Here is a 56,331-nt window from a genome sequence, read left to right on the forward strand (position 1 = left end):
GTACGACCTCGACCAGCTCCGCGACGAGATCATCTACCAGGTCGGGGCGCTGCAGGCGCTGGCCGCGGCCGAGGGCGCCCGGGTGCGATACCTCAAACCCCACGGCGCGCTCTACCACGCGACCGCGCACATCGACGCCATCGTCGAGGCGGCGCAGGCGACCGGCCTGCCGGTGCTGTGCGCGCCCGGCTCGCCGCTGGCCACCGCTGCCGGGGACGCGGTCGTGCCCGTCTACGCGGAGGGCTTCGCCGATCGCGCCTACCGGGCCGACGGCACCCTACTGCCGCGTACCAAGCCCGGTGCGGTCATTACCGACCAGGAGGAGGTGGTGGCCCGCGCCCTGCTGATGGCGGTGGACCAGCGGGTCATCGCCCTCGACGGCACGGTGCTGCCGCACGCCGTCGACTCGATCTGCCTGCACGGCGACACCCCGGGCGCGGTCGCGCTGGCCCGGGCCGTCCGAGAGGCACTCCAGTACGCAGAAGTGCCTCTCCGCGCCTTCCTGCCCTAGCCGTCGAGGCCGCGGAGGATCAGGGGGAGGCGGTCGGGACCGTCCGGGGTGATGACGACGGGCACGCCCCAGTCCTGGCGGGTGAGGTGGCAGGCCGCGAACTCGGCGTCTTCGTCGCAGGTCGCCGCCTGCGCCACGACCTGGAGCACGCCCTGCGGCACGGCCGGGTTGAGGACCAGCTTGCGGGACAGGTCCGTGGTCACCCCGGCGCCCTCCAGCAGCAGCTCGGCAGGGGAGGCGGACACCTCCAGCCGGGTCGGGTCGCCGAAGCTGCGGTCGAGCTTCTGGCCCGGCGCGGGCGTGAAGATGACGTCCAGCGTGACCGTGCCCGGGGCCAGCGGCGACGGGGGCCGCTCGACCTTGTGCCGGCCGCCGTCGACCACGCCGGCCGCACCGGGGGCGAGCCGGACCAGCCGGTGCGCGGCCGACTCGACCACGATCACGCTGCCGTCCGCGTCGAGCACGACGTCGCTGGGCTCGGCCAGGCCGCTGTCCACGGTGGACACCGTGCCGTCCTGCCAGCGCCGGACCGCGCCGTTGTACGTGTCCGCGATCAGCACCGAGCCGTCCGGCAGCGCGCACACGCCCAGCGGGTGCTGCAGCAGAGCCTGGTCAGCCGGTCCGTCCACGTGCCCGAAGTCGAACAGGCCCTGGCCGACCGCGGTGTGCATCTGCCCGTCCTCGATCCAGCGCAACGCGCTGGTCTCCGAGTCGGCCAGCCACAGCCGGCGGCCGTCGGGCGAGGCGGACAGGCCGGACGGTTGGGCCATCCACACCTGGTCCAGCGCGCCGTCGCGCAGTGCCTCGACGGTCGTGCCCGCGTACAGGCCGACGGTCCGCTTCACCGGGTCGAACCACCACAGCGTGTGCGTGCCCGCCATGGCGACGACCACCTTGCCGTCGTACCAGGCGACGTCCCACGGCGAGGACAGGTCCATGGACCGGGCGTCGTGGGCGTGGTCGTCCAGGCTCGACCGCCACTGCCGGCCGGTGCCGGCCACCGTTGTCACGGCCAGGTCGCTCAGCCGTACGCCGCGCAGCAGGTGGTTCACCGTGTCCGCGACGACGACGTCGTAGCCGACGAGCGCCGCGACGTCGGTGGGCAGCAGGCACAGGCCCTGGGGTTCGGAGAAGCTCGCCTCCGCCGGGCCGCCGTCGGCGCGACCGCGCCCGCCCGAGCCGACACGGCGGAGCACCGCCGACAGGTCCTGGTCGAGGACGGCGAGGCTGTGCCGGGCCGAGTCGGAGACGAGCACGGTGCCGTCGGGCAGCGGCAGCGCCTTGCCGGGGAAGCGCAGCAGGGTGTCGCTCGGCGGCGGGGGCACGAACGGGCCGTCGCCGCGGTGCAGCGTGCCCTTCGCCTCGTGCACGGCGATCAGCTCGTCCAGCAGGCGGCGCAGCCCTTCGGCGTGGCCCTCGCCGGCCATGTTCGCCACGACGTAACCCTCGGGGTCGATCACCGAGAGCGTCGGCCAGGCCTTGGCGGCGTACTGCTGCCACATGTCCATGTCCGGGTCGTCGAGCACCGGGTGGTCCACGCCGTAGCGCTCCACCGCGGCGGCCAGCGCGTCCGCGTCCCGCTCGTGCTCGAACTTCGGCGAGTGCACCCCGATGATCACCAGCACGTCGGCGTACTTCTCCTCGAGCGGGCGCAGCTCGTCGAGCACGTGCAGGCAGTTGATGCAGCAGAAGGTCCAAAAATCCAAGATCACAATTCGGCCGCGCAGGTCGACCAGCTTGAGGTCCTTGCCGCCGGTGTTCAACCAGCCTCGTCCGCGCAGCTCCGGCGCCCGTACCCGCATACCGCCATTCTGCCCGATCATGGGGCCGTCGGCGCAGGGGCGGGGTGGTGACGTGGCCTACCGCCGCGCGATCAGGCCGCGGCCGGCTCCAGCACACCCGGCGCGGCGGCGACGGTGCGGCCGTCCTGCTCCGGCGTGATCAGCTTGTGCAGCGACAGGGCCACCAGCGACGCGGCGAGCGTGCCCGCGGCGACCAGGACGATCCACACGCCGCCGAGCCCGGCACCGAGCAGTGGGCCGGCGCTGACCGGGGCGACGATCGCGGACATGCCCCACACCATCGAGGACAGCGCGTTGTAGCGACCGCGCAGCTCGTCCGTGGCGAGCACGTTGACCAGGGCGGGGCTGACCGGGGAGAGCATCGTCTCGCCGACCGCGAAGATCGCGCCGAACAGGATCACGATCGCGGCGCTGAGCACCATGTTGCTGCCGTCGATGTAGCCGGCCAGGCCGAGCACCAGCCAGGCCGTGCCGAACACGCCGCCGACCGCGGCCAGCGCCCGGCTGCGGCTGCGGCCCTGCAACTTCTTGATGACCAGCAGCTGCGCCAGCACGATCACCACGGTGTTGGCGGTGAACGAGTAGCCGATGATCTGCGGTGTGACGCCCGCGACCTTGGTCGCGAAGCCGGTGAAGCCCACCTCCAGCTGCGCGTATCCGGACACGGTCAGCAGCACACTGAAGATCATCAGGCGGCGGAACGGTTTGTGCCGCAGCACCTCGCCGTATCCCCGCTTGCGGCCGCTGTCGGTCAGGGTCGGCGTCTCGACCAGCCGCCGGCCCACCTTCGGCATGGAGAGCAGGATCAGGAACGGCCCGGCGTAGCAGAACATGTCCAGCACGTAGATCAGTTGGAAGGTGCCCGGCCGGGCGGTGTCCACGATGCTGCCCGCGGTCGCCGAGCCGATGCCGATACCCAGGTTGAGCAGGGCGAACTGGAGGCCGAAGACCCGCTGCCGCTCCTGCTCGCCGGTGATCGAGGTGAAGACCGTGTTCATGCCGGCCCAGATCGTCGACGCGCCCAGGCCGCTCAGCGTCAGCGCGAGGGCGGCCTGCCAGGTGGTGCCGACCAGGGCCAGCGAGCCGACGCCGACCGCCTCGATGAGCAGCGCGGGCATGACCACCCGGCGCGCGCCGAACCGGTCGATCAGCGAGCCCGACAGCGGCGCGACCGCGAGAGTGAGCAGGCCGAACCAGCCGATGAGCAGGCCCACCGTGGTGCCGGACAGGTGCCGCACCTCGGTCAGGTAGATGACCAGGAACGGCAGCGTCAGCCCTCGGCCCAGCGCGGAGAAGAGGGTGCCGACGAGCATCCGGCGTGCTTCGGGCCTCGCGGGCAGGGCTTCGCGCAACATGCGGCCAGTGTGCTGCCCGGGTGTGACGTCACGCGAGCGAGATAAAAGGCCCTGTGGTCAGTGCCACAGGGCCTTTCACTCGTTACGGGTACGCCGTCGTCACGGGGTCGGCGTGGCCGCGGGCTCCGACGGAGCCGTGGACGGCTGACCGCCCTCGGCGGTGTTCGGGGCCAGGCACAGCACCTTGCTGTCGACGGTGACGTGCGGCTGCGTCTTGTCGCACTGGTCCTTGCTGTCGGCGACCGAGACGACCTTGTAGGTCTGCGGCTCGGTGCACGCGGCCGCGACGGCGACGTCGCCGGACTGCTTGAGGCAGTCGCCGACCCCGAACGTCGCGGTGGCCTCATCGCCGCCGAGCAGCTTCTGCGCGCCGATCAGGACACCGAAGGCGAGCGCCAGCAGCAGCGCGCAGCCGACGACCACCATCACGATCACGCGGCCGGTGCGGACCGGCTTGATCTCCAGCGCACCGGTGCCGGTCTCGTCGGGCTTGAACTTGTCGAACTTCGACTGCTCCTGTGCGGGCGGCGGGGGCGAGTCCATCGGCGGGCGCTGCCCCGGCACGATGCCGGCACCGGGCGGGGGACCTGCCGGGCGGGCCGGCGGCTGCATCGGCGCGCGCTGCGGCGGGCCGGGCGGCGTCGTGGGCGGGTTGCCGTACACCGAGGGCGGCGGGCCGGCCGGAGCAGGCGGGGCGGCCGGAGGCACGGCGGCGGCCGCCGGGGGAGCCCCGGCAGGCTGGAGCAGGTCGCCGAACGCGTGCTGGCGCGGCTGGCGCTGGGCCAGAGCCGGGGCGGCCTGCGGTGCGGCCTGCTCGGGAGCGGGCGGCGCGGGCTGCTCGGCCGCGCGGGCGGGCGCACCGTACACCGTGGACGAGCGGGCGATCGGCGGCGCCGAGTGCGGCTCCGCCGGGGTGGGCTGGGCGCCGGGCACGGTCACCCGGGCGGTGGCCCGCGCGGCACCGGCCGCGGGCTGCGCGGGCGGTGGGGGAGGCGGCGACATCGGCGCGGCTGCCGGAGCCTCCTCGGCGGGCGCGGACACGGTGGCAGAGCCGTACACCCGGCCCTGGGGCTTGGGCGTAGCGGCCGGCGCGTCCTCGGCGGGGCTCACCCGACTCGCGGCCGGCACCGAGACGGAGGCGACCCCGGCCGAGGCGCGCGCCACCGACGGCGGCGGCGTGACCGGAATGGCCGGCGGCGTGCTGACCGGCGTCGTCGGCGCGGGCGGCGAACTGACCGGCCCGGCGCTCGGCGGCGGGCTCACCGGAGCCGCGGCGGCAACGGGCTCGTACGCGGGAGCCGCTGGCGCAGGCTCGTACGACGAGGCGGGCTCGTAAGACGGCGCGGGTTCGTAAGACGGCGCGGGCTCGTAAGACGACGGCGCAGGTTCGTAGGACGAGGCAGGCTCGTACGCAGGTGCGGGCTCGTACGCCGGAGCGGGCGACGAGGCGGGCTCGTACGACGACGGCGCAGGCTCGTAAGACGGCGCAGGCGCGGGCTCATACGACGAGGCGGGCTCATAGGACGGCGCGGGCTCGTACGACGACGGCGCGGGCTCGTACGACGACGGCGCGGGCTCGTACGAGGGGGCGGGCTCGTAGGAAGGCGCGGGCTCGTAGGACGAGGTCGGCGTGTACGGAGCGGGTTCGAAGGCCGGGGCCGGCTCGTACGCGGGCGGCGGCTCGTAGGCCGGTGCGGCCGGGGCCTCCGGCTCGGGGTCCATCAGCGCGGCGACCGCGGGCGGCGGGGTCCACGGGCCTGCCGGGGCGCTGGGCTTGGGCGACTCACCGGCGGCGAACGCGGCCCAGGAGCCCGACGCGGTGGCCGGCTCGGCCGGTGCCGGCTCGAAGGCGGGCGCGGCCGGGGGCTGCTCCTGCGGCTTGCTGAAGTCGGAGTAGTCGGGCCACTGCTCCGCGGCGGGCGCGGCGGCGGCCGACTGCCAGGGCTGCTCGGCGGCGGCGGGCTCGGCCTGCCACGGCTGCTCGGCGGGGGTGGACCAGTCCTGGGACGCGGCCCACTCCGGCTGCGCCTGCGGCGTCGACCAGTCGGGCTCCGCGGGCGGCGCCGAGGTGACGAAAGGTTCGTGCGCCGCGAACGACGACGACATCTCATGGCGTACGCCGGGGATCGGCACGACGGCCGGAGCCGGCACGTACGGCGCTCCGTCGCCGGTCGGCGCGGCGGCTGCGGGCTCGGCCGGGAACCCGCCGAACGCGGGCGGGGCCTGGTCGGCGACCGAGTCCGGCGGGAACGACTCCTCCGGCGCGCTGCCGTACGGAGTGAACACCGGGAACTCGTCGGGTGCCGGCGGCGCCTCGAACAGGCCGAATCCGCTCTTGCGCTCGGCTGCGTCAGCCGGCGGCCAGCCGGGCTGCTGCGGTGCCTCGGACGTCATACGCGCACGCCTCCTTCTCTCTCGCCAGCCCTGGAGACGCCCGCGCGGAAACAACGCAGGGGTCATGAGCCGAGGGGTGGCGGCCGTGCCCACCGTACCGGTACTCCCGCGCGACCGGAATACGGGAGGTGGGTTCACGTCGGTGGCCTGGCACGGCCGGGAAAGCGTTGCGGCCCCTGTCGCCGGATGGCGCGACAGGGGCCGCAACGCTCTTGGAGGAGGAGAAAAGTTTCAGTGCAGGCGTACGAAGACGGCTGCCATCGGGTCACCGAGTTCTGCGGCGCGGCGACGCTGCGCGCGCTCGGCGTGGGTGCGCTCGAGGTGGATCTGCTCGGCGCTGCGGCTCCGCGTCCGCATCTTCTTCATGATGCTCATACCAACTATTACATCGCATGGGTCCCCACAAACTCCAACGATTATTCGGTGAGCTGCGCCACCGGCCGACGATTCGTAGGTGAACCCGTCATGTCCGGGGGGTGATCGCCGCCAGCAGCTCAGGTTGCCGGTGGTCGAGGATGTCACCGGCGGTGAGCAGCCCGAGCCAGATCGCACCGGCCGCGTACGCCAGCCCGACCGGCAGTGCGAGCACCGCCCCGACCGACCCGCCGAGCAGCACCAGCAGCAGCACCGGCAGCGCCAGCGCCATGCCCGCCAGCCACGCCGCCATCGCCAGGAAGCTCTTCGCGACGCCGGTGCCCGTGTTGATCGCGAACGGGTTCTGGTTCTCCGGCAGCGAGTACGCCGCCCACACCGACACGTGCATCGCGCAGGCCAGCCCCGTGCCGTACGCGGCGAACAGCGTGCCGATCATGACCGGCAACAGCAGCAGGTCCTCGCGCAGCACCGCGTTGAGCACGGCGAGGCCGAGCAGCAGCGGCACGATGTACCAGGAGTACGCCACCGTCCTGGCCCGCAGCTCCAGCCGGCCCGACACCCCGGACACCACGTGCATCGCGTACGCCGTGCCGTCGTAGCCGAACTGGTTCGCGATGCCGAGCCCGGCCAGCGCGCCGACCAGCACCATGGAACCGCCGTTCACGCTCTGCGCGACGACGTTGCCACCGGCGCCGGGACCGAGGTTCATGACGACCGGCAGGAACACCCCGATCACCGCGAACGTGATCAGGCTGGCCCGCCGCCGCACGTCGCGTACCCAGTAGCGCAGCTCGCGGACCACCATCGCGCCGTACGCGGTGCGCGGCTGCCGGCTCCGCCCGAAGAACCGGGCGACGGGATATCCGGTGGCCGCCCGCACCCGGACCTCGCCACCCCCGGCCGTGCCGAGCATCGCCGACTCCAGCGAACGCGACCACCACCACGCCAGCAGCAGGATCGTCACGACGGTCACGGCCAGCCGCGCCGCGACCGCCGCCCAGCGCCCCTGCACCGCGTCCAGGCCCACCACGTACGGCGCCGCCAGCGGGGTCCAGCCGAGCACGTCGGCGAGGGCGGCCAGGCGCTGCGTGCCGACCTGCTGCGCGCCCGAGGTGAGCAGGAACTGCAGCGGACCCAGCGACGCGGCGAGCACGGCGAGCACCACCGCGGCCAGGTCACGGGTCCGCCGCGACCGCAGCGCGCGGGAGAAGCCACTGGTCACGGCTCGGCTCACCACCACACACAGCAGCAGTCCGAGCAGCACGCCGACGGCGGCGGCCACCGCGGGCAGCGGGCCCCCGGCGATGCCCGCGCCGATGGCCAGCCCGGAGGTCGCCAGCAGGGTGCCGAACGCGGGCACCCCCAGCAGCGCGGCGACCAGCAGCCCGCGCAGCAGCGTGGCCCGGCGCACCGGCAGCAGCGCGAAGCGGCCGGGCTCCAGGGTCTCGTCGACACCGAACCAGACCAGCGGCATCAGGATCCAGCCGAGCACCAGCACCGTCCCGCCGAGCGCCGGGACCACCGCCGCCCAGTCCGGCCCGTTCGGCAGGTACGGGACCAGGAAGAACAGCGCCGCCATGGTGCCGTAGAACAGCGCGCAGAGCAGGCCGATCACGAACAGCGCGATCTTGCCGGGGCGGCCGCGGAAGCCGTTGCGCAGCACGCGCAGCTTCAGGCGGGCGAAGGTCAGAGCCATGACAGCTCCGAGCCGGTCGAGGTGCGCCCGCCGACCACCGCGACGAAGGCCTCCTCCAGGGAGCGCCCGGCGCGTACCTCGTCGAGGGTGCCGACGGTGCTGATCCGGCCGCTCGCCATGATCGCGACGTGGGTGCACAGCCGTTCCACCACCTCCAGCACGTGGCTGGAGAAGATGACGGTGCCGCCGCCGGCGACGTAGCGGGTGAGGATGTCGCGGATGGCCGCGCCGCTGACCGGGTCGACGGCCTCGAACGGCTCGTCGAGCACCAGCAGCCGGGGTGCGTGCAGCAGCGCGCAGGCCAGCGCGATCTTCTTCTTCATGCCGGCGGAGTAGTCGATGACCAGGGTGCGCCCGGCGTCGGTCAGCGCCAGCACGTCCAGCAGCTCGGTGACCCGGGCGTCGATGACGTCGGGCGCCATGCCGCGCAGCAGGCCCTGGTAGGTGAGCAGCTCGGTGCCGTCGAGCCGGTCGAAGAGGCGTACGCCGTCGGGCATCACACCGATCAGCGATTTCGCCCGGACCGGGTCCTGCCACACGTCGTGGCCGAGCACCAGGGCCCGCCCGGCGTCCGGCCGCAGTAGGCCGACGGCCATGGACAGGGTGGTGGTCTTGCCGGCTCCGTTCGGCCCGAGCAGGCCGAAGAACGAGCCCGCCGGGACGGTCAGGTCCACGCCGTCCACGGCGACCTTGGTGTCGAACCTCTTGACCAGCCCCTGAAGGGCGAACGCACTGTCCTCGATCACGCGTCCGACTGTAGACGCGCGGCGCCTGCCCGTCGCCCCTCGCAAGGGGCGACGGGCAGGCGTGGATTACCTCTTCGCGTTGAGGCGTTCGGACTCGTTGCAGGCCTGACTCGCACCTAGGATGTACATGTCCTCCAGCAGCTCGGCGGCCTGGGCCCGGCTGAGATTCCAGGAGTACCACTGGTCCGGGTCGGCCTTCAGATCGCGGATGACCCAGCTCAGCGCGCAGCTGCGGTACGGCTCCGGCAGCTCGGCGAGAGCCGGTGCCGCGTCCGGACCGAGCGCCCGCAGGTACCAGAAATCGAGCTTCTGGAAGCGCTCGACGTTCTGCTCCGCGATGAAGTGCTCCGGGTTCGCCGCGCCCAGGAACAGCAGCAGCCCGGCGAAGCCGGCCACCGCCGCCCGCGGGAACCACGAGGCGCGCAGCTTCCACCCGGCCAGCGCGATCAGAATGAACACGCCGCCCAGGTAGAGCTCGACCGAGCCGAAGAACAGCCGCTCCCGGGTCCAGCCGTAGGTGTTCTGGTAGAGCCACATGCGCCAGGCCGCGGAGCCGACGATCACCAAGCTCAGCAGCACGAGCGCGCCGAGCAGGGTACGCAGCAGGATCCGGTCCTGGCGGGTCTCCTTCACCGCCCAGCGCGACACCAGGCCGATGACGACCAGGGTCAGCATGGTCACCACGAGCAGCTGGTTGAAGCCCTGCACCGCGTACTCCGAGAAGGTCAGCCCGCTGGTCTTCTGGATGTAGGCCTTGTCGCCGAAGAAGAAGCGCAGCTGCACCGCCACGAACGCGCCGAACAGCAGCACCAGGCCCCCCAGCGGCAGCGCCACCTCGATGCGGCCGATGCGCCGCGAAGCAGGCCGCTCCAACCCGGACAGGTCCGGCGGGGCCAGCACGGTGAAGATCGCACCAGCGGTGATCAGACCGCCGATCGCGGTGTACAGCACACCACGGAAGATCGCGCGGGCGTTGAGCTCGGGCAGGATGTCGCCCAGCAGGGTCGCGAACGCGGCGTCGGCCGAGGCGAACAGTGCACCGAAGACGACCAGCAGCACGAACGTCACGATCAGCGACAGCACCACGCGGCCCGCAGCGCCACTCCTCTCCCGCGTCTGCTGCCAGGCGCGCGCGCCCCTGCCCAGCCATGGGATGGCCCGGAAGAACGCCAGCGGCACCGCCATCGCGCCGACGACGACGGCCCGCACCGAATGCCCGCCGGCCACCGCCAGCGAACCGCAGGCGATCGCGCCGAGCACACAGAAGACGAACAGCCAGCCCGCGTCGCGGAAGGTGCCGACGGCCAGCAGCGCTACGGCGAGCACCGCCCAGCCGACCCGGATCCAGCGCTCGAGCGCCGTGTCCGGCTTCGGGCCGAACCGTGCCGCGTGCCAGACCGCGCCTGTCATCACCAGGCCCACCAGCAGCCAGCCGATGCCGGGGCGGCTCAGCGGCAACGCGATGGCGGTGGCGAGGCCACCGACCAGCGCGGCGATCCAGGCCGCCGGCCCGCCCGCGTAGTCCGGCCCCTGCCAGCGCGCCTGCAGGAAGCCCGGCGGGGGCGGCGGCAGCGGCGAGAACCGCGACATGTCGGCCGGGTACGTCTGCGGGGGCACCGCGGCCGGTGCGGGGGCCGGGGCCGACGTCTTGGTCACAGCGGCGGTGCTGTCTTCGGCCGTTGCCGGCGCGGGGACCGGTGCGGTCCACGTTTCGGCAACGGGAGCCTGCTCGCTTGCCGTGACCTGCGCTTCCGGGCTCGCGGACGAACCCGCGTCGGCGGTCGGCGGCGACGACTCGGGCGGCGGTGAGCTGTCAGGCTGCGCTGGGGTGTCCGGAGAGGTGTCTGACATCGTTGGCTCCGACTTCTGCGGGCGACTGATGAGGCATGGACTTCTGGGGCAGGGTGATGCGTACGCGGCAGCCGGTCCCGCCGGGCGGGTCGACGATCGCGATCGTGCCGTGGTGCAGTTCCACCGCCCAGCGGGCGATGGCGAGGCCGAGTCCGGTGCCGCCGTCGGACGACTCGGCGCTCTTGCCCCGGGTGAAACGCTCGAAGACCCGCTCCCGGAGGGCGGGCGCGATGCCCACTCCCTGGTCGAGCACCTCGAAGACGGTCTGCGTGCCGGTCGGGCGGGCGCTGACGGTGACCAGCCCGCCGGCCGGGCTGTGCCGGGCCGCGTTCTCCAGCAGGTTCGCGAACACCTGGTGCAGGCGCGCCGGGTCGGCGCTGATGGTGTGCGGGGTGACGTCGTGCAGCCGGAACCGGGTCGCCGGGGCGTTCAGGCTCGCCTCCTCGACCACCCGGGCCAGGAACTCCGCCACCGGCATCGGCTCCCGGCGCAGCGCCGCCGCGCCCGCGTCGACCTTCGACAGGTCCAGCAGCTCGGTCACCAGGCGGGCCAGCCGCTCGGTCTGCGCCAGCGCGGTGCGCAGCGTCGCCGGGTCGGCCTCGCTCACCCCGTCGACGATGTTCTCCAGCACCCCGTGCAGCGCGGTGATCGGCGTACGCAGCTCGTGCGACACGTTCGCGATCAGCTCGCGCCGCTGCTGGTCGCTGGCGGCGAGGTCGGCCGCCATCAGGTTGAACGCGCGGGCCAGCTCGCCCACCTCGTCCCGGCTGGTGGCGCGCACCCGGCGGCTGTAGTCGCCGCGGGCCATCGCCCGCGCCGCCGCGGTCATCTCGCGAAGCGGCTTGGTCATGCCGTGCGCCAGCACCTGCAGCGTGATCAGCCCGACCAGGGCCGCGGAGATGGCGACCGGCCAGTTGACGAAGCCGAGCCGGCCCCAGAACACCACCAGGCCGGTCGCGCCGGAGATGCCGAGCAGGATGGCCAGCTTCAGCTTGATCGACCGGAACGGGTCGAGCGGGCGGGGCAGCCGGTCCAGGACCCGGTTGGACAGCACGATCAGCGGCCCCAGCACCCGGTACATGGGGTGGGTGAGCCAGTCGAGGACGCGTTCGATCACGTGGTTTCGGCTTCCAGGGCGTATCCGACTCCGTGCACCGTGCGGATCAGGTCGGCACCCAGCTTGCGGCGCAGCGCCTTGATGTGGGAATCGACCGTGCGGGTGCCGTAGCCCTCGGCCCAGCCCCAGATCTCGGCCAGCAGCCGCTCCCGCGGCAGCACCGACCGGTGCCGCTCGGCGAGGTACACCAGCAGGTCGTACTCGGTCGGGGTCAGGTGCGCCTCGGCCCCGTCCCGGCGCACCCGACGCTCGGAACGGATGATCTCCAGCGGGCCCAGCTTGATCGGCGCGTCCGGCGCGGTGGACCGGTCGGCGCGGCGCAGCAGCGCGTGCACCCGGGCGGCGAGCACCCGCATCGAGAACGGCTTGGTCAGGTAGTCGTCGGCGCCCACCGCGAGCCCGACCAGCAGGTCGTTCTCGTCGTCACGGGCGGTCAGCATGAGCACCGGCACCGGCCGCTGCGCCTGCACCCGCCGGCAGACCTCCAGCCCGTCGAAGCCCGGCAGCATCAGATCCAGCACGATCAGATCCGGCTTCAACCGCCCCGCGGCCTCCACGGCAGCAGGACCGGTCCCGGCATGCGCCACCGCGAAACCCTCGGCCCGCAGCCGCGCGATCACCGACCCGGCGATGGTGGGATCGTCCTCCACCACCAGGACCCGACGTTCACTCATGACCAGGGACTGTAGCGGCCACCTGTGCTCAACCTCAGTCCCAGTTGTGAAGGACTTGTGCGCGGGACTGGTTCGAGCGCCTCGCGGCGCTCGCCCGCCGTCGTTCATTTGACCTGGGGAAGCTTCCTGACCGCAGATTCGTACTGCACTCTGGAGATGTCACACGGGCACCGATAGAGAGGACGGGTGACAACGATGGCCCATCCGCTGCTCCGGCCTCAGCCGCTGCGCGCCTGGCAGTTCGAGGACCTTCTCGACACTCCCGACGACGGCTACCGGTACGAGATCTTCGACGGGACCCTGCTCGTGACCCCTCCGCCTCCGATGCCCCACTTCACGACGTTGTATCGCCTGCGCAGGGCGCTGGAGGCGCAAGCACCCGCACATCTCGTGGTCGGGGAGAACCTCGGAGTACTGCGACGAGACGGCACCTCCTACTTCATTCCCGACCTCGTGGTCTTCGACGCTGACCTGCTCGGGAGCTCGGTGGCAGCGCTGCCGCCGGCTGCGGCGAAGTTGGTGGTCGAGGTGGTTTCACCGAGCAACCCCAGCAACGACCTGGTGCTCAAACGCGCCGGTTACGCAATGGTGGGCGTGGCGGAGTATTGGATAGTCGAGTCCGGTGCCAGGGAGGTCAGGGTGCTGACCGAGCCTGGCCCGACGGGTTACCTCGTCGAAGAGAAGCGATCCGGCGAGATGAGAGGCACCGCGCCGTTCCCGTACGAGCTGGATCTGACCAAGATTTTCGCTTGAGCGGCAAACCGCGCCGCTCAGTCGCCAGGCCGGGAACGAAGCACACCATGATCGTTCGACTTGCCAGGCAAGTGGGCGAATGCGGGCTCAAGATACGCACAGGTGCCAGGCAAGTCGGACGATCATGGGCGGGCCCGCGGAGTCCGTCTCGCCGAGAACGGCCGGGCAGCTCGTGGAGCTGCCCGGCCGTTTCAGATTCGGTCAGTACGCGCCCTTGCGGCGGAGCACCACGCCCACGGTGCGCCACAGGATGCTCAGGTCGTACGCCAAGGACCAGTTGTCGACGTAGTAGAGGTCCAGGCGGACCGCCTCGTCCCAGCTCAGGTCGGAGCGGCCGGAGACCTGCCACAGGCCGGTCATGCCGGGCCGCACCAGCAGCCGGCGTCGCACGTCGCCCAGGTAGTCGCCGTCGTCGGCGGGCAGCGGGCGCGGCCCGACCAGCGACATCTCGCCCTTGAGCACGTTGATCAGCTGGGGCAGCTCGTCGATCGAGCTGGCCCGCAGGAAGCGCCCGACCGGCGTGACCCGCGGGTCGTCGCGGATCTTGAAGAGCATGCCGTCGCCCTCGTTCTGGGCTTCGAGCTTGCTCTTGCGCTCCTCGGCGTCGGTGTACATGGTGCGGAACTTCCACACCTTGAACACCCGGCCCTCGTGGCCGACCCGCAGCTGCCGGAAGAACGCCGGGCCGCGGTCGGTGATCGAGATGGCCAGTGAGATCACCAGCAGCAGCGGTGCGAGCAGCACCAGGCCGATGAAGGCGGCGATGCGGTCGAGCGAGTTCTTGGCCAGCCAGGCCATGCCGGAGAGCTTGGGCTCCTCGACGTGCAGCAGCGGCAGGCCCTCGATCGGGCGGATGTGCACCCGGGGTCCGGCGATGTCGGTGAGCTGCGGCGCGACCACCAGGTCGATGCCGGTGCCCTCCAACTGCCAGGCGAGGCGGCGCAGCTCGTCGGGTTCCGCCCCGGCCGAGCCGCACACCGCGATGGTGTCGGCGCGCAGCTCGTGCACGAGATCGACGAGGTCGCGCCCGTAGTGCACCGGCACCGGGGCCTGCGCGCGGCGGGAGGCCGGCAGGTGCTCGGAGAGGTGGATGGCGACGGGCACCAGCCCGGCCTTCGGGTTGCGCGAAACGACCTTGTACACGAACAGCGTCTCGGGCAGCGAGCCGATCAGCAGCATCCGGTACGTGGCCAGCCTGCCGCGGCGGCGCACGACGTACAGGGCGCGGCGGGCCAGCAGGCGCATGCCGAAGATGTACGCCATCGCGGCGATGATCACGAAGCCGACGGTGCCGCGGGACAGGCCCTCGTCCTGGCCGGCCTTCTGGAAACCGAAGGCGAGGAAGGACACGGTCGCGGCGACGGCGATGGTCGCGCGGAAGACCCGCTTGAACTCGTCGGTGCCCAGACCGATCACGCGCCGGTCGTACGCGCCGTTGCCCCAGAGCAGCAGCAACCAGATCAACGGCATCATGCCGTACGCGACCAGCTGGAACTGCGCGATCTGGTCGAAACCGGAGGTGACCCGGTTGTTCGCGAACTGCGAGATCGCGGTCCAGCTCGCCGCCATGGCGCAGAGCAGGTCGCCGATGACCAGGCAGAGGATGTAGGGCCGGTGCCAGCGGGCGCGGCGCGCGGTGCCCCGGGCGAACGCGTTGCGGGCGACGCCGTTGGTCTTCGGCACGGGGGGCAACTCGTATCGGTCGGCTACGTAATCCGGGACGTTCGACCGCTTGGGCACGGTGGTCGGGTGCTTCAGGCTCGTCGTCACCTCACCTGGGTCCTCCCGTGCGTCACGTTCCTGCCCGGTGGCGCCGGCAGGTGCTGCAGCCCTGCGGTCGGAACGTGCGGCAGGACGGGTGTCGCCCACAACGTTCAGTCTCGCATGGTTTGTCCGGGGTTAGCGGAGACACCGTGTTGCCGATGCGTCCGAACACCCCAGGACCGGGACACTATACGAACTGGGCTGTGCGTGACACTAGCGCAGGAGTTTGGAAAGTCGGCGATCTGCGAGCGGTTTTCCACCGGTTTGGCAGGTGGCGCAGTACTGCAGGCTCGAATCGGCGAACGACACCTCACGCACCGTATCGCCGCAGACGGGGCACGGCTGCCCGGCACGCCCGTGTACCCGCAGGCCGGCCCGCTTCTCCGATTTCAGGGTGGCAGCCTTCTGCCCGACCGAGCGCTCCAGCGCCTCGGTCAGCACCTGCTGGATCGCGCTGTGCAGGCTTTCCAGTTGCTCGGGCGTCAGCCGGTCCGCCCGCGCGTAGGGCGACAGCCGTGCCACATGCAGGATCTCGTCGGAGTACGCGTTGCCGATCCCCGAGAGCACCTGCTGGTCCCGCAGCACCCCCTTGATCTGCGAGTTGAGGGGGCGCAGCACCTCGGTCAGCCCGGCCAGGTCCAGGCCCAGCGCGTCCGGTCCGAGCCGGGCGATGCCGGGGACCTGGTTCACGTCGGTCACCAGATAAGCGGAGAGCTTCTTGCGAGTGCCGGCCTCGGTCAGGTCGAAGCCCGACCCGTCGGACAGCCGGACTCGTAGCGCGATCGGCCCGCTGCCCGGTTTGAGCAGCGTGTCCGGCAGCGCGTCGCGGAAGTGCAGCCAGCCGGCGCGGGCCAGGTGGATCACCAGGTGCAGGTCCCCGAGCTCGATGTCGAGGAACTTGCCGTGCCGGCCGGCGCCGGTGATCGTCAGTCCATGGGTCGCGGACAGGGGCGGGTCGAACGTCTTCAGGGCGCTGATCGCAGACACGTCGACCCGCTCGACGCGCCGGCCGACCGCTCGCTCACGCAGGTACGCGGCGAGCGCCTCCACCTCGGGCAACTCGGGCACGGCGCTAACGCTACCGTTCTATGGTCAGCCGAGCAGAGAGCAGGAAACCGTTGAAGGTCGTCGTCGCCCACAATCGGTACCGCTCCGAGCTGCCCTCGGGCGAGAACGTCATCGTGGATCTGGAGATGGCGCAGCTGGAGGCGGCCGGAGTGACCGTGCTGCCGTTCCTGCGCAGTTCGGACGACATCCCGTCGCTGTCGGCCGCGCAGAAGGTGTTGCTGCCGATCTCCCCGATCTGGGCCCCGTCGGCGCAGAAGGACCTGGCCCGGCTGCTGCGCGAGCAGCGCCCCGACGTGTTGCACCTGCACAACCCGTACCCTCTGCTCTCGCCCTGGGTGGTGCGCACCGCCCACGCGCACGGCGTGCCGGTGGTGCAGACGGTGCACAACTACCGCCAGGTGTGCGCGCCCGGCCTGTACTTCCGCGACGGCCACGCCTGCCACGAGTGCCGCGGCAAGGCGTTCGCGCTGCCCGCGATCAAGCACAAGTGCTACCGCGGCTCCACGGCACAGAGCGCGATCATGGCCACCACGCTGGCGGTGCACCGCTCGACCTGGCGTTCGGTGGATCGGTACATCGCGCTCACCGAGGCCATCGCCGGGCACCTGCGCGACTACGGCATCACCGACCGCCAGATCACCGTCAAGCCGAACGCGGTCGAGGACCCGGGCCCGCCGCCGATGGTGGCGGGTGACGGACTGCTCTTCGCCGCCCGGCTGTCCCCGGAGAAGGGGCTTGGCCTGCTGCTGGACGCGTGGCGGCGGCACCCCGACGGGTCGCTGGGCCGCCTGCGCATCGCCGGCGACGGCGAGCTGCGCGGGCTGGCCGAGCAGGTGGCCGCGGAGCGGGCCGACGTCGAATACCTCGGCCCGATGGACCGGATGGGGGTACGCGCCGCGCTGCGCACCTCGGCGATGGTGGCCGTGCCGTCGACGTGGCACGACGTGCTGCCGACCGCGATCATCGAGGCGCTGGCGAACGGCCGGCCGGTGCTCGGCAGCAACCTCGGCGGCATCCCGTACCTGATCGACAACGCCGGGTTCGCGGTCCCGCCCACCGTCGACGACTGGGCCGCCGCCCTGCCTGACGCCCTCAAGGCCGCCCCGACCCTCACCGACGTGGCCCGCCGCCGCTACCTCGACACCTTCCACCCCGACGTCGTCACCACCCAACTCCTCGCCGTCTACAACTCCCTCCGCCGCCCCTGACCTTCCGTCGGTCGGGGCGCGCCGTCGGCGCGACGATCAAGATCGTCGGACTTGCCTGGCACCTGTGGGTATTCGGTCGCAAGATACGCACAGGTGCCCGGCAAATCGAACGATCAAGGCGATGCCGCAGCCCGTGGACGGCCTACGCGATCACGGCTGGGCGTAGAGCGCCGGGAGGTCGACCAGCAGGATGTTCTCGGCCTCGGCGACGCGTTGCAGGTCTGGTGTGAAGCCCGCGCCGCTGTAGCAGGCCAGGCGGGTGCCGGTCGTCCGGTGGCCCTTGGCGGCGAGCAGGTCGCGGGCCCGGCGCAGCCGGTCCAGGTGGGGCATGCCCATGGTCTGCTGCCACTTGGCCTCGCCGAGCGAGAGAACCCCGCCCTCGGTGCCCAGCACCGCGACGTCGATCTGGATCTGTGACCGGGTGGCCGGATCGGCGACCGTGCCCGCCGCGACCGTGCTCGGCGGCCCGCCGAACAGCGCGACCGCGTTTCGCAGGGCGTACTCCCGGCACAGCTGCTCGAAGTGCGGGCCGACGACCTGGGACCGGAAGGTCTCCTGGCCCGCCTGCCAGGCCTGTTCGGCCATGCCGCGCTCCAGAAAGCTCCAGTTGCGCCGCATCACTGCGGAGTAGAAGGTGATCAGCGGTTCCGCGATCCGGTACGTCGATCGCCCGGTGCGGAAGGCGTCGGGCTCCTTGGAGACCAGCCCGCAGTCCTCCAGCACGGTCAGCGGGTGGCTGATGTTGGTCGAGGGACGCTCCAGGTATCCGGCTATGCCGCCGCGCGTGTTGTGGCCGAGCGCGATCGCGCCCAGTACGCCGTGGTAGAGCGGGGTGTCCCGGGCTCCGGTCTCCTCGGCCAGCAGGTAGCGAGCCTCCCGGAACAGCGGAACGGCCGGGTTCAGCACCGTGCGCACGACCCAGTCGCCGAAGTCGGCGAGGTCGGCCGGTGCGTCGGAGTGCACGAACTCGTGCCGGTACGCGGGGGTGCCACCGACGACGCTGTGCAGCAGCACGGCCAGCTCCGGCTGGTCGATCACGCCCCAGAACTCCGCCGCGGTGCGGTAGTCCATGGGCGGGACCACCAGTTCCAGGCTCGCCCGGCCCCGCAACGGGGCGTTGCCGCTCAGCAGGCTCCCCATCACGGCCATCGCCGAGCCGCAGACCAGCAGCTTCGACGTCGTCTCGCGGGCGAGCCCGCCGGGGTCCAGCACCTGCTGCAGTTGTGAGGCAAGCGCCGGGCTGGCGGCCAGGAGGTACGGCAGCTCGTCGATGATGATCAAACTATCCGGCACCACGGCGTACAACTGGCGGAGCGCGTCCTCCCAGCTGTGCAGCTGGAACTCGCCGCCGGTGCCGGCCCGGGCTGCCAGCGCACGCCCGAACCGGCGCAGCGACTCCAGTTCGGTGTCCTCAGTCGCCGCGAAGTAGAACCCGCCGGTCGCCCGCGCCAGCGCGTCGAGCAGGAACGTCTTGCCCTGCCGTCGCCGCCCGCTGACCACGCCGAATCGAGCGCTGGCAGCAGGGGAACCGGCGAAGCGGGCCAGCGCGGCCCACTCGGCGGTGCGATCGAAGACGTTGTCCGGTTTCGCGAGCATACGTAGAACCATAGTTCTTAGAGGTGTAGTTCTAAGAACTATGGTTCTACCAAGTCAGCCGCGGAGTGCCGTACGGGCCGTGAAGGTGATGCTCGCCAGCAGGAAGCCGAAGTTGACCACGGTGAACGCGGCGATGAACCAGATCGTCAGCGCCGGGGCGACGGTCAGCACCAGCCCGGCCACGAAGATGACCGCGCCGTAGTCGCGCACCAGCTTCACGATGCGCACCGGCAGCGACGTCGAGGTCATCATCGAGTTCGCGTCGCCCTGGCTGGCCAGCACGCTGGTGACGAGGTTGACCATCCACGAGCCCGCGAACAGCGCGCCCAGCCACAGCGGCGGCCGGGCCACCGCCACCAGCGCGGTGACCAGCAGGATCTGCGAGGCCACGTCGCACAGGATGTCGATCCGGGCACCGGCCGGGCTGCGCTGGTCGGTCACCCTGGCGAGCTGACCGTCGGCGCAGTCCAGCGAGTACGCCACCTGCCAGCCGACCAGCGCGAGCAGCCCGTACAGCGGGGTGATCGCGGCGGTGCCGTCCTGGGCGCGCAGCACCAGGACCACCGACACGGCGATGCCGATGACCAGGTTGAGCAGGGTGAGGTGGGTCGGCTTGAGCCCGGTGCGGGCCGCGACCAGCGCGAACACCGCGCCGAGGCGCTGGCTGAACGCCTCGGAGAACAGCCCGCCGCCCCGGTTCACCGCGTAGAAGTCGGCGACCCGGGGACGGGGCGTGGTCAGCGTGTCAGTGGACGGCATCCGCGTAGTCTGCCACCCGGTCGGCCAGCTCGTCGCGGCCCAGGTCGAGGTGTTCGAGGATGGTGTACCGGTCGGGCCGGGTGCGCGGGGCGAACTCGACCGCGGCGACGAACTCCTCGTCGCTGATGCCGAGGTCGGCCGGCGTACGCGGCAGCCCATGCCGCTTGAGGCACGCGCTGAGCTGGGCGAACCGTGCCTCGTGCACCTTGTCCACGGACGTCCGCAGATACGTGCAGAACAGCGCGCCGACGCCGCACTGCTCGCCGTGCGCCGCGGTGCCCGGCCGGAGGATGTCGAGCGCGTGCGAGATCTCGTGGCAGCCGCCGCTGGACGGGCGCGAGGTGCCGCAGATGGCCATGGCCAGGCCGGTGGTGATCAGGGCCTCGGCGAGCAGCGTCACGAACACGTCGTCGGTGGCGTCGCCGGGGTGGTTGATCACCGCTTCGGCCCCGGAACGGGCCATCGCGACCGCGAGCCCGTCGACCGGCTCGCCGCGCACCCGGTGCGCCAGTTCCCAGTCGGCGATGGCGCTGACGTTGCTGAGCGTCTCGCCGATGCCGGAGCGGGTCTGCCGGTCCGGTCCCGCCTCGACGAAGTCCAGGTCGACGACCACGGCCAGCGGGATGTGCACGCCGTAGGACGGCCGCCCGCCGTCGTGGTCGAGGGTGGCGATGGGGGAGGCGATGCCGTCGTTGGCGAGGCTGGTCGCCACGCTGACCATCGGTATGCCGTACCGCGAGGCCGCGTACTTCGTGGTGTCGATGGTCCGGCCGCCGCCGATGCCCACCACCGCGTCGTAGTTGCGCCCGCGCAGCCGCTGGCCGAGGTCGAGCGCCGATTCGAGGGTGCCCCCCTCGATGTTGATGAACTCGGCACGGTCCAGCGAGGGGCCGATCAGGTCGACGATCCGCTCGCCCTGACCGGGGCCGACCACGACCGCCACGTCGCCGCCGGCCGAGATGCGCCGGTCGGCCAGCAGCGAGGCCAGGCCCGCGACGGCGCCCCGCCGGACGTCGATGCTCAGCGGGGTCTGCACCGAACGGGTCAGTAGTGGCATGCGATCTCCCGCGCGCGGGCCAGGTCGTCGTGGTTGTCGACCTCGACCCAGGCGATCTGCCCGATCGACGCGCCGCGGATGACGCCGCCCCGGTTCGCGAGCTCCTGGTAGCCGTCCTCGTAGTAGAGGTTCGGGTCCCGCTCGAAGGTGGTCTGCAGCGCGTCGGCCAGCGCCGCGGCGGCCTCGGGGCGGATCAGCGTCGCGCCGATGTACTCGCCGTGCGCGGTGGCCGGGTCCATCAGCTTGGTGATCTTCTCCAGGCGGCCGTCCGCGGTGAAGATCGCTTTCATCTCCTCGTCGGCCAGCTTCTTGTGGTCGTCGAGCGCCAGCACGATGCCCGCGTCGGCGTGCTCGGCGGCCTCAGCGGCGGCCAGCAGGGTGTGCTCGACCGAGACCGGGTGCACGGTGTCGCCGTTGACCAGCAGCACGCCCCGGGCGAAGTGCTCGCGGGCCAGCCAGAGGGAGTACGCGTTGTTCCACTCCTCGGCCTTGTCGTTGTGCACAAGGGTGAGGGTGACGCCGTACTTCTCCTCCAGGGCCGCCTGGCGGGCCTGCACCGCCTCGGCCCGGTAACCCACCACGACCACGATCTCGGTGAGCCCGACCTTCGCCAGGTTGCGCAGGGCGATGTCGAAGATCGTCGTTTCGCCGTCCACCGGCACCAGGGCCTTGGGCAGCGTGTCGGTGTAGGGGCGCAGCCGGCGTCCAGCGCCCGCGGCCAGCACCATCCCGATCATTAAAGGCTCCTTCGAGGGGGGTTATGGAGGTGTTTCGTCGCTGGTGAAGGCTACTGCACCCGCGCGCGGCGGCCGAGCCAGCACAAGCCGCGACCTATAACAAGTCTTGTGAGTTGCCCACAACCCGGCCCAAGATGTCCGTACGGTGCGTTTCAATGGGGTTGCGTTCCGAAGGGGTGATTGCATATGGCTAACGCTGCACAGGCGCAGCACGCAATGCACGTTCGTGAGGCGATGAGCAAGCCAGTCCTGATGGTCGGCCCACAGCACACGTTGCGCCAGGCGGCCCAGCTGATGGCGATGCGCCGGGTGGGCTCGGCGATCGTGATAGACCCGGACGGTGAGGGCCTCGGCATCATGACCGAGCGCGACGTCCTCAACGCCATCGGCTCCGGCCTCGATCCGGATGTGGAGCAGTGCGCCAACCACATCACCTGGGACGTCGTCTACGCGGCGCCGCACTGGAGCCTGGAAGAGGCCGCCATGGCGATGGCCCGGGGCGGGTTCCGTCACCTGGTCGTGCTCGACGGCGACGAGGTGCTCGGCATCATCTCGGTCCGCGACCTGATGCGCGTCTGGGCGCTGCGCCGCGCCGAGGCCGCCGCCTCCGTCTGACCGCCTTTGACGATCTTGCGGGGAACCGCGGGTGACGCACGCCTGTTTCCGGCGATCGGCCCCGGTTCCCGCAAGGTTCGTCGTGATCATGGCGGATGACACGAAGGGGCGGGTGGAGCGTTCTCGCATTTCGGGCGCATTAACCTGTTCAACATGACCGCCGAGCAGCTCATCTCGTTCGCCCGGGGCGCTCCGAGCCTCGACATCGTCGATGTCGAAGGGCTCAGCGCCGCGGCTGTCCGCGCCTTCGCCAACGACCCGGCCGGCCTCACCGCGTACGGCAACTCCTACGGCTACGGCCCGCTCCGCAAGTGGATCGCGGCCAAGCACGGGGTGTCCGCCGACCAGGTGCTGATCACCAACGGCTCCCTGCAGGCCGACGCGTTCCTCTTCAACCACCTCGTACAGCCCGGTGACCACGTCGTGGTGGAGAAGCCGACCTACGACCGGACCCTGCTGAACCTGAAGAACCTCGGCGCGGTCGTGCACCAGGTCACGCTGCACCCGGACGGCATCGACACCGCGGAGCTGCGCGCCCTGCTGGAGTCGGGCGTGCGCCCGAAGCTCGCGCACATCATCCCGAACTACCAGAACCCGGCGGGCGTGACGCTTTCCGAGGCCAAGCGGCACGAGCTGCTCGCTCTGGCGCAGGAGTTCGGCTTCACGATCTTCGAGGACGACCCGTACGTCGACATCCGCTTCCGGGGCGACGCGCTGCCGACGATGCTGTCGCTGGACACCGCGGGCGTCGTGGTGCACGCCAGCTCCTTCACCAAGACCGTCTGCCCGGGTGTCCGGGTCGGTTACCTGGTCGGTGACAAGGGCCTGATCGAAGCGATCGCGGGCAAGGCCACCAACCTGTACATCTCGGCGGGCCAGGTCGCGCAGGGCATCGTGTACGAGTTCTGCGCCTCCGGCGACATCGAGCGCTCCGTGGCCACGGTCAGCGCCGCGCTGGCCGAGCGGGCCACCGTGCTCGCGGAGTCCCTGCGCAAGCGGATCGACGGCGTCTCGTTCACCGAGCCCGACGGCGGCTACTTCCTCTGGATCGAGCTGCCCGCCGACGTGCACGTCGACAAGCTCCTGCCGGCCGCCGCCGAGCGTGGTGTGGCCGTGGTGAAGGGTTCGGACTTCCTGCTGGAGGGCGGCGAGAACTCGCTGCGGCTCGCGTTCAGCGCGGTCACCGTGGACCAGATCGACGAGGGCGTACGCCGTCTCGCCGAGGCCATCGACGCCGTTCGCGGTTGATCGGCTTTTTCGGATATCCGACGGCCGTTCTGTCGTATTTCTGACAGTCGGATCGGGCGCGGGTGGGGTTCCCCTCGCGAGGTTACGAGGATCACAATGCGTCGGGTGCCTGTCGCCGACCGAGTGATGAGCACGCGGCGTGCCGTGGTGATCGAGACCTCGTGGCGCGTGGGGCCCCGCCCGCATTGCCCCCGCCCCCAATGAAAAAGGAGCGTCACCCACCCCCCACCCCGGGTGGCGTTCCGGCGCCGGGTGGACCGAGTCGCATTCCCCCCGATAGCGGCCACGTGGTCCACCCGGCGCCTCTTTCTCACGCCGCGCCGAGTCCACTCACGATCACGGGATTCCGCGCGGATTCGGTCGCCCAAGTAGCCTGTCGAAGGAGTCTCCGGCCGTCGGCGACCCGGCGAAGGAGGCGATCGTGGTTGACGACATCCGAGACGACAACGGCCGACGATCCGCCAACCCGTACGTCCGCGGCGACCGGCTGACCCGCGCCATCACGGCTCCCGCCCGCGCGATGGGTCGCCTGGTCGGGCTGAGCGGCGAGACCGAGGGCGGCCAGGTGCCCGCGCAGACCGGTGAGCGCGCCGATGCGATCGTGGACTGTGCCATCTACCTCGACGGCATCCGCCAGCCGGTGACCGGCGACTACCGCGCGGCGCTGGCGCAGGCACGTCGGCAGCGGGGTGCGTTCGTGTGGCTGGGCCTGCACGCCCCGAGCAAGGAGCAGATGGCGGGCATCGCCGAGGCGTTCGACCTGCACGAGCTGGCGGTGGAGGACGTCGTCAACGCCGGCCAGCGGCCCAAGCTGGAGCAGTTCGGGGACGTGCACTTCCTCGTCATGCGCACGGCGCGCTACGTCGAGCACCAGGAGCTGACCGAGCACTCCGAGGTGGTGGAGACCGGCCAGGTCATGCTCTTCATCGGGACGGACTTCGTGATCTCGGTGCGGCACGGCGAGGCCTGCCGGCTCAAGCCGGTGCGGGAGCACCTGGAGGCGCGGCCCGAGCTGCTGAAGCAGGGACCGTGGGCGGTGGCGTACGGCGTCCTGGACCACGTGGTCGACCTCTTCGTGGAGGCCGCCGACGGGATCAGCCAGGACGTCGACCTGATCGAGGAGAGCGTCTTCGCCCGCGACTCCAGCGGCCGGATGCAGCGCATCTACCAGCTCAAGCGGGAACTGGTCGAGTTCAAGCGCGCGGTGCTGCCGCTGCAGCGGCCCGTGCAGCTGCTGATCGGGGACACCCCCGAGATCTCCAAGGAGTTGCGCAAGTACTTCCGGGACGTGCAGGACCACCTGGCCCGCGTGGTCGAGCAGGTCGGCTCGTTCGACGACCTGCTGATCTCGATCATGCAGGCGCGGCTGGCGCAGGTGACCGTCGACCAGAACAACGACATGCGCAAGGTCGCCGCCTGGGCGAGTATCGCCGCCGTCTGGACCGCCATCGCGGGCATCTACGGCATGAACTTCGACTTCATGCCCGAGACCCACTGGAAGTACGGCTATCCCATGGTCCTCACCGTGATGCTCGGCTTCTCCTTCGCCATCTACCGCCTCCTCCGCCGCTCCGGCTGGCTCTGAGCCAAAGCAAGGGCACCTTCTTAACGGAATACGTAGAAGAAGGTGCCCTTGTTAACCGGCTGCTGGTTACATGCGGCCGTTCTTGGAGCCGCTGGACGAGTACTTCGACGCGAAGCTGTCGGTGGCGTCGTTGGCCGCCTCGGCCGCGTCGCCGATCTTCGACTTCATGGTGTCGCGGCCGCCCCGAACCGAGGACGCCGCCTCGTGCAGCTTGTCGGCCGTCTTGTCCATCGCCTTGCTGGTGTGGTGCGTGGCCTTGTCGAGCACCGAGTCGGTCTTGCCGGTGGCCTTGTCCGTCATCGACTTGGTCTCGGAGCGCATCGACTCCAGTGCCTGGCTCGGGTCGTACTCCGACCACTGCTGCTGGCGGCGGCGCTTCATGACCAGCGCACCGGCGATGCCGACGGCCGCGCCCGCGGCGAGCAGCCCGATCAGCATCCCCGTGTTGCCACTGCGTGACACGTGGCCCCCCTTCTTGTGCTTGCGCGCCTTGGCGTTGGCCTTCTTGGACGCGTGCATGGCGTCGGCGGCCCCCTCCCGGTACGCCGCGGCGAGCGGCGCGAGTGCGGACACCGTCGAGTCCATGCCGCGCGAGGTGACCCGGCGCATGCGTCCGGTGGTCGGGCCGAACGACGCCCCGACCCCGCCGGCGGCATGGGTCGCCGCCTGCAGGAAATGGTCCCAGCTCTGGCCCATTTCCTCGCGCATCAGCTCCCCGCGCGTCTTCTTGTGAAATCCGAGCATCTTCCCCCGCCTTCCTGCCCCGCGCCCCCGCGCCGGACAGCCGATCGCTTCGGGCGCCCCCGCGCCCGTGCGGTGGTATCGCAGGGCGCGCCGTCATGGCGAAAGCGCGCCCCGTTCATGTCCCTGCCTGCCATCCTGCCTCGCCGGACGCCATCGCACACCCGGAACGGGCACATGGGAGAATCTGTCGGTAACCAACCACTCGAATATCAGGAGTCAGCCGTGGCCGACGCCCGTTTCGCCGTCCTGCACACCAGCGCCGGTCCCATCCGCCTGGAGCTGTACCCGAACCATGCCCCGAAGACCGTGAAGAACTTCGTGGAGCTGGCCGAGGGCACCAAGGCGGGTGCGACCGACCCGCGGACCGGCCAGCCGATCACCGGCCCGTACTACGACGGCACGCCGTTCCACCGCGTGATCGACGGTTTCATGATCCAGACTGGCGACCCGACCGGCACCGGTCGTGGCGGCCCGGGATACACCTTCGACGACGAGTTCCACCCGGAGCTCAGCTTCAGCGAGCCCTACCTGCTGGCCATGGCGAACGCCGGCCCGAAGACCAACGGGTCGCAGTTCTTCATCACCACCGGGGCCACGAACTGGCTGAACTTCAAGCACACCATCTTCGGCAAGGTCGCTGACGCGGACTCGCAGAAGGTCGTCGACGCGATCTCCAGCACGCCGACCGACGCCGGCGACCGGCCGCGCGACGCGATCGTCATCGAGCGAATCGACATCGAGCGCTAGTCTCGCATCCATGACGTCTCCCGCACCCCAGGGTGGCCTGCCGCCCGTACCGAGCTGCTACCGCCACCCGGGGCGGGAGACGTACCTCAAGTGCAGCAGATGCGAACGGCCCATCTGCCCGGATTGCATGATTCCGGCGTCGGTGGGCCACCACTGCCCCGAGTGCGTGGCCGAGGGCCGGCGCACCCAGCGCCCGGCCCTGACCCACTTCGGCGGATCCCAGGTCGGCATGCACGGCTACGTGACCAAGGCGCTGATCGGCCTCAACCTAGCCGTGTTCGTGGTCGGCATCGTGATGGCGGGCATGGGTGCGGTGTTCAGCGGCGGCCTGTTCACCGACGTCACGGCGATCCAATGGCTCGGCGGCGTGCTCGGGCCGACGGTGACCGTCGCGCCGGACGGCCCCTACATCGGTGCCCACCCCACGTTCGGCACGGTCTACACCGGGGTCGACGACGGGGCCTACTACCGCCTGTTCACCGCGATGTTCATCCACTACGGCCTGCTGCACCTGGTGCTGAACATGTGGGCGCTGTGGGTGCTCGGCCGCCCGCTGGAGGCCGCGCTCGGTCCCGTGCGCTTCGCCGCCGCGTACCTGATCTGCGGGATCGGCGGCAACGTCGCCGGTTACGTCTTCGGCGGTGGCGGCGTCGGGGCGGGCGCCTCGACGGCTATCTACGGCCTCTTCGCGATCTACTTCTTCGTGCTGAAACGGCTGGGCCGGGACGCGTCCGCGATCATCCCGGTGATCGTGGTGAACGTCGCGATCTCGTTCACCGTGCCGGGCATCGGCATCGCCGGTCACCTGGGCGGCCTCGCCACGGGGGCGGTCGTGGGCGCCGGGCTGGCGTACGCGCCGCGGGAGAACCGCACCCTGGTGCAGACCGCCGTGCTGGTGCTGACGTTCCTCGGGCTGATGGGCGTGGCAGTGGCTCTTTCGCTGACCCGCTGACCAGGGAGAAGCCGGGCGGCGATCGACCGCATGAGTGACTCGCGTGACGTGTGTCACGCGCAGTCGTTGCTCCTTACATGGACGTCTTCTCGCGTACGTTCCTTCCCGCCACCGGTGAGGCCGGCATCCCCATGGCCACGGTCAGCCGGCATATGCCGATCTTCCGCCGCTGTGTCGAAGCCGGTGACGCCACCGTGCTCGTCGCCCGTGCGCTGCGCCCCGAGCGCCCGCTCGGCCGCGAGTTCCTGATGCTGCTGACGTACCGCCGCCTGGTGATCACCCAGGAGAGCCGCATCCTGCGCCGCCTCCGCCTGCACCTGAACACCGACCTGCGGCACCTGGCGAACGTCACCTGGCACCCGGACCCGCGCCTGTCCGCGATCGAGTTCGCCGCCACCGCCGTCGACGGCATCCGGGAACGCTTCTGGATCCACGCGGGACACCCCAAGCAGGTCTGGCACCTCGACGCCCTCTTCTCTCACGTCTTCAAACCCAAACTCATCGCCCAACGCACCGCAGGCCTCAACACCACCCCCTACGCCTCCTTCACCGACCACCTCGTCGGCGCCTGACCCGCCCCGCCCTGCCCCGTCCTGACGCGTCGATCATGAACTTAAGGGCGTGTTCGACGGCGTGTCCCCACCCTCCCGCCGTGATCAACTACGGCCGCGATGTGCCGTTCTGGTGATCACGGTGGTGGGGGAGTGACACACCGTCGAACACGTCCTTAAGTTCATGATCAACGCGAGCAGGCCCGGCCCGAGCAGGCCCGGCCCGGCCCGAGCAGGCCCGCCCCGGCCGACTCGGCCCGCCCGGATGGGGCCAGGGTTTGCCGCGTGCTTACACGGCTCGTACATGGGTCGGACATGATGGCCGGGTGAGTGAGAAGGGGCTGGTGCTCGTCGTCGAGGACGAGCGGCCCATTGCTGATCTGATTCGGCTGTATCTGCAGCGCGACGGGTACGGCGTGCAGGTGGAGTCCGACGGGGCCGCGGGGCTCGCGGCGGCGCGCAGGCTGCGGCCGACCGCGTGTGTGCTGGACATCGCGCTGCCGTCGATGGACGGGACGGAGATCTGCCGGCGGTTGCGGGCCGAGGACATCTGGGTGCCGATCATCTTTCTCACCGCGCGCGACGACGAGGTGGATCGCATCGTCGGGCTGGAGTTGGGGGCCGACGACTACCTGACCAAGCCGTTCAGTCCGCGAGAGCTGGTGGCCCGGCTCAAGGCGGTGCTGCGGCGGTCCGGCGGGACGCCCGAGCCCGATCGCAGCCGTGCCGTCGGGCCGGTGCGGCTCGACCCGTCGCGGCGCGAGGTCACCGTCGACGGCGCCGCCGTGCAGCTGACCAGCACGGAGTTCGATCTGCTGGCGCACCTGATGAGCCGGCCGGGGCGGGTTTACACCCGCGACGAGCTGCTGTCCACGGTCTGGGGGTACGCCGCGCACGGCGGCACCCGCACCGTCGACGTGCACGTCGCACAGGTCCGGGCGAAGCTCGGCGCGGCCGCGTACGTCGTACGCACCGTGCGGGGTGTGGGGTACACCGCCGATGCCTGACCGCCGCGCCGACCTCACCGTGCCGATCCGGGTGCTCGCCGCCCCGCCTCGTCCGACCGCCAGCACCACCACGCTGACCACCCGGGCCGTGCTCGCCGGGGTGATCGTCGCGCTGATCACGCTGGTGGTCACCGCGCTGGTCGCGGTGCCGCTGGCCGCCCGCGCCGCCGAGCAGGCCGCCCGCGACGGGCTCGTCTCGCAGACCGACGTGGTGGCCCAGGTGCTGCGCTCGCGGCGGGCTCCGGCCGCGGACGCCCGGCTGATCGAGCAGCTGCGCAAGCTCGACGGCGACGTCACCGCATACCTGATCACATCCGGGGCCGCCGACCGGCCGGGGCTGCCCGCCCGGGTCGTGCAGCAGATCGCCGACGGCAAGCAGGTCAGCGAGCGGCTGGCGGTGGTCGGCGGTCGGCTGTCGATGGTGGAGGGCCGCCCGCTCGACACCGGGGACGGCGTGGTGCTGGCCCGCCCCGCGGCCACCGGCATCAGCCGCCAGGTGCTGCGTAACCTGTGGCTGCCGCTGCTGGCCGGGCTCGGCGCGGGCGTGCTGGCGGGCGTACTGCTGGGCCGCAGGCTGGCCCGCCCGATCCGCAACGCGGCCACCGCCGCGGCCCGGCTCAGCTCCGGCGACCGGACGGTGCGCCTGGCCGCCGAGCCGCCGCAGGAGGTGGAGCGGCTCGCCCACTCGATCAACGAGTTGGCCGAGGCGCTGGCCACCAGCGAAGGACGCCAGCGCGAGTTCCTGCTGTCCATCTCGCACGAGCTGCGCACCCCGCTGACCACCATCAAGGGGTACGCCGAGGCGCTGTCCGACGGCGTTGTCGGCCCCGACGGCGCGCAGGAGGTCGGGCAGACCGTGCTCGCCGAGGCGGAGCGCCTGGACCGGCTCGTCGCCGACCTGCTGTCGCTGGCCCGGCTCGACGCTGCCGACTTCGCCGTGCAGCTCACCGACGTCGAGCTGGTGTCCCTGGCGACCTCGGCCGAGCGCGCCTTCGCACCGCGCGCCGCCCATGCGGGTGTGCCGGTGCGCGCCGAGGTCCCGGCGGGGGAGGTGTGGGCGCACACCGACCCGCTGCGGCTGCGCCAGATCGTCGACGGCCTGGTCGAGAACGCGCTGCGGGTGGTGCCGCCGGGCCGCCCGATCGTGGTCGCCGTACGCCCGCTGCCGGACCGCACCGCGATCGAGGTCCGCGACGGGGGCCCCGGCCTCACCGACGATGACCTGGCCGTCGCCTTCGAGCGGGGCGCGCTGTACCAGCGCTATCAGGGCGTACGCCAGACCGGCAGCGGCCTGGGCCTGGCCTTGGCAGCCGGGCTTGCCCGACGCCTCGGCGGCACCATCGAGGCCGGTCACGCGGCCGAGGGCGGGGCCAGGTTCACGGTTTACCTGCCCCGAACCTCGACCTGACCGCACCCGCGCGACGGCCCGGCAGGCTGCGGTCATGAGAAGACTCAGCCTGACCGTCGCTCTGGGCCTGTCCGCGCTGCTGGGCCTGACCGCCTGTGCCCCGTCGGACCTGCCGGCCACCGCCACCGAACTGGTCGCCTCGGTCGAGGCCGAGGCGCTCGCCGCGATGGGCGTGGCGCCCGACGACCTCGTCGCCGCCGAGAGCGAACTCGACGCCCTCGTCTCGCCCTCGCCCGGGACCAAGGACAAGCTGGACGACCGGCTGCGCAACTGGCGCAAGCGCCACGCGCTGCGGGTCGCGCTGCGCCGTGACGTGCAGCACGGCGAGGCCGTCGTGGAGACGAAGAAGGGCCCCGTCACCGTGCTCGTGCAGCGCGGCGTGGTCACCGCCGTCGACGCGGAGTCGATCACTGTGAAATCGGCGGACGGATTCACCCAGACGTGGAAGTACGGTGAGAAGCTGCGGGTGGTGGAGAAGCGGGCCACGATCCAGCCCACTGAGCTGAAGGCCGGCGCGCAGGTCGCCCTGGCCGGACCCAAGGAGGGCGACACGCCCACGGCCCGGCTGATCGTGATTCCGCTGGCCCGCTGAGCCAGCAGTGATGAAGGGCACCTTCTACTACGTATACCGTTAAGAAGGTGCCCTTCCTTTTTGTCAAGAGGTTGGTGACCTCGCCTGATGTGCAGTGATCCGGCGCAAGGGCTAGACTCGGCCGGTCCAGCACGCGTCAGCAGCGGAGAGCCCTGTGAAGCTATCGATCCTCATGCCGGTCTACAACGAAGAGGCCCGGCTTGGCGAGGCGCTCAAGCAGGCACTCGCGGTCGACTACCCCTGCGAGATCGAGCTCGTCGTCGTCAACGACGGCAGCAAGGACCGCACCGCCGAGATCCTCGGCGACTGCGACGACCCGCGGCTGCAGGCCTTCCACCACGCGAAGAACGCCGGCAAGGGCGCGGCCATCCGCACCGCCGTCGACTCCGCCACCGGTGACTACATGGTCATCCTGGACGCCGACCTGGAGTACGACCCCCGCGACATCCCCAAGCTGCTCGGCCCGGTGCTCGACGGCCGCGCCAAGGTCGTCTACGGCAACCGCAGCTTCGGTGGGCACGCTGCCTTCTCGTTCTGGTACGTGATGGGCAACAAGGGCGTCACCCTGTTCGCCAACGTGCTGTTCAACTCCTACATCGGCGACCTGGAGACCTGCTTCAAGCTGATGCCGCTGGAGCTCTACCGCTCGCTGAACGTCAAGTCCAAGGGCTTCGGCATGGAGGCGGAGGTCACCGGCAAGCTCCTGCGCCGCAAGAACCGGCCGTACGAGGTGCCGATCAGCTACACCGCCCGCACCCGCGAAGAGGGCAAGAAGATCACCGCGATGGACGGGATCGAGGCCCTGCTGATCCTCATGCGCGAGCGCCTGCGCCCGGTGCCGAAGTCGGCCCAGCAGTAACCAGCAGCACCTTGCCGACGTGCTCGTTGGCCGAGACGGTCCGCTGTGCGGCGGCCGCCTCGGTCAGCGGGAGCACCCGGTCCACCACCGGCCGGATCGCGCCCGTCGCCAGCAGCGGCCACACGTCCTGCCGTACCCCCGCCACGATCGCGGCCTTCTCCGCCGCGGGCCGTGAGCGCAGCGCGGTGGCCGTGACGCTCGCCCGCTTGGCAAGCAGGGCACCCAGGTTGATCTCCGCCTTCGTGCCGCCCTGCAGGCCGATCACGACCAGCCGGCCACCCGTCGCCAGTGCCTGCACGTTGCGCTCCAGGTAGGCCGCGCCGATGATGTCCAGGATCACGTCCGCCCCGACGCCCGAGAAGTCGTCGGCGGTGTAGTCCAGGCACTCGTCCGCGCCGAGCGCTCGCAGCTGCTCGTGCTTGGCCGCCCGTGCCGTGGTCACCACCCGCGCCCCGAGCGCCTTGGCGTACTGGATCGCGAACGTGCCGATTCCGCTGCCACCGCCGTGGATCAGCACGGTCTCCCCGGCCCGCAGTCCGGCGACCATGGTCAGGTTCGACCACACCGTGCACGCCACCTCCGGCAGCCCGCCCGCGGTGACCACGTCCACCCCGTCCGGCAGCGGCAGCACGTGTCCCGCGTCGACCGCCACCAGTTCCGCGTAGCCGCCCCCGCCGAGCAGTGCGCAGACCTCGTCACCCGGCCGCCACGGACCCGTTCCCTGCTCGATCACACCGGAGCACTCCAGGCCCGGATACGGCGGCGCGCCCGGGGGTGGCGGGTAGACGCCGGCGACCTGGAGCAGGTCGGCCCGGTTGACCGCCGTGGCGGCGATCCGGATCAGCACCTCACCCTCGGCCGGTACCGGATCGGGAACCTCTGACCAGGCAAGTTCACCGCTGGTGGGGATCGTCATGGCGTGCACCAGACCATCTTGCCCCGAGACCGGTCCGGGCGGGCGCACGGCGCGTCTGGCACACTGGTCGTCGGCGATACGCCAGGAGGGTTCGCCTAGTGGCCGATGGCGGTGGTCTTGAAAACCACTAAGGCAGCGATGTCTTCAAGGGTTCGAATCCCTTACCCTCCGCCGACAAGCAGCAAGGGCCGGCAGGAAGCGACCTGCCGGCCCTCGGCGTTCACGCGGCCCGGGCGGGTGGCTCGTCGCCCCGGATGCGGGCGTGCAGGTGCATGTCGTGGCGGCCGTCGGCGTGCACGGCGTCGCTGCGCTTGGTGCCCTCCAGGGCGAAGCCGGCCTTGACGGCGACCCGGCAGGAGGCCTCGTTGCGGGTCGAGTGGTCCAGGTGCAGCCGGTGGAAACCGGCTTCGCCCAGCACCCATTCGCTCAGGGCGTTCAGCGCGCGGGAGGCCACACCGGCCCCGCGGGCGGCGGGCAACACCCAGTAGGCGCACCCCGCGACGCCGTCGTCGAGGTTCAGCGACCCGATGGCCAGGCGCCCCAGCACCTCACCGCCACCGCGGGTCACCGCCCAGCTCGCGCCCGTCTCCTGCGCCCAGGCCTGACGGTACGAGTCGAACCACTCGCGGACCTGGTCCTCGGAGCGGGGCTGGCGGGTGTGCCAGCGCTGGATCGCGGGGTCCTGGTAAGCCCTGAGGAAGGCGGCGGCGTCGGTGTTCTCCCAAGGCCGCATGAGCAGGTCACCCGGGGCAGAGAGCAGCGGTTGAGGGTGGGCGGCGAGACTTCCGGCGGGGATGGCGGCGGGGGTGGTGATCGTCCTCACGGCTCATCCTTTCGCGACGGCGGCGGCTGCTGTCAAGCGGGAGCCCCACCCCGCAGCGGCGGGGTGGGGCCGGCCCTTACATTGGGGAGGTGCGGCCCTCGGACCCAGGATGTTCGAGGGCCGCACCCGTTTCAGGCCGTCACGCCGCGGCGAGCCGGCACGCCACGTCCGCCGTCGCCGGCGGCACGCTCAGCAGGGTGAGCTTCGTGGTGCAGAGGGTGTAGGACAGGTCGCCCAGGGTGCAGGCGAGCCCGTACTCGAGGCCGCCGTAGCCCGCCGCAGCCAGGAACGCGCTGCAGTCGCCGGGGGTGGCGTGGGCCGGGCTGGCCGTGATCGCCGACGCTCCCGCGAACGCGACGGTGGCCGCGCCGATGACGGCGAGCCGCTTGCCGATGCCGAGCTTGCGCATCGTGACACCTCCATAACTAGGAGTGATAGGAGATGCCAACATATCGATTCGTATGGACCGGCGATAGCTCCCGTCACTCCTTCGGATACGGAATGAATCACCGGTGGAGGCGCGCGGATCGCAGCTCACGCCGTTCATCTACATAGGATTCGAAGCCGTGCCGTGGTCGTGGGGCACGGCGGGGCAGGCTCGTGAGAGGGTGCGGCAATCAGCGCAGGCAGCAGCCGGAGCAGACCTTGGGTTGCGGCAGGGTGAAGGCCAGGCAGCAGGTGCGCCGGTGGACCTCGGGCTCACCGCCGTCGCCCGTGCTGATGTCGACCAGGTCGCCCAGATCCAGCGCGTCGAGCAGCTGCTGGGCGGTGCCGGCCGCGGTCGAGCCCGGCAGGGCGGGCGCGCTGCGCAGCACCGCGTACGCGATGCCGGAGGCGACCGAGCCGAGCAGAGTGCGCCGGCCGACCTTGACCTCGGCGCGGATGCGCTCGGACAGCGGGTCGAGGTGCTGGTCGAGCAGACTGGTGCGCAGCGTCTTGAGCAGCAGCGTCTCGTCGGGCACGACGGTGATGCCGGGCATCCCGGCGTGTGCCAGCGGATCGTCGGGCAGCACCGCGACCTGGGGCGCGCGCAGGCCGACCTGCACCAGGGCCGCGCCCGGCTCGTCGCCGCCGAAGCGCAGCAGGGTGCGGTCGGTCTCGATGATCGGCACCCGGCGGGCCGCGGCCCAGCTGAGCACGGCCGGCATGGCGACCCAGTAGGTGTAGGACTTCCAGGCGAGCGTCGCGGCCGCGTGCGGCGCGGCGCCCCAGCGCTTCACGGCGGTGTCGAACAGGGCGGGCAGCGCCGAACCGTCGAGCAGGCGGGAGGCGGGCGTCCAGCCCTCGTCGTCGGTCACCAGCAGCGGATCGGCGAGCCCGTGCACCGCGGAGAACCCAAGGCGACGGCGAGTCGCACTGAGTGTGACGGTAAGGGGGCGCAGGGCGTCGGTCAGGACGAGAGGCGTCAGCGTACGCACTCGTTCCTCACCGATCCTCTCCTGCACAAGCACCAGCCAAGACGGGGTTGACCTCACTGTACCCCGATAAGGCTAGGCTAACCAGACCAGGGTCAGTTTACTCACCCTGTGTCACTTCTGCGTCGGTTATGTGGACTCCTGCACCGCCCGGCCACTTGATCGCCTGTCAAGGTTTTTGTCAGGTAATCAGCAGTTCTCATTAACTGGTCCCCGGGCCACGAAGAATGAGGATTCACGACGAGCGGAGGAGGGGGCGAGGTGTGGCATGACCGAGCGGAGCGGGGCAGGGTCATGAGCGTTTCGCCGGTGGAACGTGCCGTCGAGGCGTTCGCCGCCGAGCTCGGCCGGTGGCGGATCGATCGCGGCATGACCAAGAAGCAGCTCGCCAGCAGGATGGGGTTCGATCCCTCGTACATCAGCCACATCGAGGGCCGAAGACATCGGCCGACCGAGGACTTCGCCCGCCGGGCCGAGGCCGTGCTCAACGCCGGCGGCGCGATCTGGCGGCGCTTCCAGGAGTACGAGGAGGCCAGGCAGGCCCGCGGACCGGCCACCCTGCTCACCAGGGAGCCCGCGGTGCCCACCCAGTGGCTGCCGCCCGGCACGGGCCTCGTCGTCGAGCTGGAGGAAGCCCAGCTGACCTACGTGGACGGCGACTACCACCTGGTCGTGCGCCGCGCCCTCTACAACGCGGGCAACGAGCCGGTGACGCGCTACCTGATCCGGGTGGCCGTGGACCGCTACCCCGGCCAGCCGCAGCGCTCCAACGCCCACCACCGGGCGTACCCGCTCGGGCTGGACGAGCTGCACCTGGTGGCGTTCTGCGGCGAGCCCGGCGCGGCCGAGCCCATGGTGTGGCGGGCCAAGCAGGACCGCGACGCCTTCAAGGAGATCTGGCTGCTGTTCGAGAACGCCGACGGACGCTTCCCGCTCTACCCGGGCGAGCGGACCACGGTGGAGTATCGCTACCGCGTCGACGAGCTGAAGTGGGGCACCTGGTTCGAGCGGGCGGTCCGGCTGCCCACCCGGCGGCTGGTGGTGCAGATGCGCTTCCCGGCCATGCTCGACCCGCAGGTGTGGGGCGTCGAGACATCCATGGCCGCCGAGGAGGCCCCGCTGCGTACCCCGATCGTGCGCGAGCTGGAAGGCGACCGGGCCGTGTTCACCTGGCGCACCGAGGACCCGTCGCTGAACGCCCGGTTCCAGCTGCAGTGGCGCTTCCGCGCCGTCACCTCGGCCCCGCCCGTGGCCGCGGCGCACTGAGAAACGAAGAGGCCCGCCGGTCAGGCGGGCCTCGGACCACGGACGCGGGCGCTCAGTGCTCGCTGAACGCGTCGTACCGGATGCGCGTCTGCGGCACCTTCAGCTGCGACAGCGAGCGCAGCGTGCCGCGGACCATGCTCGGCGAGCCGGAGACGAAGAAGTCGTGCTCCATCCACGGGCCGAATCTCGACAGCGCGTCGGCCACCGTGCCCTCCTCGCCGCCCCAGCCCGGGTCGTCGCTGCACACCGGCACGATGGACAGCCACGGGTAGGCGGCCGCCAGTTCCTGCAGGGACGCCAGGTCGTACAGGTCGTCGCGGTTGCGCGCGCCGAAGAAGACGTGCACCCAGCGCGTGCGGTTGAACGTGGTCAGGTCCTCCAGCAGCGCCTTGATGGGCGACAGGCCGGTGCCGCCGGCGACGAAGACGATGTCGCGGGTCGAGCGCCGGTCGAGCACCATCGAGCCCATCGGGGCGGCCAGCCGTACCAGGTCGCCGGCCTTCACCCGGCGCACCAGCGCGCCGGAGACCCAGCCCGCGCCCAGCGCCCGGACGTGGAAGTCCATCGTGTTGTCGGTGCGCGGCGCGTTGGCGACCGAGTAGGTGCGCCACACCCGCGGGTGGAACTTGGGCACCTCCACCGACAGGTACTGCCCCGCGCGATACTCCAGCTGCTGGAACGGGCGCACGGTCAGCATCGCGATGTCGCGGGAGCGGCGCTCGTGCGCGACGACTTCGGCGTGCCACCAGGCCGGGTTGCTGTCGGCCGAGGCGCCCGCGAGCATCTTGCGCGCGATGACGTCGTACGCGTCCCGCCAGGCCTGGTCGTACTCGTAGGACCACTCGGGGCCCGCGAACGTGCGCATGGCCTCCAGCAGCGCCGCGCCGACGACCTCGTAGTGCTCCGGCACCACCTGGAACTTGCGGTGGTCTCGGCCGAGCGAGCGCAGGTACTCGTCGAACCGGTCGGGATCGTCGACGGACTGCACCGCGGTCACGATCGCCCCCAGCAGCCGGGCCCGCTGCACGTCCATCGTCACCGGGAACATGTCCCGCACGCCCGGATTGTTGAGGAAGATCCGCGCGTAGAAGTAGCCGGCCACTTTGTCCTGCTGCTCCTCGACAAGTGTCCAGCTCTCTTTCAACAGCCGCTGAAGGTCGCTCACGTTCATAACGATGTCAACGCAGCGCGTTCGACCGTCGCACAGACTGTGCGACCCTGTTGTGTCATGGCTGCTGAAGAGCTCGTCCGGGGGATCTCCACCCCCACCCGCCCGGTCCTGCGCAACGAGGTCTGGTTGCTGCTCGGCGTCTCCCTCGGGCACTCCGCGGTGTGGTCGGCGCTGTCCCTCATCGACAAACTGACCCGCCCGGCGCCGCTGAACCAGCAGGCCTCCGAACTCAACGTCGCCCGCACCCCCGACCGCCCCTGGCTCGATCTGGCGTTCCAGCTCGCCGGCATCTTCTTCGCGCTGGTCCCGGCCCTGTTCGCGGCCCACCTGCTCAATCGCGGGCCCGGCTGGGACGGCCGCTTCGGCGCGCGGGGCCTGCTCGGGCTCGACGGGACCCGCCGCGGTTTCGACGCCGGCTCCGGGGCACTGCTGGCCGCCGTGATCGGCATTCCGGGGCTGGCCCTCTACGTGGCAGCGCGGGAGCTGGGCCTGAACACCACGGTCGTCGCCGAGGGCCTCGGCGAGGTGTGGTGGGCGCTGCCGGTGCTGCTGCTGGCCGCGGTGCAGAACGCGATCCTGGAGGAGGTCGTGGTCGTCGGCTACCTGATCACCCGGCTGCGCCAGCTGTCCTGGGGCGTGCCCGCCGTGATCGCGGCCAGCGCGCTGCTGCGCGGCGCGTACCACCTCTACCAGGGCTTCGGCGGGTTCGTCGGCAACGCGATCATGGGCGTGGTGTTCGCGCTGTTCTTCCTGCGCTACAAGCGCACTGGGCCGCTGATCGTCGCGCACTCCCTGCTCGACATCGTCGCCTTCGTCGGGTACGCCCTGCTCGCCAGGCATCTCGACTGGATCTGAGCGATCTTCGCCGGTCCGGGGTAAGCATGGTGGCATGCGGACTCTCGCGACCGTGCTCGCCCCGCTGCTGTCGGGCGCGGCCTACCTGCTGCTGATCCCGTGGGATCTGCGCAACCGGCCGGAGCACCCCGGCGAGCTGATCGAGACGACGCCGGTGCGCACCTGGGCGGTGATCGTGTTCACGCTGGTGCTGCTGGCGCTGGGGCTGTGGCTCGGCCGCTCGGGCGTGCCGGTCTGGCAGGCGATGCCGCTGGCCGCCGGGGTGCCGTCGGCGCTGCTGCTGGTGTCGTACCTGACGCACCGCGGGCCGGACGCCAACCCGTGGCCGGTGGCCTGGGCCTGCTTCACCGTGCTGATGGCGGGCGCGGTGCTGCTCGCCGCCCTGGCCGGGCGGTTGAGCGCGAGATGACGAAGGCGGGGGCGGCCGCAGCCACCCCCGCCTCACCGCAGATCCGTCAGCTGTACGGGTAGGACACGACCGTCGGGGTGCCGTTGGCGTAGACGCGCACCGGCGTCGCCGAGGCGAAGTCCGTGCCGCCGTACCAGCTCCCCGGGTACCCGATGAGCTCGTTGAACTGGAACTTCACGTGCTGTGAGCCGAGCACCCGGTACACCGCCTCGCCGCCCTGCTGCCAGACGTAGACGAAGCCGGCCACATCACCGGTGCCGACCGTGTAGGCGACCGAGAAGCCGCCCGCGGGTGAGCCGACGGCGGTGACCCGGACCTCGGTCCCGAGCTTGAGCCGCTGGTCGAATGTGGTCGTCTCGCCGGAGCGCACCTGCACCTTGACGGCGTCGTGGCGCTTGGCCTGCCCACCGCTCCACTGCCAGGCGTGCGTATCGGTCTGGAAGCTCAGCGGCCAGGCGTACGGACCCAGGAAACCGATCGTGTACCGGCCCTGCGCGTCGATGGCGACGTCGCCGACGGTGCCGTCACCGATCGCCGGGGTGGTGACCGAGACCCTGCCGTCGCCCACCACCGCGCCGTCGGCGGCGGTGACGACACCCGTGATCGTGCCCGCCCGGTCCATCCGGATCCGGTGGATGTCGCGGGTCTGCCCGGCGGCGAGCGTCCATGCCTTGGCCTCGCGCTGGTCGCCGGTGCCGCCGTCCTGGCCGACCCACTGCGCGCCGTACGGGGAGCCGTCGGCCGGCAGCGCGAAGACCTGATAGCGGCCCGCCGTGAGGTAGGGCAGCAGCACGTCGCCGTTGCCGTCGCTCGCGTACGGGCAGCCCAGGGACATCCGGAACCTGTCCTCGGTCACGGAGTACAGGCAGACGCCGGCGATCGGGTCACCGGTCACCGCGTCGACCACCTTCGCCTTGATCTGCGCGAACGGCTGCAGCACCAGCTCGATGGAGGATTCCCGCCCGGCCGTCACGGTCACCTCGCCCGTGGTCTCGGGGTAACCCCCCGACCAGCCGGTCACCGGCCAGGTGCCCGCCGGTACGCCGGTGAGCACGAGGGTGCCCTGTTCGGTCAGGCCGGACACCCCGGCGACCCGCGCCCCGAAACTCGGGATCGGGTCGCCGGTGACCGCGTCACGGGCGGTGATCCGGATAGTGCCCGAGGTCAGCCTTCTGTCGTCGACCCTGACGGTGCCGCCGGCCCGGACCAGGATCGGTTCGGCCTCCTCCGCGGTCAGCTTCCCGTATGCCCACTGGTCGACGTGCGGTGTGGTGGCGGTGAACCTGACCCGGTACAGACCGGGCACCAGGCCGTTGACGCGCCAGTTGCCGTTGGCGTCGGTCGAGGTGGTGTGCGTGCCGTATTCATCGCTGACCGTGACGAGGACGCCGGTCAGGCTCGTGCCGTCACCGTCGGCGAACCAGCCCGCCATCGATCCGGCGCCGAGCAGCCGCTCGTCGACGGTGATCACCTCGTTGGCGGCGACGGTGAACACCTGAGCGCCCGCTTCGGTGCGGCTTCCCGGCACGTACTGCACGGTCTGGCCGTCGCGGTCGATACGCACCCGGTAGGAGCCCGCCTCCACCGGAACGCTGTACCGGCCGCTGGAGTCGGTGTAGGTCGTGAGGGTGCCCGCGCCGTCCACACGCTGCACGACGACGGTCTCGTACACGGCGTCGGCGCCGCCGGAGGTGCTGATCCGGCCGGTGATCGTGCCCGGGGCCAGCGCCGTGTCGTCCACGGCCACCGTCCCGCCGGCCGGCACCTCGTAGGCCGCGGCCCGTTCGCGGTGGAGCGTGCCCGGCACGTACTGCGTCACCCCGTACGCGGGGGAGAACCAGATCCGGTAGGTCGTCGCCAGCAGCTCGATGCGGTAACGGCCGTCCTCGTCCGCCTCCGTGGCCTGCCACTGCCCGAGCCCGTCGGTCCGCTCGAAGTACAGGTAGGCGTACGCCAGCGGGGTGCCGTCGGGGTTGGTGATCCGGCCGGTGATCGTCCCGACGGGCAGCAGGCTCTCGTTCACCACGAGCTCCTCGCCCGCGGTCACCGTGAACAGGGTGGCGTTCTCCCAGCTGACGGTCTGGTGGGCGAACTGCGTCTCGCGGACCCCGACCGAGAAGCTGACCCGGTAGTCGCCGCCGGGAGGCAGGTCGGTGATCCGGTAGTAGCCGTCGGCGTCGGTGGTCGCGCCGCCCCAGCCGGGCCCGGACGCGCCGACCCAGGCGTCGGGGACGGGTGCGCCGTTGTCGGTGAGCCTGCCGGAGATGGTGCCGGTCTCGGGTTCGGCGTGCGCCGGCGCGGCCAGTCCCATGGTGGCGACCGCGGCGGTGAGCAGCGTCAGTCCGAGCCGGCGCAGCGTGTGTCTGCGCATACGTCCTCAGAGGTGTGAGAGGGGATGTGCACACACGGGTGGAGGAGCGGCCCCGTGAATGTGGCTCGCACACTAGTGGCCGGGTCCGTCAGCGCGCTGCCCGATAACGGACGCGGGGCCGGGACGTCTCCGTCCCGGCCCCGCGTCATCGCAGGTGGTGCGCTCAGCTGAGCACGAACACCGTGTTGCCGCCCGGCGGGACGGACACGATGGTCGCCGACGCGCGGTCGGTCCCGCCGTACCAGTTCCAGCCGGCGCTCTCGATCCAGCGGAACTTCACCGTCTGCGGGCCGAGCACCCGGAACGTGGCTCCGTTCGCGAGGCTCTGCTCGGTCCACCCGGCACCCGAGATGTCCCCGGCGGCCGCGTTCTCCGCCACGATGAAGCCGGTGCCGTTCTGGCCCGGGATCTTCACGGTGATGAGGTTGCCCCGGGTCATCTTGTAGTCGTAGGTGGTGGTCTGACCGGCCGTCACCGTGATGCGCGCGGCGATGAACCGGTTGCCGGTGCCGCCGCTCCACTGGGGAGCGTGGTCCAGCGCCTTGAACAGCAGCGGCCACTGGTACGGCCCGAGGAAGCCGATCGTGTAGCGACCGTCGGAGTCGATGTCGACCGAACCGATCCCGCCGCCGACGTTGAAGCCCTCGTCGAGCACCCGGACCGAGCCGTACTGGATGCCGCCGGTCTTGGTGGTCACCGTGCCGGTGACGGTGCCGGCCTTGTCCATCCGGATCACCGGCGCGGTGACGGTCTGCCCGGCGGCGAGGGTGAAGTCGCGTGCCTGGCCCTGCAGGCCGGTGCCGCCGTTGGCCCCGAGCCACTGCGCGCCGAAGCCCGGCGCGTCGGTCGGGAAGGCGAACAGCTGCACCTTGCCCGGGTTGACGCTCAACGTGATCTTGCCGTCGGTGCCGGTGGGCTCGCAGCCGTCCGGCAGCACCGGGTGCTCCGGCAGGATCGCGAACACGCAGACGCCGGCGAGCGGCAAGCCGGTCGCCTTGTCCACGACCTTGGTGTTCAGCTTGGCCTGTGGGGTCAGCATGAGCACGGTGGTGGTCTGCTGGCCCGCGGTGATGGTGACCGGGACTTCGGCGCTCGCGTAGCCGTTGGCCCAGGACCGCACCATGTAGTCCCCGGCCCGCAGGTCGGAGACGGTGATGACGCCGTTCTCGGTGTACTCGGAACGGATGCCCACGTCGATCGAGAACTCGTCGACCGCGGCACCGGTGAGGGCGTTCTTGGCGGTGACCTTCAGACTGCCGCTGGGCAGCTTGACGTCGTCGACCACGGTGGCCTGCCCGGACGTGACCGTGATCCGGTCGGCGGCGCCGTAGCTGGTCTTGCCGTACGCGTACTGGTCGACGCCGTTGCCGTCGAACCGCACCACGTACTGGGTGGCGGGCAGCTCGGGGAAGGAGTAGCCGCCGTCCGCGTCGGTGTACGCCGACATCGACAGGTAGTTGCCGTCGGCGGCGTACTGGAGGCCGACCTGTACGTCGGCCACCCCGTTGCCGGCGGCGTCGGTGAAGTGTCCGGTGATCGAGCCGGTCGGCAGCAGCTGCTGGTTCACGGTGAGCACGCTGTCAGCCGCCACCGTGACGGTGCCGGCGGTCTGCTCGGTCCACACGTTCGGGTACCACTGCTCCAGCCCGGACTCGCGGGTCAGGCGCATCCGCCACTGGCCGGCGAACACACCGTCGATGCGGTACGCGCCGTCGGCGTCGGTGTACTCGGCCGGGCCGGAGCCGCCGTTGGTCTCCTGCAGCCGGACCTCGACCCCGGCGGCGGGACTGCCGTCGAGGTTGGTGACCCGACCTGCCACGCTGCCGGTCGGCAGCTTGGTCTCGTCGACGGTGACCGTCTGGCCGACGGCCACGTCGAAGTAGGCCGCCTCGCTCTGCTCGCGCTTGCCGTGCGCCCACTGGGAGGTTCCGTTGCCGAACTGGAACTGGACCTGGTAGCTGCCCGAGTAGACGCCCAGCGTGTAGTTGCCGTCCGAGGTCCAGACGGAGGAGCCCAGACCGTTGTCGGCCTGGGCCCCGACGAAGGCGCTCACGCCGTTGCCGGCGGCGTCGACGATGCGGCCGGTGATCGTGCCGTGCGGCAGCAGGGCCTCGTCGACGGTCGACACGGCTCCGGCGGTGACCGCGATCTGGGCGGCCTCGTCCCAGCTGCGGCCGTTGTGGGCGAACTGCTCCGGGTGGCCGGGGGCCAGGAACTGGACCACGTACGGGCCGGGCACGAGCCCGGTGATCTCGTACGCGCCGGTTCCGTCGGTGGTGGCCGAGCCCCAGCCGTCGCCCGTGACGTAGACCTGGGCGTCGGCGACGGGCTGGCCGTTGAAGGTGAGGTGTCCGGCGATGGTGCCGGTGTCCGGATCGGCGTGGGCAGGCGCGGACAACCCCATGGTGGCGATCGTCGCGGCGAGCAGCACGAGTCCGAGCCGGCGCAGTGGTGTCCTGCGCATGTGGTCCTCGACTGGTGAGAAGGAGGGGATGAACACAGCGCGGGGAAGTCCCCGTGCGCGACACGGTATCCGTTTTGCTCAAGGCCGTGGGGGCACGGTATTCTTCTGCGTCGGTGGTCATCGGGGAAACCCGGGGACCGCCATGGAGGCTTCGCCTAGTTCGGTCTATGGCGCCGCACTGCTAATGCGGTTGGGGTCTTAAAGCCCCTCCCGGGTTCGAATCCCGGAGCCTCCGCGCAGGACCACCTGAACGACCGGGAATCCGGCCGTGTATGCTGATCCCGCACCGAGCGCCCGTAGCTCAATGGATAGAGCATCTGACTACGGATCAGAAGGTTAGGGGTTCGAGTCCCTTCGGGCGCACGTAGGCCCCCCTGAGCAGCAATGTTCAGGGGGGCGTTTGCGTTTCCGGCCTGAGGTGCGGGTTTCGGGGCGAGGCGGGTGCGTGGCCGGATCCGGCGCACACGCCGTCGCGCCCGCACCACCGTGGCGGCGCGGGCGTGCAGGCGTCGGAGGGTCAGTCCTTGCGGTTGGGGTCCTTGACGAAGACTCCGTCCCCTTGGCGTCCCTCGATCAGGCCCTCGGCCTTGAGCACCAGCATCGCGCCGCGGACCGAACCGTAGCTGATCTGGTACTCCTCTCGGATCTGGCTGATGGACGGCAGTTTGTCGCCCGGCTTCAGCTCCCCCGAGCGGATCTTCTCGCGGATGGCGTTAGCCAGCCGTTCGTACTTCGCGGTCATACCATCTCCCATGGCTCGCTTCAGTAGTAGATCACCGTCACTCGCCCCGAATCAACTCTTCAGCTGGATATCTAGACATAGTCAACTAGCTCGTTTATGGTGATGGCGGTCTCTCTCCCATGGCTCGCACCCCACGGGAAGAGAGACCGATGGTGTGCCGACTGCTGCGAGGGACGCGTAGGCGGTACGCCGGGCGCGGCGGACGCATCCGGGTTGGTGTGAGCCGCCGCGCCCTCCATCGCGCGCCCGGCTTGGCCGGCCGAAATTGCATGGTCGGATGTCTATATAAGATCCAGTCGGCGTCCGGACCTGGCCATTCGGTCGAGGGAGACCCGCTGCGCACAGCGCCGTTACCAAACCGTTACTGATCGGTAAATCTCGACGGTGTGTGATCGCGACCACCCATGAATCGGGCGTCTCGGAAGAAAACTGAGATCACTGATGACGATGTGTAGCTGTCGTGGCGGCAGCACACCACCGACTGTTACTGGTCAGTAGCTTGCCACTTGTGGTCCGCGTCATAAGGCGGAAACATCGTCGGCACCCCGGCGCGGCCTCACCCTGCGCACGGCGAAGACAGACCCCGCAGGCGGAGTGCCGCGGGACGAAACCATCGCGAGGAGGTTCCTGTGAAGGACTCGCAAGGCAATCTGGTACTGGGGCGTACCAGATGGCGGCGCTTCGCCGCCGTGGTGATCCCGGCGACCATCGCGGTCTCCGGCCTGATGGCCGGCGTGGCCAACGGCGCCGTCCCGGTCACCTTCCACGTCTCCGGGCAGACCGCCAAGATCTCGGCGGACGCCCTGGTGGCCAACGGCTTCAGCCAGTACGGCAGCGTGGTCTTCGAGAAGAACGGCACGCCGCACCCCGTGGCGATGTCGGCGATCAAGGACGCGACGCTGACCAACCTGTGCCAGTCGGTCACCACGCCCATCCCGGGCCTGGGCAACGTCACGCTCTTCATCCGGGCCGGCCGTGAGGACGGCGCGCCGGTGAAGGCGAGCAACCTGCTCATCGGCATGGACAGCCTGGAGGGCGACGCTGTCTTCACCAACATCAACATCGGTGCGGACGCCTCCGAGCTGACCGCCGGCGGCCCTCACCACGGGCAGGCCGGACTGTTCGGCCAGGAGGCCGACAAGGCCGAGATCCAGGGCGTGAAGCAGATCGCCCGGTTGACCCAGGCCGGCACGTTCGCGCTGAACGGGCTGTCGCTGACGGTCTCCATGGACAGCACGGGCTGCTTCGCTGGCTGAGCTGTTGACCGGGGACGTGTTGGCTAGGCACGTTCCCGGTCTCCCGGATTCTTGGAGGCACCCGTGACCCTGTGGCAACGGTTCAGCGCCTGGCGGCGCAGCCGGCCCTTCTGGGGTGGTCTGCTGGCCGCACTGGCCGGCGTGGAGATCATCGCCACCACGAAGATGACCCTGGACGGGGCCACCCTCAGCGTGGGCATCAACGGCTTCCAGGCGCTGCTCATCCCGCTGATGCTGGTGCTGGCCGGGCTGCTGGCCTGGTTCACGCCCGCGCAGCGGATGTTCTACGGCCTGATCGCCGTGTTCGTCGCGATCTACTCACTGCTCGCGGTGAACCTGGGCGGCTGGTTCCTCGGGACGCTGCTCGGCATCGCCGGCGGCGGCCTGATCTTCGCGTGGAACCCGGCCGAGCCGGGCGGCGACGCGGGGGACGGCGGCGAGCCGGAGCCCGACGGCGACCAGCACGCGGACATGGACGGCCTGCTCGACGGGCCGATGACGGACACCCTGCCGCCAGCGGTGAACCCGCTGCGCGACGGCGTGCCCGCCCCCCGGCAGCCCGCCGCCGACGAGACCGTCGTCGACGAGCGCCGGGGCGGCCCGCGCCACGCCGCCATGGTGATCGCCGTGGCGACGCTGGCGACCAGCGCACTCAGCCTGGTCGTCGCACAGCAGCCCGCGCGTGCCGCGGACTGCGGCACCACCCAGACGGCGGCCCGGACCGGGCCGGTACGCGAGATCATCGGCGGCATCGTCGAGGCGGTCGGCGGCCTGCTCGGCGCCGACCAGGCGTCGCCGAGCGCGTCGCCGTCGGCATCGCCGTCACCGGAGCCGTGCCCTTCCCCGGAGCCGTCACCGACCGGGGGGCCGAAGCCGTCGGCCTCCCCGAAGCCGGAGCCCTCCGGCAGCCCGTCGCCGAGCGGGACTGCCTCGCCCGACCCGACCGGCAGCCCCACCCCGTCGCCCGCGCCGACGCTCAAGGCCGCCCGCGGCCAGCAGCCGGTCGCCGAGCGCCCCGCGCTCATGACCGGCAGCCGGGTGACGATGTACGGGCTCACCTTCGACGGGATCGTGGAACTGCCCACGAAGGACGGTGGGACCGTGCGGACCCTCCGGTTCTCGATGGACAAGTCGGACACCAACGACTTCCGGCTGCGGGTGTACGGCAAGGACAGCTGGGTCACCGACATCACCACGCCCAAGCTCACGGTGGAGGGCGACCGGGTGTACTTCTACACCAGCCGGTTCCGGGGCAAGGCCCTCGGCGTGCTGGACGTGGACTACTCGCCGGACGAGCCGCCGCTGCTGACGCCGCCGCTGGTCTTCTTCACCGACCCGGTGATCGACCTGGTGTACGTCGACTCGCCCAAGCTGCGGGCACCCGACATGAAGATCGACGAGCACAAGATCTGAGCACAGGGCGAAGGCCCCCGGCCGCGGAGCGCTCCGCGGCCGGGGGCCTTCGTCGTGGGTGATAGTGGGATCAGCCGGCGACGACGGTGTCGAGCGCGATCTCGACCATCTGCGAGAACGTCTGCTCGCGCTCCTGCGCCGTGGTGGCCTCGCCGCGCTTGATGTGGTCGCTGACGGTGAGGATGGTCAGCGCCCGTGCGTCGTAGCGGGCCGCGATCGTGTACAGCGCCGCCGACTCCATCTCCACCGCGAGCACGCCGTAGTCGGCGAGGGTGTCGTACAGGTCGGGGCGGTCGGTGTAGAAGGCGTCCGCGGCCAGGATCGGGCCGACGCGCATGGTGATGCCGCGCTGCTCGGCCACCTCGACGGCCTTGCGGAGCAGCTCGAAGTTGGCCACGGGCGCGTAGTCGATCAGACCGTCGAAACGCATCCGGTTCATGTTCGAGTCGGTGCTCGACCCGATCGCGGCGACCACGTCGCGCAGGTTCAGCGACTCGGCCAGGGCCCCACAGGAACCCACCCGGATCAGCGTCTTCACGCCGTACTCGTTGATCAGCTCGTGGGCGTAGATGGAGGCCGAGGGCATGCCCATCCCGGAGCCCTGCACCGAGACCCGGGTGCCCTGGTAGGTGCCGGTGAAACCGAACATGTTGCGCACCGTCGAGTAGCACTTGGCGTCCTCGAGGTAGTTCTCCGCGATCCATTTGGCCCGAAGCGGGTCGCCCGGCATGAGGACCCGGTCCGCGATCTCACCAGGCTTGGCGCCGATATGCGTACTCATGACGCGATCTTCCCACGTGGCCGCAGTGCCCCGGCGGCAGATCAGGCCCCGGACGGCCGCACCAGCTCGATCTGCCCGCGCATACCGGCGAACTCGGCCCGCGCCTGCTCGACGGTCGAGGAGTACCAGAGGATCCAGCCGTAGCTCTCCCGGTCGGCCCAGCCGCACGCCGGCAGCACCTTGCCGAGCTCGGCGACCGTCACCGTGCCGCAGGCGGCGCGTCCGCCGAGCGGGCCGGGCGGCGCGTCGGCGATGCCGAGCACTGGGAAGCCGGTCTCGCCCATCCCGGCGAACAGGTTGTCGAACGCGACCTCTTCACTCGCGAAGCCACCCACCTGGGCGTACATGAGCAGCCCGTACTCGCCGTCCGCACCGCGGTAGAAGCTGCCGGTCCGGTGCACCCCCTCCTTGCGGACCAGGTCGGGCAGGGCTTTGAGCAGGGTCTCCATGCCGCGCTCGTCGACGATGCGGGGACGGCCGCCGAGCGTCGGCGGGGCGGTCACCGAGATCTGCCGCGGTTCCGGCTCGGCGAGCACGGACCGGGCGGCCAGCGCCGCCCCCACACCGCCTACCAGCAGGCCGCCGACCGCGAGCCCCGCGATCACAGCGGTGCGCCGGGAACGCGCCGCGGGCGGCGGCTCGGGGGAGCCGGGCAGGGCGGACTCGGGTACAGCGGTCTCAGGCACGGTGCTCTTTCGGGGTAGGTAAAGGAGAACGCCCGGCTGTCCGTGAAGGACTGCCGGGCGTTCTGCCGTTGGCGGTGGCGGAGGGATTTGAACCCTCGGAGGAGTTACCCCCTCACACGCTTTCGAGGCGTGCTCCTTAGGCCGCTCGGACACGCCACCGCCGAAGACTCTACACGAGGGTTCAGCAGGCCCCGAAACCGGTATTGAAGAGCCGGGTCAGGTACTCCCCGTAACCGGCCACGGCCTTCTGCACGGTGGTCCCGTCGTGCAGGAACAGGTAGCCGCGGTCGCCCTCGGTGACCAGCAGCCCGTCGAAGCGGTGGCTGCCCGCGGGCGCGGTCAGCACCTCCGCCTTCGGGTAGGCCGTCCGCGCCTCCTGCACGGTGCTGCCGGTGTGCACGCCCTCCGGGGTGCGCAGCGGCGCGTCGAACCACATCATGACCAGGCGGTCGTCGGCGGCGAAGACGAGATTGCCCTGCGGCATGCCGGTGACCTGCGTGCTGCAGCCGGTGCGTGCCTTGTCCAGGCGGTGTTCGAGTTCAGCACGCTTGGCGCCGAAGCGCACGTCACGTACGCCCTGCAGGTGCACGATGTCCGGGCCTTGGACCACCGGCGTCGCGCTGACTACCGGCCCCTGTTCCGGGGTGGCCGGGGCCTGTGTCGCCTGGGCGCACGCGCCGCCCAGCAGCATGACGGTCGCGAGGGCGAAAGCTCCACGCATGGCTGTCCCCCTAAAGACACCGGCCTGTGAGGCGACTCCCACCGGGGGTGAGGTCGTGCCCTCGACTATACGACTACATTCCGTAACTGCCACTTCACGCTGAGGCTTTCTCGGGTCTGCGGGACGGCATGTTCATTCACTCCTGCGCGGGGCTATGCGGTGCGAATACCTTCGGACAGGCACGAACCGGGCAGCGCATCGCGGGTAAAAATTTTCGCGTCTGTCGCCGGGGGAGGCCCGACCTAGGGACAACGGACGGTCGGTTCCGGCCGCTATGGTGTCGGCGCTCACGGGGGTCCGACATCACCCCGTGCGTGTGCTCCGCCCACCACTCACCCCACGAGGACGCATGCGCAGACATCTGCTGCGCCGGGTCGGAATCATGCTGCTCGCCGCGACGGTCGCCACCACGGGACTGGCCGCCGCCGCGCACGCGGACCCCGACACCGGCACGATCACCGGCCGGCTCACCGACGGTGGCGGGCCCGTCGCCAACGCCCACGTCGAGGCCAGTGGCGCCGGCTTCGGCGCGGCCGAGACCGACGCCAACGGCGACTACGTGATCGCCGACCTGCCGCCGGGCAGCGGCTACCAGGTTCGCTTCAGCCCGCCAGGCCGACCCTGGCAGTACGCCTACCACACCCCCACCTACGAGAGCGCGGCCGAGTTCACCGTCGCCGCGGGCGCGACCACCGTGGTGAACGACACGCTCATCGCAGTCGGCACGATCACCGGCAGGTTCATCGACGCCGCCGGCAACGGCCTGCCCCACCGCACGGTGACCTTCAGTTCCGAGCCCTCCGGCATCTGGCAGTTCACCGAGACCGACGCGACCGGCGCTTACCAGGCCGTGCTGCCGACGGGTGCATACCGTGTCGCCTTCAAGGTGGGCTCCCAGGATCAGTACGTCCCGGGCGAGCTCGACCACAGCCTGGCGCAGATCTTCTCGTTGGCGGCCGGCCAGACCGTCACCGTCGACGAGACGGAGCTGCCGCTGGGGGCGGTTGCGGGCCGGATCGTCCGGGCCGACGGCACACCGGCGGCCGGCACCGACGTCCTGCTCCGCGGGCCTGATGACGGCTATGCCGGGTACGCCGGCACCGACGCCGACGGCCGGTACCGGATCGACGTGCTCGCCGGGGCGTACCGGGTGATGATCCCGTTCGACTCGGACCACTCAGTCCTGCAGTACGTGCCCGGCAAGCGGCTGGCGGCCGAGGCGCAGCTGTTCACCGTCACCGCGGGCAACGTGACCGCGGTGGACGAGACGCTGCTGCCGACCGGCTCGGCGAGCGGCAGGTTCACCGACGCCGCGGGCAACGGCATGGCCGGAGTGGAGGTGTCGCTCATCGACGAATACGCGGGCACCTACAGCGGGCGCACGGACGCGAACGGCGACTGGCAGGTCGACGGGCTGCTCGTCGGCGAGTACTCGGCGATGTTCTTCAGCTGGCAGCACAACTTCACCCAGTACGCGTACGGCAAGACGAGCCGCGAGGCGGCGGACGAGTTCATCGTCACGGCGGGACAGAACGTCGTGGTCGACGACTCCCGGCTGGCCACCGGCAGCATCCGGATCACCGCGAAGAACTCCGTCACCGGTGCGCCGGTCGCCGATTTCTACGTGCAGGCCGGCTCGTACTCCACTGACGCGGTGGACGGCGTCGCGACGCTGTCCGAGCTGCCCGTGGGCACCTGGCAGCCGGCCGTCTACGCCTCGGGCTACCAGCCGCTGGAGCAGGTCGCTCCGGTGACCGTGGTGGCCGGGCAGCAGGCCGAGATCGAGCTGACGCTCGTGCCGTACGGCTCGCTGCGGGCCAAGGTCGTCGACGCGGCCACGGGCGCGCCGGTGGCGGGCGTGTGCCTGTTCACGCAGACCAAGACCAAGTTCCGGCTCTTCGAGGGCTGCGCGGGCGAGAGCGGCGCCGACGGCGAGGTCGTGCTCGACGTCGCGGCGGGCACCTACCAGGTGTTCGCGCTGCCCGGCCCGGGCTCGGCGTACGGCGCGCAGTGGGTGGGTCTCACCGGTGGGACCGGCAGCCAGGACCTGGCTCGCAACGTGGTCGTGGCGGCCGGGGAGCGGAAGGACATCCACAAGATCTACATGGATCGCAAGGGCTCCGTCACGGGCGTCGTGACCGGTGCCGACGGTGCGCCGGTGACGAGCGGGACCGTCGCCGTCGTCACCCCCGTGATCGGCGACGCCGGGCAGGGCCGGGTGGCCGTCGACACCCAGGGCCGGTACACGCTCGACTTCCTGGGGCCGTACTCGTGGCCGCTGAGCTTCCAGACGTCGACACACGCGTTCCAGTGGAGCGGGGCCGCCCACCGGCGGCAGAGCGCCACCCTGGTGCCGGTCACCGCGGGGCAGACCACCACGTTCGACCAGCAGCTCACCCTGGGCGCCCTGGTCAAGGTGACGGCGACCGGCTCACCGGCCGGCGGCTTCGCGGTCGCGTACAACAACAGCAACGGCGACGTGGCCGGCTTCGTCTGGGTCCAGCAGGCCGGCGGCCAGGCGGTCTACCGCGTGATGGGCGGCCAGCAGGTGAAGCTGGAGTACGCGGGCGGCCTGCCCGGCCAGGGCTGGTACGGCGGGACCGACTTCGACAGCGCCAAGACGGTGTCGATCCCGACGACCGGCGAGAAGGTCGTGGTCTACCCGTACAGCTGAGCCGGAAACGCCAGGAGCCCGGATCGTGTGATCCGGGCTCCTGTACGTTGCTGCTCAGTGAGCGGAGGATACGAGATTCGAACTCGTGAGGGTTTTATCCCAACACGCTTTCCAAGCGTGCGCCCTAGGCCTCTAGGCGAATCCTCCGTCGAGAAGGATACATACCGGGGTCGGGGTCGGCACGTGCACCCCCGCCGGGTACAGTTTGACTTGCCCCCGTGCGGCGGCACCCTGTGAACCTCCCCAGGGCCGGAAGGCAGCAAGGATAAGCAGGCAATACCGGGTGCACGGGGGCCCTTTCATGCCCGCGAACGCCGCTCGCCTTCATGATCAACGCCTGGTGACGGTGGCGGGGACTAGGCTGAGGGCGACATCCGACGGGTGACTGTTAGAGGAGTGCGGCGATGCGGCCGGGTGGACAGCCGAACATGCAGCAGCTGATGAAGCAGGCGCAGAAGATGCAGGCGCAGCTCGCCTCGGCGCAGGCGGCGCTGGCGGAGGCAGAGGTCACCGGCACGGCCGGGGGCGGCCTGGTCACCGTGAAGATGACCGGTTCCGGCGAGTTCCGCGGCATCTCCATCGACCCGAAGGCGGTCGACCCGGACGACGTCGAGACGCTGGAGGACCTGGTGTCCGCCGCGTTCACCAACGCCGCCGACGAGGTGCGCAAGCTGACCGAGCAGAAGATGGGTCCGCTCTCCGCCGGTCTCGGCGGCATGGGCCTCCCCTTCTAGGCCCGGCCGACCGTGTACGAAGGCGCGATCCAGGACCTCATCGACGAGCTCGGCCGGCTGCCCGGAGTGGGGCCCAAGAGCGCCCAGCGCATCGCGTTCCACGTGCTCTCGGCCGATCCGACCGACATCAAGCGGCTGGCCGCCGCGCTGTCCCGGGTCAAGGAGCAGGTGCGCTTCTGCGTGCTCTGCTTCAACGTCGCCGAGGAGGAGCAGTGCCGCATCTGCCGCGACCCGCGGCGGCGTGAGGACGCGCTGTGTGTGGTCGAGGAGCCCAAGGACGTCGTGGCGATCGAGCGGACCAACGAGTTCCGCGGCCGCTACCACGTGCTCGGCGGGGCGATCAATCCGCTGGAGGGCATCGGGCCCGACCACCTGCGCATCCGGGAGCTGATGGCCCGGCTCAGCTCGGGTCAGGTGACCGAGCTGATCCTCGCCACCGACCCGAACACCGAGGGCGAGGCGACGGCGACGTATCTCGCGCTCCTGGTCAAGCCGATGGGCATCACGGTGTCCCGGTTGGCGAGCGGTCTGCCTGTCGGCGGCGACCTCGAATACGCCGACGAGATCACTCTGGGTCGCGCTTTTGAGGGCCGACGGACCCTCTGAGCGGCCCGCCAATCTCGCAAAGATTCGCATAGCTCGATATCTTCTTGGCTTTTACCTGCGATTTTCTTCGTACCTCGCGTCCGTTTTTTATAACGCCCTCATCACGGACCGGCCTGAACTTGGTTACAGGCACCCTGTGAACTTGACGCCGGACGAACTTGCGAAGAATGCTCTGATCATGCGGTGGCGTGCACCACACTCCACCGCTGTCGCCCTGTCATCCGACCGCCCCCACGGTGGACAGAGGGTCGGGCGGCGCGAATCACGCAGGTAACAACCGAGCGGATGTCGCGCGCGGCGCACCGCCCCCGCCCGTCCGGGCAGACCGGTGCGACGTCGTCGCCTCCGCAGGGAGGCAGCCGGTATATGGCCACGCGAACCGAAACCTCGGCCCCTGAGGGGACCAGGGCACCCGCGAAGGCGATCGAGGGACGCTCCCTCGGCCGCATCGCCTGGACGCGCCTCAAGCGCGACAAGGCGGCCATGGCCGGCGGCGTGGTGGTGATCCTGCTGATCCTGATGGCGGTCTTCGCGCCGCTGATCGTGAGCTGGTTCGGCCACCCCCCGAACGAGTTCCACCAGGACGCCGACCTGCTCGCGGCGGAACTGGGCGGCCTGCCCCGCGGCGACTTCCTGTTCTTCGAGAACAGCGGGATGAGCGGCGACTTCCTCTTCGGGCTGGAACCGCAGAACGGCCGCGACCTGTTCAGCGAGGTCGTCTACGGCGCCCGGGTGTCGCTGCTGATCGCCTTCCTCGCCACCCTCGTGTCGGTGCTCATCGGCTCCACCCTCGGTGTGATCGCGGGCTTCTTCGGCGGCGTGGTCGACACCGTCATCAGCTTCCTGATGAACGTCTTCCTGGCGTTCCCGCTGCTGCTGTTCGCGATCGCCCTGGTCGGCGTGCTGCCCGACCGGGCGTTCGGGCTGTCCGGCAACTCGCTGCGCATCGCCCTGCTGATCTTCATCATCGGCTTCTTCAACTGGCCGTACATCGCCCGGATCGTGCGCGGGCAGACGCTGTCGCTGCGCGAGCGCGAGTTCGTGGACGCCGCCCGCAGCCTGGGCGCCCGCGGGCCGTACATCATCGTCAAGGAGATGCTGCCGAACCTGGTGGCACCGATCCTGGTGTACGCCACCCTGCTCATCCCCACGAACATCCTGTTCGAGGCCGCGCTGTCCTTCCTCGGCGTCGGCGTGCAGCGCCAAGTCGTCGGCGAGCCCGGCGTCACCTGGGGCGGCCTGCTGGCCGACGCGGCGCGCAACTCGGTGGTCCACTTCATGTTCTTCCCCGGCATGGCGATCTTCATCACCGTGCTGGCCTTCAACCTCTTCGGCGACGGACTCCGCGACGCGCTCGATCCCAAGAGCAAGCGCTGACCCCAGCCACGCAACACCACCCACAGCGCGGTTCGAGAAACGAACCGTTCCCCCCAGGGAGGAAGTTAGTGAGAAACAAGGGAAGGGTGCTGGCGGCGGCCTCGGCCGTCTTCGCACTCGCGGTGACCGCAGCTTGCGGCTCCGGTGAGGAAACTCCGAAGACCAATGAGGCGAAGCCGGAGTTCAACGCCGCGCTCACCTCGGTGTTCAACCCGTCTGACAAGCCGGGTGGCACGCTCAAGATGGCCATCTCGTCCGACTGGGACTCGGTTGACCCCGGCGACACCTACTACGGCCTCTCCTGGAACCTGCTGCGCCTTTACGGCCGCTCGCTGGTCATGTTCAAGCCGGCGCCGGGCGCTGCCAGCGGCGAGCTCGTCCCGGACCTCGCCGAGACGCTGGGTGTGCCCAGCGACGGCGGCAAGACCTGGACGTACAAGCTGCGGGCCGGCGTCAAGTTCGAGGACGGCACGCCGATCACGGCCAAGGACGTGAAGTACGCGGTCATGCGGTCGATGGACAAGGAGGTGCTGGTCAACGGCTACACCTACTTCAACGACTTCCTGGCGCTCGAGGCTGACTACAAGGGCCCGTTCAAGGACAAGGCCGCCGACACCAAGGCGATCGAGACCCCGGACGACCAGACCATCGTCTTCCACCTGAAGCAGGCCTTCGGCGGCTTCGACTACTTCGCGATGCTGCCGGCCACCGTGCCGGTGCCGGCCGCGAAGGACACCGGTGTGAAGTACAAGGAGCACGTCGTCGCCTCCGGCCCGTACATGTTCGACAAGTACGAGGCGGGCAAGGGCTTCACGCTCAAGCGCAACCCGAACTGGGACAAGGCGACCGACCCGAACCGCAAGGCTCTGCCGGACGCGTACGACGTCAAGATCGGCCTGAACGCCGACGACATCGACAACCAGCTGATCTCGGGTGACCTGCACGTCGACATCGCGGGCACCGGTGTGCAGCCGGCCGCGCTGCCGAAGGTGCTGCAGGACGCCGACAAGAAGGCGTACGCCGACAACCCGTCGGTCGCCCGCCTCTGGTACACCTCGATCAACCCCAAGGTCGCTCCCTTCGACAAGAAGGAGTGCCGCGAGGCTGTCATGTACGCAATGGACCGCACCTCGTACCAGGCCGCCTTCGGTGGCGAGTTCGCGGGTGGCCAGATCGCTACCAGCATCATGCCGCCGCAGATCCCGGGCTACGCGCCGACCAACGTCTACCCGGCGGGTGCGGACAACAAGGGTGACCTCGAGAAGGCCAAGGCTTCGCTCGAGGCTTGCGGCAAGAAGGACGGCTTCGAGGTGACGATGGGCTTCCGGGCCGAGCGTCCCAAGGAGAAGGCGACCGCCGAGGCGTTCCAGCAGGCGCTGGCCCGCGTGGGCATCAAGGTCACCCTGAAGGGCTTCCCGGTCGGCGACTACTTCTCGCTGTACGCCGGCAAGCCGTCCTACCGCAACAGCCCGTCCACCGGCCTGGGCCTGATGGTCAACGGCTGGGGCGCGGACTGGAACGACGGCTACGGCTTCCTGTCGCAGATCGTGGACAGCCGGGTCATCCGCGAGTCGGGTGGTTCGTCCAACCTCTCCGTCATGATCCCCGAGGTCGACCAGATGATCGACCAGGCGCTGGCCGAGACCGACGTCAAGAAGCGCGAAGCGCTCTGGGCGCAGATCGACAAGCGCGTCATGGAAGAGGCGGTCATCCTGCCGGGTGTCTGGGCCAAGGCTCTGACGCTGCGTGGCAAGGGCGTGACCAACGTGTTCGTCAACGAGGCGTTCGGTCAGTACGACTACCTCTCCATGGGTGTGGCGCAGTAAGCAGCACACCTGCTCCAACCCACCTGGCAATTACCAAAGGTAGGTGAAGGCGCA

49 protein-coding genes, 5 tRNA genes, 1 other RNA gene and 1 pseudogene (1 of these 56 running past the window's edge) are annotated in these 56,331 nt (G+C 70.6%); 27 read left to right on the forward strand and 29 right to left on the reverse strand.

Annotated features, from left to right (window positions below; genetic code table 11):
- Positions 1 to 511: the 3' portion of a 5-oxoprolinase subunit PxpA gene (locus tag AB0B66_RS06275; RefSeq protein WP_360523706.1), read on the forward strand. Its footprint begins 224 nt before the window's first position; only the last 511 of its 735 coding nucleotides appear in the window; its start codon lies beyond the left edge, outside the window; the stop codon is at positions 509 to 511.
- Here the strand turns inward: AB0B66_RS06275 and AB0B66_RS06280 are convergent.
- From AB0B66_RS06280 to AB0B66_RS06320, 9 genes are all read right to left on the reverse strand, one after another.
- Positions 508 to 2,313, reverse strand: coding sequence for an NHL domain-containing thioredoxin family protein (locus AB0B66_RS06280; protein WP_360523709.1), 1,806 nt, complete (start codon positions 2,311 to 2,313; stop codon positions 508 to 510). The genes AB0B66_RS06275 and AB0B66_RS06280 overlap by 4 nt on opposite strands.
- A gap of 71 nt (positions 2,314 to 2,384) precedes the next feature.
- The gene (locus AB0B66_RS06285) at positions 2,385 to 3,668 is read right to left on the reverse strand and encodes an MFS transporter (RefSeq protein ID WP_360523712.1); all 1,284 of its coding nucleotides are present in this window, start codon (positions 3,666 to 3,668) and stop codon (positions 2,385 to 2,387) included.
- 99 nt (positions 3,669 to 3,767) lie between these two features.
- Positions 3,768 to 6,062 (reverse strand): hypothetical protein, encoded by a 2,295-nt coding sequence (locus tag AB0B66_RS06290; RefSeq protein WP_360523715.1) that lies wholly within the window; start codon positions 6,060 to 6,062, stop codon positions 3,768 to 3,770.
- A gap of 231 nt (positions 6,063 to 6,293) precedes the next feature.
- Complete coding sequence (locus AB0B66_RS06295) at positions 6,294 to 6,419, reverse strand: hypothetical protein (RefSeq protein WP_269059019.1); 126 nt, start codon at positions 6,417 to 6,419, stop codon at positions 6,294 to 6,296.
- Between the two features lie 106 nt (positions 6,420 to 6,525).
- On the reverse strand, positions 6,526 to 8,133 hold the full coding sequence (locus tag AB0B66_RS06300; RefSeq protein ID WP_360523718.1) for an ABC transporter permease: 1,608 nt from the start codon (positions 8,131 to 8,133) through the stop codon (positions 6,526 to 6,528).
- A complete protein-coding gene (locus tag AB0B66_RS06305) occupies positions 8,124 to 8,879 on the reverse strand; it encodes an ABC transporter ATP-binding protein (protein ID WP_360523721.1) in 756 nt (251 codons plus the stop codon). The genes AB0B66_RS06300 and AB0B66_RS06305 overlap by 10 nt, the downstream gene beginning before the upstream one ends.
- Before the next feature lie 66 nt (positions 8,880 to 8,945).
- Complete coding sequence (locus AB0B66_RS06310) at positions 8,946 to 10,535, reverse strand: DUF4173 domain-containing protein (protein ID WP_360523723.1); 1,590 nt, start codon at positions 10,533 to 10,535, stop codon at positions 8,946 to 8,948.
- A gap of 157 nt (positions 10,536 to 10,692) precedes the next feature.
- Positions 10,693 to 11,811: a HAMP domain-containing sensor histidine kinase gene (locus AB0B66_RS06315; protein WP_360524154.1), complete on the reverse strand. Its 1,119-nt coding sequence runs from the start codon at positions 11,809 to 11,811 to the stop codon at positions 10,693 to 10,695.
- A gap of 32 nt (positions 11,812 to 11,843) precedes the next feature.
- On the reverse strand, positions 11,844 to 12,521 hold the full coding sequence (locus AB0B66_RS06320; RefSeq protein WP_360523725.1) for a response regulator transcription factor: 678 nt from the start codon (positions 12,519 to 12,521) through the stop codon (positions 11,844 to 11,846).
- A gap of 195 nt (positions 12,522 to 12,716) precedes the next feature.
- Between AB0B66_RS06320 and AB0B66_RS06325 the strand changes: the two genes are divergently transcribed.
- On the forward strand, positions 12,717 to 13,274 hold the full coding sequence (locus tag AB0B66_RS06325; RefSeq protein WP_360523728.1) for a Uma2 family endonuclease: 558 nt from the start codon (positions 12,717 to 12,719) through the stop codon (positions 13,272 to 13,274).
- 201 nt (positions 13,275 to 13,475) lie between these two features.
- Here the strand turns inward: AB0B66_RS06325 and AB0B66_RS06330 are convergent, their stop codons facing one another.
- Both AB0B66_RS06330 and AB0B66_RS06335 read right to left on the reverse strand, forming a co-directional pair.
- Positions 13,476 to 15,014, reverse strand: a complete 1,539-nt coding sequence (locus AB0B66_RS06330) for a sugar transferase (protein WP_360524157.1) — start codon at positions 15,012 to 15,014, stop codon at positions 13,476 to 13,478.
- A 237-nt stretch (positions 15,015 to 15,251) separates the two neighbouring features.
- Positions 15,252 to 16,106, reverse strand: a complete 855-nt coding sequence (locus AB0B66_RS06335; protein WP_360523731.1) for a DNA-formamidopyrimidine glycosylase family protein — start codon at positions 16,104 to 16,106, stop codon at positions 15,252 to 15,254.
- A gap of 50 nt (positions 16,107 to 16,156) precedes the next feature.
- Here AB0B66_RS06335 and AB0B66_RS06340 point away from each other — a divergent pair, with 50 nt between their 5' ends.
- Complete coding sequence (locus AB0B66_RS06340) at positions 16,157 to 17,314, forward strand: glycosyltransferase family 4 protein (RefSeq protein WP_360523734.1); 1,158 nt, start codon at positions 16,157 to 16,159, stop codon at positions 17,312 to 17,314.
- A gap of 150 nt (positions 17,315 to 17,464) precedes the next feature.
- Here AB0B66_RS06340 and AB0B66_RS06345 read toward each other — a convergent pair whose 3' ends face one another.
- The 4 genes from AB0B66_RS06345 to AB0B66_RS06360 are packed head-to-tail and all read right to left on the reverse strand — an operon-like array spanning position 17,465 to position 21,463.
- Positions 17,465 to 18,910, reverse strand: coding sequence for an ATP-binding protein (locus tag AB0B66_RS06345; protein WP_360523737.1), 1,446 nt, complete (start codon positions 18,908 to 18,910; stop codon positions 17,465 to 17,467).
- Between the two features lie 54 nt (positions 18,911 to 18,964).
- A complete protein-coding gene (locus AB0B66_RS06350) occupies positions 18,965 to 19,669 on the reverse strand; it encodes a CDP-alcohol phosphatidyltransferase family protein (protein ID WP_360523740.1) in 705 nt (234 codons plus the stop codon).
- On the reverse strand, positions 19,656 to 20,726 hold the full coding sequence (locus AB0B66_RS06355; RefSeq protein ID WP_360523743.1) for an iron-containing alcohol dehydrogenase family protein: 1,071 nt from the start codon (positions 20,724 to 20,726) through the stop codon (positions 19,656 to 19,658). The genes AB0B66_RS06350 and AB0B66_RS06355 overlap by 14 nt, the downstream gene beginning before the upstream one ends.
- On the reverse strand, positions 20,714 to 21,463 hold the full coding sequence (locus AB0B66_RS06360; RefSeq protein WP_360523746.1) for a phosphocholine cytidylyltransferase family protein: 750 nt from the start codon (positions 21,461 to 21,463) through the stop codon (positions 20,714 to 20,716). Before AB0B66_RS06360 ends, AB0B66_RS06355 begins: the two co-directional genes overlap by 13 nt.
- Positions 21,464 to 21,679: 216 nt before the next feature.
- On the opposite strand from AB0B66_RS06360, the gene AB0B66_RS06365 reads away from it, so the two are divergent.
- From AB0B66_RS06365 to corA, 3 genes are all read left to right on the forward strand, one after another.
- Entirely contained in the window at positions 21,680 to 22,078 is a 399-nt protein-coding gene (locus AB0B66_RS06365; protein WP_120321578.1) for a CBS domain-containing protein, read from the forward strand.
- A 153-nt stretch (positions 22,079 to 22,231) separates the two neighbouring features.
- On the forward strand, positions 22,232 to 23,326 hold the full coding sequence (locus AB0B66_RS06370) for a PLP-dependent aminotransferase family protein (RefSeq protein ID WP_360523749.1): 1,095 nt from the start codon (positions 22,232 to 22,234) through the stop codon (positions 23,324 to 23,326).
- Positions 23,327 to 23,846: 520 nt separating this feature from the next.
- Positions 23,847 to 24,911 (forward strand): magnesium/cobalt transporter CorA, encoded by a 1,065-nt coding sequence (gene corA, locus AB0B66_RS06375; RefSeq protein WP_360524161.1) that lies wholly within the window; start codon positions 23,847 to 23,849, stop codon positions 24,909 to 24,911.
- Positions 24,912 to 24,977: 66 nt separating this feature from the next.
- Here corA and AB0B66_RS06380 read toward each other — a convergent pair whose 3' ends face one another.
- Positions 24,978 to 25,655, reverse strand: coding sequence for a hypothetical protein (locus AB0B66_RS06380; protein ID WP_360523752.1), 678 nt, complete (start codon positions 25,653 to 25,655; stop codon positions 24,978 to 24,980).
- A 222-nt stretch (positions 25,656 to 25,877) separates the two neighbouring features.
- Between AB0B66_RS06380 and AB0B66_RS06385 the strand changes: the two genes are divergently transcribed.
- The 7 genes from AB0B66_RS06385 to AB0B66_RS06415 all read left to right on the forward strand — a co-directional run bounded on the left by AB0B66_RS06385 (position 25,878) and on the right by AB0B66_RS06415 (position 31,771).
- Entirely contained in the window at positions 25,878 to 26,402 is a 525-nt protein-coding gene (locus tag AB0B66_RS06385) for a peptidylprolyl isomerase (RefSeq protein WP_360523755.1), read from the forward strand.
- Between the two features lie 10 nt (positions 26,403 to 26,412).
- Positions 26,413 to 27,354 carry a rhomboid family intramembrane serine protease gene (locus AB0B66_RS06390; RefSeq protein WP_360523757.1) on the forward strand — a complete coding sequence of 314 codons (942 nt, stop codon included), beginning with the start codon at positions 26,413 to 26,415 and terminating at the stop codon, positions 27,352 to 27,354.
- A gap of 77 nt (positions 27,355 to 27,431) precedes the next feature.
- Complete coding sequence (locus AB0B66_RS06395) at positions 27,432 to 27,926, forward strand: hypothetical protein (RefSeq protein ID WP_239167283.1); 495 nt, start codon at positions 27,432 to 27,434, stop codon at positions 27,924 to 27,926.
- A 305-nt stretch (positions 27,927 to 28,231) separates the two neighbouring features.
- Entirely contained in the window at positions 28,232 to 28,912 is a 681-nt protein-coding gene (locus tag AB0B66_RS06400) for a response regulator transcription factor (protein ID WP_360523761.1), read from the forward strand.
- Positions 28,905 to 30,320, forward strand: coding sequence for a HAMP domain-containing sensor histidine kinase (locus tag AB0B66_RS06405; protein WP_360523764.1), 1,416 nt, complete (start codon positions 28,905 to 28,907; stop codon positions 30,318 to 30,320). Before AB0B66_RS06400 ends, AB0B66_RS06405 begins: the two co-directional genes overlap by 8 nt.
- A 34-nt stretch (positions 30,321 to 30,354) precedes the next feature.
- Entirely contained in the window at positions 30,355 to 30,912 is a 558-nt protein-coding gene (locus AB0B66_RS06410; protein ID WP_360523767.1) for a hypothetical protein, read from the forward strand.
- A gap of 154 nt (positions 30,913 to 31,066) precedes the next feature.
- The gene (locus tag AB0B66_RS06415) at positions 31,067 to 31,771 is read left to right on the forward strand and encodes a glycosyltransferase family 2 protein (RefSeq protein WP_360523770.1); all 705 of its coding nucleotides are present in this window, start codon (positions 31,067 to 31,069) and stop codon (positions 31,769 to 31,771) included.
- Here the strand turns inward: AB0B66_RS06415 and AB0B66_RS06420 are convergent.
- Positions 31,725 to 32,687 carry an NAD(P)H-quinone oxidoreductase gene (locus tag AB0B66_RS06420; RefSeq protein WP_360523773.1) on the reverse strand — a complete coding sequence of 321 codons (963 nt, stop codon included), beginning with the start codon at positions 32,685 to 32,687 and terminating at the stop codon, positions 31,725 to 31,727. The two genes, AB0B66_RS06415 and AB0B66_RS06420, sit on opposite strands and share 47 nt — an antisense overlap.
- An 84-nt stretch (positions 32,688 to 32,771) precedes the next feature.
- Between AB0B66_RS06420 and AB0B66_RS06425 the strand changes: the two genes are divergently transcribed.
- Positions 32,772 to 32,858, forward strand: a tRNA-Ser gene (locus tag AB0B66_RS06425).
- Positions 32,859 to 32,907: 49 nt separating this feature from the next.
- Here the strand turns inward: AB0B66_RS06425 and AB0B66_RS06430 are convergent.
- The 3 genes from AB0B66_RS06430 to AB0B66_RS06440 form a co-directional block, all read right to left on the reverse strand.
- Entirely contained in the window at positions 32,908 to 33,510 is a 603-nt protein-coding gene (locus AB0B66_RS06430) for a GNAT family N-acetyltransferase (protein ID WP_360523776.1), read from the reverse strand.
- A 139-nt stretch (positions 33,511 to 33,649) separates the two neighbouring features.
- Positions 33,650 to 33,919 carry a hypothetical protein gene (locus tag AB0B66_RS06435; RefSeq protein WP_360523779.1) on the reverse strand — a complete coding sequence of 90 codons (270 nt, stop codon included), beginning with the start codon at positions 33,917 to 33,919 and terminating at the stop codon, positions 33,650 to 33,652.
- A 208-nt stretch (positions 33,920 to 34,127) separates the two neighbouring features.
- Positions 34,128 to 34,835, reverse strand: a complete 708-nt coding sequence (locus AB0B66_RS06440; RefSeq protein WP_360523782.1) for a (2Fe-2S)-binding protein — start codon at positions 34,833 to 34,835, stop codon at positions 34,128 to 34,130.
- Positions 34,836 to 35,219: 384 nt separating this feature from the next.
- Between AB0B66_RS06440 and AB0B66_RS06445 the strand changes: the two are divergent.
- Positions 35,220 to 36,155 (forward strand): annotated as a pseudogene (locus AB0B66_RS06445) (helix-turn-helix transcriptional regulator); the annotation flags it as partial.
- Positions 36,156 to 36,243: 88 nt separating this feature from the next.
- On the opposite strand, the gene AB0B66_RS06450 reads toward AB0B66_RS06445, so the two are convergent.
- The gene (locus AB0B66_RS06450; protein ID WP_360523785.1) at positions 36,244 to 37,356 is read right to left on the reverse strand and encodes a globin domain-containing protein; all 1,113 of its coding nucleotides are present in this window, start codon (positions 37,354 to 37,356) and stop codon (positions 36,244 to 36,246) included.
- Positions 37,357 to 37,419: 63 nt separating this feature from the next.
- On the opposite strand from AB0B66_RS06450, the gene AB0B66_RS06455 reads away from it, so the two are divergent.
- The gene (locus AB0B66_RS06455) at positions 37,420 to 38,217 is read left to right on the forward strand and encodes a type II CAAX endopeptidase family protein (RefSeq protein WP_360523788.1); all 798 of its coding nucleotides are present in this window, start codon (positions 37,420 to 37,422) and stop codon (positions 38,215 to 38,217) included.
- A 34-nt stretch (positions 38,218 to 38,251) separates the two neighbouring features.
- Positions 38,252 to 38,626: a hypothetical protein gene (locus AB0B66_RS06460; RefSeq protein WP_360523791.1), complete on the forward strand. Its 375-nt coding sequence runs from the start codon at positions 38,252 to 38,254 to the stop codon at positions 38,624 to 38,626.
- 46 nt (positions 38,627 to 38,672) lie between these two features.
- Here AB0B66_RS06460 and AB0B66_RS06465 read toward each other — a convergent pair whose 3' ends face one another.
- Together AB0B66_RS06465 and AB0B66_RS06470 are read right to left on the reverse strand one after the other, a co-directional pair.
- Positions 38,673 to 40,997, reverse strand: coding sequence for a carboxypeptidase regulatory-like domain-containing protein (locus AB0B66_RS06465; RefSeq protein WP_360523794.1), 2,325 nt, complete (start codon positions 40,995 to 40,997; stop codon positions 38,673 to 38,675).
- Positions 40,998 to 41,160: 163 nt separating this feature from the next.
- The gene (locus tag AB0B66_RS06470; RefSeq protein ID WP_360523796.1) at positions 41,161 to 43,461 is read right to left on the reverse strand and encodes a carboxypeptidase regulatory-like domain-containing protein; all 2,301 of its coding nucleotides are present in this window, start codon (positions 43,459 to 43,461) and stop codon (positions 41,161 to 41,163) included.
- A gap of 144 nt (positions 43,462 to 43,605) precedes the next feature.
- Here AB0B66_RS06470 and AB0B66_RS06475 point away from each other — a divergent pair.
- Positions 43,606 to 43,696, forward strand: a tRNA-Ser gene (locus tag AB0B66_RS06475).
- 55 nt (positions 43,697 to 43,751) lie between these two features.
- Positions 43,752 to 43,824: transfer RNA gene (locus AB0B66_RS06480), tRNA-Arg, on the forward strand.
- Positions 43,825 to 43,978: 154 nt separating this feature from the next.
- On the opposite strand, the gene AB0B66_RS06485 is transcribed toward AB0B66_RS06480, so the two are convergent.
- Entirely contained in the window at positions 43,979 to 44,203 is a 225-nt protein-coding gene (locus tag AB0B66_RS06485; RefSeq protein ID WP_144119775.1) for a winged helix-turn-helix domain-containing protein, read from the reverse strand.
- 629 nt (positions 44,204 to 44,832) lie between these two features.
- On the opposite strand from AB0B66_RS06485, the gene AB0B66_RS06490 reads away from it, so the two are divergent.
- Together AB0B66_RS06490 and AB0B66_RS06495 are read left to right on the forward strand one after the other, a co-directional pair.
- Positions 44,833 to 45,459 (forward strand): DUF6230 family protein, encoded by a 627-nt coding sequence (locus tag AB0B66_RS06490; protein WP_360523799.1) that lies wholly within the window; start codon positions 44,833 to 44,835, stop codon positions 45,457 to 45,459.
- A gap of 63 nt (positions 45,460 to 45,522) precedes the next feature.
- On the forward strand, positions 45,523 to 46,872 hold the full coding sequence (locus AB0B66_RS06495; RefSeq protein ID WP_360523802.1) for a DUF6114 domain-containing protein: 1,350 nt from the start codon (positions 45,523 to 45,525) through the stop codon (positions 46,870 to 46,872).
- Positions 46,873 to 46,942: 70 nt separating this feature from the next.
- Here the strand turns inward: AB0B66_RS06495 and deoD are convergent, their stop codons facing one another.
- From deoD to AB0B66_RS06515, 4 genes are all read right to left on the reverse strand, one after another.
- The gene (deoD, locus tag AB0B66_RS06500) at positions 46,943 to 47,653 is read right to left on the reverse strand and encodes a purine-nucleoside phosphorylase (protein WP_203698501.1); all 711 of its coding nucleotides are present in this window, start codon (positions 47,651 to 47,653) and stop codon (positions 46,943 to 46,945) included.
- A gap of 41 nt (positions 47,654 to 47,694) precedes the next feature.
- Positions 47,695 to 48,339 carry a hypothetical protein gene (locus tag AB0B66_RS06505; RefSeq protein ID WP_360523806.1) on the reverse strand — a complete coding sequence of 215 codons (645 nt, stop codon included), beginning with the start codon at positions 48,337 to 48,339 and terminating at the stop codon, positions 47,695 to 47,697.
- Positions 48,340 to 48,408: 69 nt separating this feature from the next.
- Positions 48,409 to 48,498: transfer RNA gene (locus AB0B66_RS06510), tRNA-Ser, on the reverse strand.
- A 22-nt stretch (positions 48,499 to 48,520) separates the two neighbouring features.
- Positions 48,521 to 49,060, reverse strand: coding sequence for a hypothetical protein (locus AB0B66_RS06515; protein WP_360523809.1), 540 nt, complete (start codon positions 49,058 to 49,060; stop codon positions 48,521 to 48,523).
- Positions 49,061 to 49,409: 349 nt separating this feature from the next.
- Between AB0B66_RS06515 and AB0B66_RS06520 the strand changes: the two genes are divergently transcribed.
- Complete coding sequence (locus AB0B66_RS06520) at positions 49,410 to 51,734, forward strand: carboxypeptidase regulatory-like domain-containing protein (RefSeq protein WP_360523812.1); 2,325 nt, start codon at positions 49,410 to 49,412, stop codon at positions 51,732 to 51,734.
- A 62-nt stretch (positions 51,735 to 51,796) separates the two neighbouring features.
- Here the strand turns inward: AB0B66_RS06520 and AB0B66_RS06525 are convergent.
- Positions 51,797 to 51,881: transfer RNA gene (locus AB0B66_RS06525), tRNA-Ser, on the reverse strand.
- Positions 51,882 to 51,941: 60 nt separating this feature from the next.
- Between AB0B66_RS06525 and ffs the strand changes: the two genes are divergently transcribed.
- The 5 genes from ffs to AB0B66_RS06550 all read left to right on the forward strand — a co-directional run bounded on the left by ffs (position 51,942) and on the right by AB0B66_RS06550 (position 56,277).
- Positions 51,942 to 52,037: signal recognition particle sRNA small type (gene ffs, locus AB0B66_RS06530), an RNA gene on the forward strand.
- A gap of 125 nt (positions 52,038 to 52,162) precedes the next feature.
- Positions 52,163 to 52,468 carry a YbaB/EbfC family nucleoid-associated protein gene (locus AB0B66_RS06535; RefSeq protein WP_239167937.1) on the forward strand — a complete coding sequence of 102 codons (306 nt, stop codon included), beginning with the start codon at positions 52,163 to 52,165 and terminating at the stop codon, positions 52,466 to 52,468.
- 12 nt (positions 52,469 to 52,480) lie between these two features.
- Entirely contained in the window at positions 52,481 to 53,074 is a 594-nt protein-coding gene (recR, locus tag AB0B66_RS06540; protein WP_360523815.1) for a recombination mediator RecR, read from the forward strand.
- Between the two features lie 366 nt (positions 53,075 to 53,440).
- Positions 53,441 to 54,451 (forward strand): ABC transporter permease, encoded by a 1,011-nt coding sequence (locus AB0B66_RS06545; protein WP_360523818.1) that lies wholly within the window; start codon positions 53,441 to 53,443, stop codon positions 54,449 to 54,451.
- Between the two features lie 68 nt (positions 54,452 to 54,519).
- Entirely contained in the window at positions 54,520 to 56,277 is a 1,758-nt protein-coding gene (locus AB0B66_RS06550; RefSeq protein ID WP_360523821.1) for an ABC transporter substrate-binding protein, read from the forward strand.
- The last annotated feature ends 54 nt before the right edge of the window (positions 56,278 to 56,331 follow it).

The sequence above is a fragment of the Catellatospora sp. NPDC049111 genome, assembly GCF_040648615.1.
Taxonomy (GTDB): domain Bacteria; phylum Actinomycetota; class Actinomycetes; order Mycobacteriales; family Micromonosporaceae; genus Catellatospora; species Catellatospora aurea.

Excerpts from the sequence above, each read along its gene's own strand:
- AB0B66_RS06280 (WP_360523709.1), bottom strand. The coding sequence starts at position 2,313 with ATGCGGGTACGGGCGCCGGAGCTGCGCGGACGAGGCTGGTTGAACACC.
- AB0B66_RS06285 (WP_360523712.1), bottom strand. The coding sequence starts at position 3,668 with ATGTTGCGCGAAGCCCTGCCCGCGAGGCCCGAAGCACGCCGGATGCTC.
- AB0B66_RS06290 (WP_360523715.1), bottom strand. The coding sequence starts at position 6,062 with ATGACGTCCGAGGCACCGCAGCAGCCCGGCTGGCCGCCGGCTGACGCA.
- AB0B66_RS06295 (WP_269059019.1), bottom strand. The coding sequence starts at position 6,419 with ATGCGGACGCGGAGCCGCAGCGCCGAGCAGATCCACCTCGAGCGCACC.
- AB0B66_RS06300 (WP_360523718.1), bottom strand. The coding sequence starts at position 8,133 with ATGGCTCTGACCTTCGCCCGCCTGAAGCTGCGCGTGCTGCGCAACGGC.
- AB0B66_RS06315 (WP_360524154.1), bottom strand. The coding sequence starts at position 11,811 with ATGTACCGGGTGCTGGGGCCGCTGATCGTGCTGTCCAACCGGGTCCTG.
- AB0B66_RS06320 (WP_360523725.1), bottom strand. The coding sequence starts at position 12,521 with ATGAGTGAACGTCGGGTCCTGGTGGTGGAGGACGATCCCACCATCGCC.
- AB0B66_RS06325 (WP_360523728.1), top strand. The coding sequence starts at position 12,717 with ATGGCCCATCCGCTGCTCCGGCCTCAGCCGCTGCGCGCCTGGCAGTTC.
- AB0B66_RS06345 (WP_360523737.1), bottom strand. The coding sequence starts at position 18,910 with ATGCTCGCGAAACCGGACAACGTCTTCGATCGCACCGCCGAGTGGGCC.
- AB0B66_RS06350 (WP_360523740.1), bottom strand. The coding sequence starts at position 19,669 with ATGCCGTCCACTGACACGCTGACCACGCCCCGTCCCCGGGTCGCCGAC.
- AB0B66_RS06355 (WP_360523743.1), bottom strand. The coding sequence starts at position 20,726 with ATGCCACTACTGACCCGTTCGGTGCAGACCCCGCTGAGCATCGACGTC.
- AB0B66_RS06360 (WP_360523746.1), bottom strand. The coding sequence starts at position 21,463 with ATGATCGGGATGGTGCTGGCCGCGGGCGCTGGACGCCGGCTGCGCCCC.
- AB0B66_RS06365 (WP_120321578.1), top strand. The coding sequence starts at position 21,680 with ATGCACGTTCGTGAGGCGATGAGCAAGCCAGTCCTGATGGTCGGCCCA.
- AB0B66_RS06370 (WP_360523749.1), top strand. The coding sequence starts at position 22,232 with ATGACCGCCGAGCAGCTCATCTCGTTCGCCCGGGGCGCTCCGAGCCTC.
- corA (WP_360524161.1), top strand. The coding sequence starts at position 23,847 with ATGGGTCGCCTGGTCGGGCTGAGCGGCGAGACCGAGGGCGGCCAGGTG.
- AB0B66_RS06380 (WP_360523752.1), bottom strand. The coding sequence starts at position 25,655 with ATGCTCGGATTTCACAAGAAGACGCGCGGGGAGCTGATGCGCGAGGAA.
- AB0B66_RS06390 (WP_360523757.1), top strand. The coding sequence starts at position 26,413 with ATGACGTCTCCCGCACCCCAGGGTGGCCTGCCGCCCGTACCGAGCTGC.
- AB0B66_RS06395 (WP_239167283.1), top strand. The coding sequence starts at position 27,432 with ATGGACGTCTTCTCGCGTACGTTCCTTCCCGCCACCGGTGAGGCCGGC.
- AB0B66_RS06405 (WP_360523764.1), top strand. The coding sequence starts at position 28,905 with ATGCCTGACCGCCGCGCCGACCTCACCGTGCCGATCCGGGTGCTCGCC.
- AB0B66_RS06410 (WP_360523767.1), top strand. The coding sequence starts at position 30,355 with ATGAGAAGACTCAGCCTGACCGTCGCTCTGGGCCTGTCCGCGCTGCTG.
- AB0B66_RS06420 (WP_360523773.1), bottom strand. The coding sequence starts at position 32,687 with ATGACGATCCCCACCAGCGGTGAACTTGCCTGGTCAGAGGTTCCCGAT.
- AB0B66_RS06435 (WP_360523779.1), bottom strand. The coding sequence starts at position 33,919 with ATGCGCAAGCTCGGCATCGGCAAGCGGCTCGCCGTCATCGGCGCGGCC.
- AB0B66_RS06455 (WP_360523788.1), top strand. The coding sequence starts at position 37,420 with ATGGCTGCTGAAGAGCTCGTCCGGGGGATCTCCACCCCCACCCGCCCG.
- AB0B66_RS06460 (WP_360523791.1), top strand. The coding sequence starts at position 38,252 with ATGCGGACTCTCGCGACCGTGCTCGCCCCGCTGCTGTCGGGCGCGGCC.
- AB0B66_RS06465 (WP_360523794.1), bottom strand. The coding sequence starts at position 40,997 with ATGCGCAGACACACGCTGCGCCGGCTCGGACTGACGCTGCTCACCGCC.
- AB0B66_RS06470 (WP_360523796.1), bottom strand. The coding sequence starts at position 43,461 with ATGCGCAGGACACCACTGCGCCGGCTCGGACTCGTGCTGCTCGCCGCG.
- AB0B66_RS06485 (WP_144119775.1), bottom strand. The coding sequence starts at position 44,203 with ATGACCGCGAAGTACGAACGGCTGGCTAACGCCATCCGCGAGAAGATC.
- deoD (WP_203698501.1), bottom strand. The coding sequence starts at position 47,653 with ATGAGTACGCATATCGGCGCCAAGCCTGGTGAGATCGCGGACCGGGTC.
- AB0B66_RS06515 (WP_360523809.1), bottom strand. The coding sequence starts at position 49,060 with ATGCGTGGAGCTTTCGCCCTCGCGACCGTCATGCTGCTGGGCGGCGCG.
- AB0B66_RS06520 (WP_360523812.1), top strand. The coding sequence starts at position 49,410 with ATGCGCAGACATCTGCTGCGCCGGGTCGGAATCATGCTGCTCGCCGCG.
- AB0B66_RS06535 (WP_239167937.1), top strand. The coding sequence starts at position 52,163 with ATGCAGCAGCTGATGAAGCAGGCGCAGAAGATGCAGGCGCAGCTCGCC.
- AB0B66_RS06545 (WP_360523818.1), top strand. The coding sequence starts at position 53,441 with ATGGCCACGCGAACCGAAACCTCGGCCCCTGAGGGGACCAGGGCACCC.